The organism is Thalassospira sp. MIT1004, assembly GCF_001858545.1.
Taxonomy (GTDB): Bacteria; Pseudomonadota; Alphaproteobacteria; order Rhodospirillales; family Thalassospiraceae; genus Thalassospira; species Thalassospira xiamenensis.
Genome location: NZ_MCAO01000045.1, coordinates 1 through 57,671, shown reverse-complemented (window position 1 = coordinate 57,671; position 57,671 = coordinate 1). Strand labels below are relative to the sequence as shown.

General features: G+C 56.2%; 53 protein-coding genes and 1 pseudogene (1 of these 54 running past the window's edge). 31 read left to right on the top strand and 23 right to left on the bottom strand.

The window, feature by feature from the left end:
- Positions 1-1,474 carry the 3' portion of a heavy metal translocating P-type ATPase gene (locus tag BC440_RS19010; RefSeq protein WP_071240967.1) on the top strand. Its footprint begins 455 nt before the window's first position, so only the last 1,474 of its 1,929 coding nucleotides appear in the window; its start codon lies beyond the left edge, outside the window; the stop codon is at positions 1,472-1,474.
- A gap of 98 nt (positions 1,475-1,572) precedes the next feature.
- Positions 1,573-2,142 (top strand): HdeD family acid-resistance protein, encoded by a 570-nt coding sequence (locus BC440_RS19005; protein WP_007090462.1) that lies wholly within the window; start codon positions 1,573-1,575, stop codon positions 2,140-2,142.
- On the opposite strand, the gene BC440_RS19000 is transcribed toward BC440_RS19005, so the two are convergent.
- Together BC440_RS19000 and BC440_RS18995 are read right to left on the bottom strand one after the other, a co-directional pair.
- Entirely contained in the window at positions 2,139-3,422 is a 1,284-nt protein-coding gene (locus tag BC440_RS19000) for a glycosyltransferase (RefSeq protein ID WP_071240966.1), read from the bottom strand. The genes BC440_RS19005 and BC440_RS19000 overlap by 4 nt on opposite strands.
- Before the next feature lie 79 nt (positions 3,423-3,501).
- Complete coding sequence (locus BC440_RS18995; RefSeq protein ID WP_071240965.1) at positions 3,502-6,288, bottom strand: ATP-dependent DNA helicase; 2,787 nt, start codon at positions 6,286-6,288, stop codon at positions 3,502-3,504.
- A gap of 101 nt (positions 6,289-6,389) precedes the next feature.
- Here BC440_RS18995 and BC440_RS18990 point away from each other — a divergent pair, with 101 nt between their 5' ends.
- Entirely contained in the window at positions 6,390-7,235 is an 846-nt protein-coding gene (locus BC440_RS18990; RefSeq protein ID WP_071240964.1) for an AraC family transcriptional regulator, read from the top strand.
- A 5-nt stretch (positions 7,236-7,240) separates the two neighbouring features.
- Here BC440_RS18990 and BC440_RS18985 read toward each other — a convergent pair whose 3' ends face one another.
- The 6 genes from BC440_RS18985 to BC440_RS18960 all read right to left on the bottom strand — a co-directional run bounded on the left by BC440_RS18985 (position 7,241) and on the right by BC440_RS18960 (position 11,154).
- Positions 7,241-7,843 (bottom strand): LysE family translocator, encoded by a 603-nt coding sequence (locus BC440_RS18985; RefSeq protein WP_083379442.1) that lies wholly within the window; start codon positions 7,841-7,843, stop codon positions 7,241-7,243.
- A 173-nt stretch (positions 7,844-8,016) separates the two neighbouring features.
- Positions 8,017-8,385, bottom strand: a complete 369-nt coding sequence (locus BC440_RS18980; RefSeq protein ID WP_083379441.1) for a hypothetical protein — start codon at positions 8,383-8,385, stop codon at positions 8,017-8,019.
- A gap of 179 nt (positions 8,386-8,564) precedes the next feature.
- Positions 8,565-9,005 carry a YqaA family protein gene (locus BC440_RS18975; protein WP_083379440.1) on the bottom strand — a complete coding sequence of 147 codons (441 nt, stop codon included), beginning with the start codon at positions 9,003-9,005 and terminating at the stop codon, positions 8,565-8,567.
- 64 nt (positions 9,006-9,069) lie between these two features.
- Positions 9,070-9,366, bottom strand: coding sequence for a putative quinol monooxygenase (locus BC440_RS18970; RefSeq protein WP_071241119.1), 297 nt, complete (start codon positions 9,364-9,366; stop codon positions 9,070-9,072).
- A 181-nt stretch (positions 9,367-9,547) separates the two neighbouring features.
- A complete protein-coding gene (locus tag BC440_RS18965) occupies positions 9,548-9,973 on the bottom strand; it encodes an organic hydroperoxide resistance protein (protein WP_071240962.1) in 426 nt (141 codons plus the stop codon).
- A 149-nt stretch (positions 9,974-10,122) separates the two neighbouring features.
- The gene (locus BC440_RS18960; protein ID WP_071240961.1) at positions 10,123-11,154 is read right to left on the bottom strand and encodes an alpha/beta hydrolase; all 1,032 of its coding nucleotides are present in this window, start codon (positions 11,152-11,154) and stop codon (positions 10,123-10,125) included.
- Between the two features lie 258 nt (positions 11,155-11,412).
- Here BC440_RS18960 and BC440_RS18955 point away from each other — a divergent pair, with 258 nt between their 5' ends.
- A complete protein-coding gene (locus BC440_RS18955; protein WP_071240960.1) occupies positions 11,413-11,868 on the top strand; it encodes a MarR family transcriptional regulator in 456 nt (151 codons plus the stop codon).
- Between the two features lie 27 nt (positions 11,869-11,895).
- Here BC440_RS18955 and BC440_RS18950 read toward each other — a convergent pair whose 3' ends face one another.
- The 6 genes from BC440_RS18950 to BC440_RS18925 all read right to left on the bottom strand — a co-directional run bounded on the left by BC440_RS18950 (position 11,896) and on the right by BC440_RS18925 (position 20,979).
- Positions 11,896-12,363 (bottom strand): DUF1801 domain-containing protein, encoded by a 468-nt coding sequence (locus tag BC440_RS18950; RefSeq protein ID WP_083379438.1) that lies wholly within the window; start codon positions 12,361-12,363, stop codon positions 11,896-11,898.
- Positions 12,364-12,672: 309 nt separating this feature from the next.
- Positions 12,673-13,056 carry an MAPEG family protein gene (locus tag BC440_RS18945; RefSeq protein WP_071240959.1) on the bottom strand — a complete coding sequence of 128 codons (384 nt, stop codon included), beginning with the start codon at positions 13,054-13,056 and terminating at the stop codon, positions 12,673-12,675.
- Between the two features lie 129 nt (positions 13,057-13,185).
- Entirely contained in the window at positions 13,186-15,000 is a 1,815-nt protein-coding gene (locus BC440_RS18940) for a methyl-accepting chemotaxis protein (RefSeq protein ID WP_071240958.1), read from the bottom strand.
- Positions 15,001-15,188: 188 nt separating this feature from the next.
- Positions 15,189-17,264, bottom strand: coding sequence for a methyl-accepting chemotaxis protein (locus BC440_RS18935; protein ID WP_051682374.1), 2,076 nt, complete (start codon positions 17,262-17,264; stop codon positions 15,189-15,191).
- 170 nt (positions 17,265-17,434) lie between these two features.
- Positions 17,435-19,879, bottom strand: a complete 2,445-nt coding sequence (locus BC440_RS18930) for an EAL domain-containing protein (RefSeq protein ID WP_071241116.1) — start codon at positions 19,877-19,879, stop codon at positions 17,435-17,437.
- A gap of 8 nt (positions 19,880-19,887) precedes the next feature.
- Positions 19,888-20,979, bottom strand: a complete 1,092-nt coding sequence (locus tag BC440_RS18925) for a histidine kinase dimerization/phosphoacceptor domain -containing protein (RefSeq protein WP_247643608.1) — start codon at positions 20,977-20,979, stop codon at positions 19,888-19,890.
- 441 nt (positions 20,980-21,420) lie between these two features.
- Here BC440_RS18925 and BC440_RS18920 point away from each other — a divergent pair, with 441 nt between their 5' ends.
- The 3 genes from BC440_RS18920 to BC440_RS18910 all read left to right on the top strand — a co-directional run bounded on the left by BC440_RS18920 (position 21,421) and on the right by BC440_RS18910 (position 24,868).
- Positions 21,421-23,013, top strand: a complete 1,593-nt coding sequence (locus BC440_RS18920; protein WP_071241114.1) for a lysine--tRNA ligase — start codon at positions 21,421-21,423, stop codon at positions 23,011-23,013.
- A gap of 111 nt (positions 23,014-23,124) precedes the next feature.
- Positions 23,125-24,129, top strand: coding sequence for a proline dehydrogenase family protein (locus tag BC440_RS18915; protein ID WP_247643607.1), 1,005 nt, complete (start codon positions 23,125-23,127; stop codon positions 24,127-24,129).
- Positions 24,130-24,280: 151 nt separating this feature from the next.
- Complete coding sequence (locus BC440_RS18910) at positions 24,281-24,868, top strand: DUF4136 domain-containing protein (protein ID WP_071240957.1); 588 nt, start codon at positions 24,281-24,283, stop codon at positions 24,866-24,868.
- A gap of 82 nt (positions 24,869-24,950) precedes the next feature.
- Here the strand turns inward: BC440_RS18910 and BC440_RS18905 are convergent, their stop codons facing one another.
- The gene (locus tag BC440_RS18905) at positions 24,951-25,826 is read right to left on the bottom strand and encodes a branched-chain amino acid aminotransferase (RefSeq protein ID WP_071240956.1); all 876 of its coding nucleotides are present in this window, start codon (positions 25,824-25,826) and stop codon (positions 24,951-24,953) included.
- A gap of 285 nt (positions 25,827-26,111) precedes the next feature.
- Here BC440_RS18905 and BC440_RS18900 point away from each other — a divergent pair, with 285 nt between their 5' ends.
- The 5 genes from BC440_RS18900 (at position 26,112) to BC440_RS18880 (ending at position 32,823) form a co-directional block, all read left to right on the top strand.
- Positions 26,112-27,176 (top strand): LacI family DNA-binding transcriptional regulator, encoded by a 1,065-nt coding sequence (locus tag BC440_RS18900; protein ID WP_071240955.1) that lies wholly within the window; start codon positions 26,112-26,114, stop codon positions 27,174-27,176.
- A 342-nt stretch (positions 27,177-27,518) separates the two neighbouring features.
- The gene (locus BC440_RS18895; protein WP_139192147.1) at positions 27,519-28,556 is read left to right on the top strand and encodes an ABC transporter substrate-binding protein; all 1,038 of its coding nucleotides are present in this window, start codon (positions 27,519-27,521) and stop codon (positions 28,554-28,556) included.
- Between the two features lie 98 nt (positions 28,557-28,654).
- Positions 28,655-30,871, top strand: coding sequence for an iron ABC transporter permease (locus tag BC440_RS18890; RefSeq protein WP_071240954.1), 2,217 nt, complete (start codon positions 28,655-28,657; stop codon positions 30,869-30,871).
- Positions 30,868-31,968, top strand: coding sequence for an ABC transporter ATP-binding protein (locus tag BC440_RS18885; RefSeq protein WP_071240953.1), 1,101 nt, complete (start codon positions 30,868-30,870; stop codon positions 31,966-31,968). Before BC440_RS18890 ends, BC440_RS18885 begins: the two co-directional genes overlap by 4 nt.
- A 36-nt stretch (positions 31,969-32,004) precedes the next feature.
- Complete coding sequence (locus tag BC440_RS18880; RefSeq protein WP_007090436.1) at positions 32,005-32,823, top strand: inositol monophosphatase; 819 nt, start codon at positions 32,005-32,007, stop codon at positions 32,821-32,823.
- A gap of 47 nt (positions 32,824-32,870) precedes the next feature.
- Here the strand turns inward: BC440_RS18880 and BC440_RS18875 are convergent, their stop codons facing one another.
- The 4 genes from BC440_RS18875 to BC440_RS18860 all read right to left on the bottom strand — a co-directional run bounded on the left by BC440_RS18875 (position 32,871) and on the right by BC440_RS18860 (position 37,639).
- Positions 32,871-36,083, bottom strand: coding sequence for an ATP-binding protein (locus tag BC440_RS18875; RefSeq protein WP_247643606.1), 3,213 nt, complete (start codon positions 36,081-36,083; stop codon positions 32,871-32,873).
- Positions 36,084-36,236: 153 nt separating this feature from the next.
- On the bottom strand, positions 36,237-36,857 hold the full coding sequence (locus BC440_RS18870; RefSeq protein WP_007090434.1) for a helix-turn-helix transcriptional regulator: 621 nt from the start codon (positions 36,855-36,857) through the stop codon (positions 36,237-36,239).
- Positions 36,858-37,025: 168 nt separating this feature from the next.
- Positions 37,026-37,220: a DUF1508 domain-containing protein gene (locus BC440_RS18865; protein WP_007090433.1), complete on the bottom strand. Its 195-nt coding sequence runs from the start codon at positions 37,218-37,220 to the stop codon at positions 37,026-37,028.
- Between the two features lie 131 nt (positions 37,221-37,351).
- Positions 37,352-37,639, bottom strand: a complete 288-nt coding sequence (locus BC440_RS18860) for a hypothetical protein (protein ID WP_071240952.1) — start codon at positions 37,637-37,639, stop codon at positions 37,352-37,354.
- 349 nt (positions 37,640-37,988) lie between these two features.
- Here BC440_RS18860 and BC440_RS18855 point away from each other — a divergent pair, with 349 nt between their 5' ends.
- From BC440_RS18855 to BC440_RS18830, 6 genes are all read left to right on the top strand, one after another.
- Positions 37,989-38,429, top strand: coding sequence for a hypothetical protein (locus BC440_RS18855; RefSeq protein WP_063094247.1), 441 nt, complete (start codon positions 37,989-37,991; stop codon positions 38,427-38,429).
- Entirely contained in the window at positions 38,417-38,932 is a 516-nt protein-coding gene (locus tag BC440_RS18850; RefSeq protein ID WP_071240951.1) for a hypothetical protein, read from the top strand. Before BC440_RS18855 ends, BC440_RS18850 begins: the two co-directional genes overlap by 13 nt.
- Before the next feature lie 214 nt (positions 38,933-39,146).
- A complete protein-coding gene (locus BC440_RS18845; RefSeq protein ID WP_071240950.1) occupies positions 39,147-39,389 on the top strand; it encodes a hypothetical protein in 243 nt (80 codons plus the stop codon).
- Between the two features lie 3 nt (positions 39,390-39,392).
- Positions 39,393-41,228 (top strand): portal protein, encoded by a 1,836-nt coding sequence (locus tag BC440_RS18840; protein ID WP_071240949.1) that lies wholly within the window; start codon positions 39,393-39,395, stop codon positions 41,226-41,228.
- Positions 41,225-41,488: a hypothetical protein gene (locus BC440_RS18835; protein ID WP_071240948.1), complete on the top strand. Its 264-nt coding sequence runs from the start codon at positions 41,225-41,227 to the stop codon at positions 41,486-41,488. The genes BC440_RS18840 and BC440_RS18835 overlap by 4 nt, the downstream gene beginning before the upstream one ends.
- 336 nt (positions 41,489-41,824) lie before the next feature.
- Positions 41,825-42,535: a hypothetical protein gene (locus BC440_RS18830; RefSeq protein WP_071240947.1), complete on the top strand. Its 711-nt coding sequence runs from the start codon at positions 41,825-41,827 to the stop codon at positions 42,533-42,535.
- On the opposite strand, the gene BC440_RS18825 is transcribed toward BC440_RS18830, so the two are convergent.
- Positions 42,532-43,332 carry a hypothetical protein gene (locus BC440_RS18825; protein ID WP_071240946.1) on the bottom strand — a complete coding sequence of 267 codons (801 nt, stop codon included), beginning with the start codon at positions 43,330-43,332 and terminating at the stop codon, positions 42,532-42,534. The two genes, BC440_RS18830 and BC440_RS18825, sit on opposite strands and share 4 nt — an antisense overlap.
- Before the next feature lie 230 nt (positions 43,333-43,562).
- Here BC440_RS18825 and BC440_RS18820 point away from each other — a divergent pair, with 230 nt between their 5' ends.
- The 7 genes and pseudogenes from BC440_RS18820 to BC440_RS18795 all read left to right on the top strand — a co-directional run bounded on the left by BC440_RS18820 (position 43,563) and on the right by BC440_RS18795 (position 48,039).
- Positions 43,563-44,378 carry a phage capsid protein gene (locus BC440_RS18820; RefSeq protein WP_071240945.1) on the top strand — a complete coding sequence of 272 codons (816 nt, stop codon included), beginning with the start codon at positions 43,563-43,565 and terminating at the stop codon, positions 44,376-44,378.
- A 64-nt stretch (positions 44,379-44,442) separates the two neighbouring features.
- The gene (locus tag BC440_RS18815) at positions 44,443-44,718 is read left to right on the top strand and encodes a hypothetical protein (protein ID WP_037991859.1); all 276 of its coding nucleotides are present in this window, start codon (positions 44,443-44,445) and stop codon (positions 44,716-44,718) included.
- 72 nt (positions 44,719-44,790) lie between these two features.
- Positions 44,791-45,081 (top strand): annotated as a pseudogene (locus BC440_RS23680) (2Fe-2S iron-sulfur cluster-binding protein); the annotation flags it as partial.
- Positions 45,070-45,651 (top strand): lysozyme, encoded by a 582-nt coding sequence (locus BC440_RS18810; RefSeq protein WP_247643619.1) that lies wholly within the window; start codon positions 45,070-45,072, stop codon positions 45,649-45,651. The pseudogene BC440_RS23680 and the gene BC440_RS18810, both read left to right, overlap by 12 nt.
- A 175-nt stretch (positions 45,652-45,826) precedes the next feature.
- Positions 45,827-46,558 carry a hypothetical protein gene (locus tag BC440_RS18805; RefSeq protein WP_007092520.1) on the top strand — a complete coding sequence of 244 codons (732 nt, stop codon included), beginning with the start codon at positions 45,827-45,829 and terminating at the stop codon, positions 46,556-46,558.
- A gap of 87 nt (positions 46,559-46,645) precedes the next feature.
- Entirely contained in the window at positions 46,646-47,287 is a 642-nt protein-coding gene (locus BC440_RS18800; RefSeq protein ID WP_071240943.1) for a phage tail protein, read from the top strand.
- 92 nt (positions 47,288-47,379) lie between these two features.
- Entirely contained in the window at positions 47,380-48,039 is a 660-nt protein-coding gene (locus BC440_RS18795; protein WP_071240942.1) for a phage tail protein, read from the top strand.
- Between the two features lie 95 nt (positions 48,040-48,134).
- On the opposite strand, the gene BC440_RS18790 is transcribed toward BC440_RS18795, so the two are convergent.
- The gene (locus BC440_RS18790) at positions 48,135-49,694 is read right to left on the bottom strand and encodes a tetratricopeptide repeat protein (protein ID WP_071240941.1); all 1,560 of its coding nucleotides are present in this window, start codon (positions 49,692-49,694) and stop codon (positions 48,135-48,137) included.
- Between the two features lie 101 nt (positions 49,695-49,795).
- Between BC440_RS18790 and BC440_RS18785 the strand changes: the two genes are divergently transcribed.
- The 6 genes from BC440_RS18785 (at position 49,796) to BC440_RS18760 (ending at position 55,853) form a co-directional block, all read left to right on the top strand.
- On the top strand, positions 49,796-50,365 hold the full coding sequence (locus tag BC440_RS18785; protein ID WP_071240940.1) for a hypothetical protein: 570 nt from the start codon (positions 49,796-49,798) through the stop codon (positions 50,363-50,365).
- Positions 50,366-50,396: 31 nt separating this feature from the next.
- Positions 50,397-52,328 carry a hypothetical protein gene (locus tag BC440_RS18780; protein WP_071240939.1) on the top strand — a complete coding sequence of 644 codons (1,932 nt, stop codon included), beginning with the start codon at positions 50,397-50,399 and terminating at the stop codon, positions 52,326-52,328.
- A complete protein-coding gene (locus BC440_RS18775) occupies positions 52,328-52,771 on the top strand; it encodes a hypothetical protein (protein WP_071240938.1) in 444 nt (147 codons plus the stop codon). Before BC440_RS18780 ends, BC440_RS18775 begins: the two co-directional genes overlap by 1 nt.
- A gap of 168 nt (positions 52,772-52,939) precedes the next feature.
- A complete protein-coding gene (locus BC440_RS18770) occupies positions 52,940-54,343 on the top strand; it encodes a hypothetical protein (protein WP_071240937.1) in 1,404 nt (467 codons plus the stop codon).
- A gap of 47 nt (positions 54,344-54,390) precedes the next feature.
- Complete coding sequence (locus tag BC440_RS18765; protein ID WP_071240936.1) at positions 54,391-55,503, top strand: hypothetical protein; 1,113 nt, start codon at positions 54,391-54,393, stop codon at positions 55,501-55,503.
- Between the two features lie 44 nt (positions 55,504-55,547).
- Positions 55,548-55,853, top strand: a complete 306-nt coding sequence (locus BC440_RS18760; protein ID WP_071240935.1) for a hypothetical protein — start codon at positions 55,548-55,550, stop codon at positions 55,851-55,853.
- 27 nt (positions 55,854-55,880) lie between these two features.
- Here BC440_RS18760 and BC440_RS18755 read toward each other — a convergent pair whose 3' ends face one another.
- A complete protein-coding gene (locus BC440_RS18755; RefSeq protein ID WP_071241110.1) occupies positions 55,881-56,987 on the bottom strand; it encodes a Fic/DOC family N-terminal domain-containing protein in 1,107 nt (368 codons plus the stop codon).
- Between the two features lie 276 nt (positions 56,988-57,263).
- On the bottom strand, positions 57,264-57,635 hold the full coding sequence (locus BC440_RS23580) for a hypothetical protein (RefSeq protein WP_247643605.1): 372 nt from the start codon (positions 57,633-57,635) through the stop codon (positions 57,264-57,266).
- Positions 57,636-57,671 lie beyond the last annotated feature (36 nt).

Below are 57,671 nucleotides of genomic sequence, written 5' to 3'. Positions count from 1 at the left end.
CAGCCTTGATGACATCGTGATCGGTGATCTGATTGCGATTTTCCCGCATGATACTGCCCCGGTCGATGGGGTGGTCGTCGATGGTCATGGCGCCATGGATGAAAGTTACCTGACCGGGGAGCCGTTTGTTGTGGCCAAGGCACCAGGGGCATCGGTGCTTTCAGGTGCGATCAACGGAGATGCGGTTCTGGTCATTCGGGGGGAGAGGCTTTCAAGTGAGTCACGCTATGCCCAGATCATGCAGGTCATGCAGGAAGCCGAACAGAAACGCCCGAAAATTCGCCGGATCGGGGATCAGATCGGGGCGTGGTTCGCCCCGTTTGCCTTGCTGGTTGCTTTTATCGCTTGGTATCTGAGCGGTGATTCCGTGCGGTTTCTGGCAGTCCTGGTCGTGGCAACGCCGTGTCCGCTTTTGATTGCCATTCCGATCACGATCATGAGCGCGATTTCCATGGCCGCCAGACGGGGCATCGTGATCAGCGATCCGACGGTTCTGGAACGGTTGCCGACATGTAAAACGGCAATTTTTGATAAAACCGGAACACTGACATATGGCCGACCTGAACTGGTCGAGGTTCTGCCCGCCAGCGGTCACGGCGCGAACGAGGTTTTGCGCCTGGCCGCCAGTCTTGAACGATATTCAAAACATCCGCTGGCAACCGCGGTGCTGGCAGCGGCAGAAAGCCGCAAACTGGCGCTTGGCGATGTGGCACGAGTATCAGAAAAGCCCGGGCAGGGGCTGGTCGGGGCTGTGGATGGTCAGGAGATTGCGGTGACCCACCGCAAAAAGCTGATCGCAAGTGACCCGGCCATGGCCGAAATCCTGCCGCCCGATGCAAGCGGACTTGAATGCGTGATCATGATTGATGGCGCCTATGGTGCGACATTGCGTTTCCGCGATAGCCCGCGTGCCGATGGCAGGAATTTCGTCGGGCATCTCGGGCCGGTTCATAATTTCAACAAGGTCATGCTTCTGTCAGGGGATCGCGCAAGCGAGGTCAGCCATCTTTCAAAGCTGCTTGGCATTGATGAGAGTTTTGCCTCACAAAGTCCGGAGCAAAAGGTTGAAATCGTGCGGCGCGAAACGGCGCTTGCGCCCACGCTTTTCATGGGGGATGGCATTAATGATGCGCCCGCGCTGGCGGTGGCAACCGTTGGTATCGCCTTTGGTAAACACAGTTCTGTAACGGCCGAGGCCGCCGGTGCCGTGATCCCCGAAAGTTCGCTTCAGGCGGTTGACGAACTGTTTCACATCAGCATGACCATGCGGCGCATTCTGCTGCAAAGTGTGATCGGTGGCATGGTGTTATCGATCTTTGCCATGGGCTTTGCTGCCTTTGGCTACATCAGTCCGGTGGCTGGTGCCGTGCTGCAGGAAGGGATTGATGTCATTGCGATCGTCAATGCCTTGCGCCTTGCCCTGGCGGGCAACATCCGCGCCGATCTTGTTGGGGATGAAAAGCAGATATCCTGAACATATCATCGACCGGAACCAAGCTTTGATGGCGGCGTTTATACAAACGACGGATCATATTTAAAGAAATCGGTAAATGAAACCAAAGGGACAGGTCCATGACACTCGTTGTAAATGACGGCACGCCGGAAATGCGCGCACTTCTGGAAAAGGGACGCAAACGGCTTCGGACTGTCGGGATCGTTCTGCTTTTGCTGGGTATTCTTGCCGTCGCCTTCCCGTTTGCCACTACGATTGCGTTTAAAACCGTGATCGGCTGGTTGTTTATCATCGGGGCTGTCGGGCATTTTTACGGCGCTTGGAATGCCGATACACCAACGCGCCGCTGGATCGATGTGGTGCAAGGCGTTCTGTTCGCGCTTGTTGGCGGGTGGCTGGCCTTTTTCCCGCTGACCGGGATTGTGACCCTGACCGTGTTACTGGCAATTGCCTTTATCCTGCAAGGATTGCTTGAACTTGCCATGGCGTTCCGCCTCAGCCAGTTTCCCGGCTGGAAATGGATGCTGTTTTCCGGCGGTATCGCAGTGCTTGCCGGTGTTTTAATATTCGTGGAATTGCCAAGTGCTGCCACTTGGGCGATTGGATTGTTGCTTGGGATTAATCTGATTTCGTCAGGTTTGAGCTATCTGATGGTGTCAATGGCAATGCGAACGGTTACCAAGAGCTAAGCTGCGATTTCTGTGCCGTTCAGGATCAGATCAACCGCCGTAGCAACACCGTTTTCATGCGAAATTTGTTTGGCAATTCGTTTTGCTGTTTCGTGAACCTGTGGTGTTGCCAGAATGTCGCTTATGGCGCTGGCAAGACATTTTGCATCAAGCTTCGATGAGGGGATCAACTGGTGGGCAACGCCGATCGTGTAAAGCCGTTTGGCCCAGAATGGTTGATCGCCAAAGAACGGTACAATAATGGATGGGCATCCCGCCCGTAATGCTGCTGCACACGTTCCGGCCCCCCCATGATGTATGGCGGTCTTTACATGTTTGAACATCCATTCGTGTGGCACTTCCCGAACGGCATAAATGTTGGATGGCCAATCAACATCGGAAGCAATGCCGCCCCAACCGGTTGCAATGATTGCCTGGACATTTGCCTGTTTGACCGCATCAATCAACATTTGGGCGGTCTTTTGCGGATTGGTGGCGGGCATGGAGCCAAACCCGATATAGATCAGTTTTTGACTGTTTTTGATAAAGCTCGTCATTTCGGTGCTTGGCTCGTACAAAGCATCATTTACAAACCAATAGCCCGTGACAGCAGCTTTTTTCGGCCAGTCATTTGGGCGCGCTATGATGGCGTTGCTATAGGCGTTTAGAACCGTGATGGCTCCGAACTTTTGTGATTTTAGGATATCAAATTTCTGATACGGGATGACTTTATGCCGTTTTGATGCCCAATCGCGGAGACTGTTGCGCAACGACAGATTAACCAACCCCTTCACAAGCTTCCCTGTCAGAAGGTTATATTTCTGGCAATCCGCCATATTGGGAAAGCCGATATGCGGATAGGCACGAGTTGGAATGAGGGCTGGGATCAACTGGGCCAGAATGGCTGGGATTGCAAAATGATCAGCAATTGCCAAGGCGCCAAAGGCTTTTGGATGAAATACTATTTTGTCTGGCCTGATCCTATTAATGGTTTCAAAAATATCATCAAGAAGCGCACCTTGAAGGTCTCTTCCTTGCGCACGCAATTTTACGATACTGCTTATTTTCTTTAGGAATCCGGTGCCCGGATTTGACGCATTCGCAAATTGTGGTTTGCTGGTCAGATTTATTAACGCATCTGTTAAGGGCGCAAATGCGAGGCCGTGTTGTTGTACTAACGATTGGAAGCGCCCGGGGGCGGCAAGTGTAACCATATGGCCGGTTTGTTGTAACCCGTACGCCAAAGCAATGAAGGGCTGGATGTCGCCGCGTGTGCCATAGGTCATCAACAATATATGCATATCGCGTCCTTCGGCGGAAAATGGGCGTATTGCAAAATCGATTTGTTGTCAGATGTCAGGTGAAGTTGACCCGCACAGATTACTTTAGCAGATTTCCATTGTTGGCGTTTGGCCTTAAAAACGCCCGTGTCTGTTCAATCGCTTCGCGCATGCCGACCCGTTGGACATTGACATCGTCGGGGAATGCACCCAGCAATCGCGACGGCATCCGGTTATCAAGCAGCACAAATACCCCACGGTCTTCCGCGCGGCGAACAAGGCGACCAAAGGCCTGCTTCATCCGAAGGCGCGTCAGCATGTCGTCGTATCTCGCACCATGAAATGCGGCCTTGCGCGCCCGGTGCAGGATATCGGGGCGGGGCCATGGCACGCGATCAAACACGATCAGGCGGAGGCTATCACCGGGCACATCGACCCCGTCGCGTACCGCATCGGTACCCAATAGACAGGCATCACGTTCAACCCGGAAAATATCGATCAGGGTTGAAACATCCATACCGTCAATATGCTGTGCCAGAAGCTGCAACCCGGCATCGTCAAGCGGCCCGGTCAGGCGGTCATAAACCGCGCGCAAACGGTTGATCGCGGTAAACAGGCCAAGCGCGCCGCCGCCGGACGCCAGAAACAGTTCGCGATAGGCCGCCGCCACATGATCGGGGTTATCACGGCCAAGGTCATTGATGATGAAAACCTTGGTCTGTTTGGCGTAGTCGTAGGGGCTTTTCATCGCCGCCCGGATCGCGGGCATTGGCATGTGCGATGCGCCGGTGCGGTCTTCGGCAACGCCCCAGTCAAACATTTCATCGCCCGTGCCATCGCGGAGCGTGGCCGACGTGATCACCAACCCATGGGCGGAGGGTGCCAAGGCCGCGGTTAAAGGCAGTGTGGGGTCAATATGATGGCGGTGCATGCCGACATCGAAATCGCGGCCAAACTGCCGTTCGATGGCAAACCAGTCGACAAATTCCGGCGGGGTGGCATCGACAAGGCTTTCAAGCATCCCGCGCCATGCGGCGACCTGCATGATCGCACGCCGTTCAAGGGACCGGATTGCGGCGTCAAGGCGCTGGCGTTCAGCACTTTCAAGCTCGTCAGCTTTTTCATCAAGCATATGGGCGATAATCTTGATCAAGGCCTTGGCCGGTTTTTCAAGGGCTGCCAGCGCACGGTCAAGATCGGCCGCACTGGCCAGAACCGGGTCAATCGCCGGTTTGCAATCGGTTTCAATCGAATAACCCCGATCGCCCTCGGCGGCACGGGCCATGACCTGTGCCCGGACATGGGCAAGGAAAAATTCCGCCGGGCCCTTGGCATGTTCAGCCCCGTCATGAATGCGCATCAGCCAGCCCTGTTCGGGCAGGCATTGGGCTGCCTGGATTACTGCGTTGACGGCATCGCGCAGTTCGTCCCGATCCATGATCAGGGTTTCAAGTCGTTGTTTAAGGCCGCGTGCGCGTGACTGGCCCTTGTTTTCGGCGCCCAGTAACCAGCGGCGTAATTCTGCCCCTTCCTGCCCGGTCAGATGGGCGGAAAAGGCTTTGTCGGCGGCATCAAAAAGATGATGCCCCTCGTCAAAGACGTAACGGGTCGGCATTGATGCATCGTCAAGCCCGCCAAGGGCAGCCTGCACCATCACCAAGGCATGATTGGCGACCACGATTTCGGCCAACCTTGCGCGCCGGACGGTTTTTTCAACAAAACAGCGCGAATAATGCGGGCAGGCGGCATAAATGCATTCGCCGCGCTGATCGGCCAATGCACCGGTAAAACGATTGCCGATCAGTTCGGTCAGCCATGCCGGGAAATCACCGCCGACCATATCGCCATCGCGCGTTTGCGATGCCCAGCGCGCCATAAGCCCCAGCGGGATCGCCTGATGGGGCTGTTGCGCCAGCGGTCTTTGGGCTTCTTCGAAATTCAGAAGGCACAGGTAATTTTCGCGGCCCTTGCGCACGACTGCCTTCAGGCGTTTGTCCTTGGGATCGTCATAAAGGCGGTTCAGTTCCTGATCGATCTGACGTTGCAGGTTGCGGGTATAGGTCGAAATCCACACCGCCCCGTCATTCTTTTGTGCCCAGATTGAGGCCGGGGCAACATAACCCAGCGTCTTGCCCGTCCCGGTCCCTGCCTCGGCTAGGACGATATTGGGTGTACCTTCGGCGGTGCGGGGCGCGAATGCCGAACAGACGGCGGATGCATAATCAGCCTGTTGCGGGCGTTCTTCCGCCCCGTCGCCCAGTAGCTTTTTCAGCCGTTCACGGGCATCCTTTGGATCGACCGGATTGTTGCCGGGTGGCGGTGGCGGGGCATGTTCGGCCCATTCGCCCATTTTTTTCCAGACTTTAAGCCCTTCATAGGCGGCAAATTTATGCGGCCCGTCGCCATCGGCACCAAGGGCGGCCAGAACCGGCACGCCCCACATCCAATGCCCGCGCGCCATCGGCCATGCAATGGAAAGCGCACGTGCACGCTTTTCACGCGGCAGGGTGGCAAGTTCCTGCAACAATCGTTTCATCGCCTCGGCCAGGGCTTCGGCCTGTCCGATCAGATCATCGCATGCCCGTTGTCCTGTCGCCATGGCAAGCCCGCGTGGTGTGGGGACGCAAAACTGCGCCGGGCGGACAAAGGCAAACAGTTCCAAAAGGTCATGGGCCTGAAACGGATCGGATTTCATCCGCCGTGCCGATGCCGGGGTATGGACAAGGATCGGACGTTGGGATCGCGCCCGTTTGGCCGCCGCCCCATGCGGCAATTCTTCTATTTCGCCATCGGGTGACAGAAAGACAGCATGGCGCAATCCGACGACCATGACGGGTGCGTCGGGTGGCATGAATTTCGGCGTGGGATCAGAACGATCATCGAACATTTGGGGGACTATAATCAGGTCGGGCCACTGGTGCCACCGGTGAAATTAACCTATCTTCGGATTTTCGCGTTTTCATTCCCAAAGATGGTTCGGGCGTTTCAATGGGCAAGGCAAAATCAGATAAGCAGTGTTTCTGGCGTGATGCCGGTTTGCCGTTTGTGGAGCTGCGCCGGGTCGATGACGGGCGGAGTGTTTGTTATGAACGCCACAGCCACGACACGTTTTCAATCGGCATCGTCAAGGGTGGGCGCAGTACCTATTGGAACCGGGGCAAGACCCATGAAACCGGCAAGGGATCGGTTGTGGTACTGAACCCTGAGGATGTGCATGGCTGCAACCCGGTGCCGGGCGGCGGGTGGTGCTATGACATGCTGTTTGTCGATCCGGCATGGCTTCTGGATTTGCAGGTCGAAATCGATGCCGATGCCGCCGGGCGGTTTGCGATGTTTTCCGACACCATCAGCCATAGTCCAATGCTGTATTCCGGCCTGCAAAGCCTTGCCGATACATTGATCGACCCTGATTGTGACCGGCTGGCCAAGGAAAGCACGATGGTATCGTTCTTTGCTGATCTGCATGTGGCGCTTGATCGGCGCGGTATCTTGCGTGGGGTTGGCGGTGCGACGGATAAAAACAAAATGGGCCGGGTTGCAGATTATATCCGGGCCTATTACGCCGAAGACGTCAATCTGGATGACCTTGCCGGGGTGATCGGGGTTTCGCGATCCTATCTGGTGCGCGCGTTCAAAAAGGCACATGGCATGACGCCCTATGCCTTTCTGATCAATTGCCGGGTGCAGAAGGCGCGCCATGCCCTAAAGCGCGGGGAGCGGATTGTTGACGTTGCCCTTGATTGCGGCTTTGCCGATCAGGCGCATTTTCAACGGGTTTTCAAACGCCTGATGGCGACCACGCCGCGCCATTATGCGATGGCGCATGTCGCCTGAGCCAATCAGGTGACGATCAGATAGGCCGCACTTGCGACCAGTAGCAATGCCATGATCCGGTTAAACAGCCGGATATGGGCGGCATCGTTTAAAAATCGGCCGAGAAACGCCCCGGCATAGGCCCAGCAGGCGACCGAGGCAAAACAGACCGCGAAATAAAGCACTGTGAATTCCCAGACCAGTGCCGGCGCACCATTGGCGGCATAGGCCCCCATGCCTGCAACCGCGGCAAGCCAAGCCTTGGGGTTAACCCATTGCAGCAATGCGCCGGTGATCATCGATGGTCCCTTGTCCGCGCGCGTTTTGCCCAATTCGCCCGATGTGGTGGCAAGCTTGAAGGCCATGAACAGCAAAAACGCCACCCCGGCCCATTGAATGACTGTCGTCAGGTTGGGAAAAATCACCAGCAATTCATGCAGGCCCAACCCGATCAGAAGCAATAACAGGCAAAAGCCGCTGGTCGCGCCGAACACAAGTCGCAGGCTGGGTCGAAAGCCGTAATGGACCCCGGAGCTGAGGATCAGGATATTGACCGGGCCGGGCGTGATCGAGGCGGCAAGCGCGAAGGCAGCCATCGACAGATAAAGGCTTGGGGCGGCGGCAAGCATGGGTTGGCGATCCTTTTAGTGGCTTTGCTGGATGCAACAATGCGCCGCAGGTCTTGGGGTTTATTGAACGATATTGCCCTGCCGGTTGTGATCGCCCATAAAAAAAACGGCATCCGGGAGTTGGCCCGGATGCCGTCTTGGACGGATCAATTACCTCGGGGGAGGAGATCCGCTTAGTTTTCTGTCAGTTTCATCAACTGACTTGCACAGGCGTCGGCGATTTCCGTGGTCGGGGCATCATTGCCAGGCATGGTGGCCCAGCCTTGAGCTGCGACGAAATCATCACGCTTGTAGGAGCTTTCCTCTTTAAGGGCGGCAAGCTGCATGGTCTGATTGGTGGGGGTCTGGGTTTTGAACTGCGCAACACAAATCGGGGCGAGGGCGGTAATGACCGCATCCTTGCTTTGCGTGTTGGCCATTTCGGTTGCGGTGCTGCCCGAAACGACCCAGCTTGCGCTAAAGCCGATGATCGTGATGGCAACGGCACCGATAACACCGCCCCAGATTGCGGGTTTTACCCAGACTGGAATTTCCATATTCATAATATACTCCCATTCATTTTGTGAAATTTATAAATAATTGCTCGTTTTTATTTCACTCAATGAAATCATGGGGGCACCATTTTAGCAAATTAACTATATTTTTATATAATTGATGTGGCTATTGTGTTTTCGACAATTTGCGCGTTTCGATTTTATTGTGTATTTTGTTTTGATGAATATTATGAATATCCAAGTAGGTTGGCGATCCAGCCCGCGCCACCGGCAATCATTGCATATCGTGCCGCCTTGCCAATCGTCACCAGCACGATAAAGGGCAAAAAGCGCACCCGCATGACACCGGCAAAGAGTGTTAGCGGATCCCCGATTATCGGCAGCCACGCCAGCAAAAGCGACCAAAGCCCGTATTTGCCAAACCAGTGTGAGGCACGATCAAGGGCATCTGGCGATACCGGGAACCATCGCCGATCCTTGAAATGATCGATATACAGTCCAAGCCCCCAGTTGACGCACGAGCCCAGAACATTCCCCGCCGTCGCGACGACAACCAGCCACCACGCCGCATGATCACCCGATGCGACAAGGGCTGCCAAGGCCACCTCGGACGTGCCAGGCAGTATGGTGGCGGATGTCAATGCCGACAGAAACAAGGCGAAAAGCACGGATAAAGGTCCCGTTCTGGTCAAATGGGCTAGATCAGGCGAAGGCAGGAATTAAGTTCAGGCTTCAGGATTTAACGGTGAATTTCTGAAGGCTGATAGGTTCTGCCAGTAATTCATCGCCAAGGGCGCCAAAGGCGCGCAGGTATGGTGTTTCAAAATGAAGGGCGAGGTCTTCGTCAGAGCGCCAGTTTTCATAAGCCATCCAGATCGCCGGGTCTTCGTTGGATTGATGAATATCGTAACTGATGCAACCTTCTTCGGCGCGCGACGGTTCGACAAGTGCCAGAAGCTGTTTGCCAAGTTCGGCTTCCTTGCCCGGTTTGGCGCGTGCGATGGCAAGAACGGTAAGCTTGGTGGTCATCAATGTTTCCCATGAAATTTTTGCGGTATTTTTGCTGCCACGGATCATCAGGGCAGAGGCCGCATCGGGCAACTGTTAAATGCCGACAAATAAAAGCCCGGTGCAGGGGAGATGCACCGGGCTTGGCTTCGGCATATACGGATCAGGGGAGGTTCCGTGCCGAAGAAGGGCCGTTTTTCGATCAGGCGATGTGCGAGGTTACATCGACATTGCCGCGGACCGAGTTGGAATACGGGCAGATTTTGTGGGCTTCTTCGACCAGCTTTTCAGCATCGGCCTTATCAAGGCCCGGCAGCGAGATATGCAGGTCAACCGCAAGGCCGAAACCGCCAGCCGCACGCGGGCCGATGCCGACAACAGCCTTGACCGAAACATCAGACGGAACTTTCGGGCCGCCCTGGGAGGAGACGAATTTCATCGCGCCGATGAAACAAGCCGAGTAACCCATTGCGAAAAGCTGTTCGGGGTTGTTGCCTTCGCCACCTGCACCGCCGAGTTCTTTCGGCGTGGTCAGTTTGACATCGAGGCTGCCGTCTTCGGTTTTCGCACGGCCGTCACGGCCACCGGTTGCACTTGCTGTTGCGCGGTATTTGACATCTACAGACATGGTTTTCTTCCTTTGTTTGAACGTGATGGTTCTAAGGTTTCGATAACCCGGCTGATCAGGGCGTTGGTTCGGTTAGTGCCCCAGATGATATGTCGCCGGGTGGGTGGGGGCGCAACCGCGCCCCCGAAAGAAGTTGCAGAAAGTTCAGGTTATTCGCCGTAGAAGGCGTTCTTCAAAAACTGGCTGGCCTGGGCGGTTGCGGCCTTGGCAGCCGGGGTGTCGGCGATGGCATTGAGCATGACGAAATCATGGATCGTGCCGTTGTAGCGAACCGTGGTGACATCCACCCCGGCCTGGCTGAGTTTGCGGGCATAAGCTTCGCCCTCGTCACGCAGCACGTCGTTTTCATCGGTGATGATCAGGGCAGGTGCCTGTCCGGCCAGCAATTCCTGCGGGGCGTGGATCGGCGTTACTTTCGGATCGGTGCGGTCCGTACCTTCGGGCAGGTACTGGTTCCAGAACCATTCCATTGCCGCCTTGGTCAACCACGGGCCATTGGCAAACTCGGTATAAGAGCCATTTTCAAAATTCGCATCGGTCACCGGATAGAACAGGACCTGGGCGATGATTTCAGGGCCTTTGCGCTGCTCGGCCAACAAGGAAACAACCGCGGTCATGTTGCCACCGACACTGTCCCCGGCAATCGCCAGTCGGGTCGGATCAACGTTAAGCTGTTCACTGTGTTCGGCGACATATTTGGTCACTGCATAATCCTGTTCAATCGCGATCGGGTATTTGGCTTCGGGTGAACGTTCATAATCAACGAAGACGACAACTGCATTTGCCTGTACGGCGATTTCGCGGATCAGACGGTCGTGGGTTTCCTTATCCCCCAGAACCCAGCCGCCACCGTGGAAGTAGACGACAACCGGCAGGCGGTCGGTGTTGCCTTCGGGGCGGACGATCCGGACCCGGGTTTCGCCGGTCGGACCGACAGGGAAGACGGTATCGGTAACATCGGCGGCGCGTTTTGCAATCGGGCCTGCCTGCGCACCGGCCAGAACATTGCGGGCATCAGCCGGGCTGAGCGTGTAGATCGGCGCACCGCCCGAAGCGGTCAGAGCATTGATGAAGTTCTGGGTGTTATTTTCGAGAACCGGATTTGCCAGTGCGGTCGTGGTGGCCAAGGTTGCTGCCAGAGCAAATGCAGCGGAGGCAACAGTCGTTTTGAATGTATTCATGATCTTGTTCCTTTTGGCTGTCTGGATGGTGCCGCTGTGCGGCGTTTTCCGTTTCGATGATTATGAGATAGCATGCGATTTAATCGCGTGCGATATAAATTTGAGAATATGAGCCATGCAATTAAATCGCTTGTAATTAAATCGCGTGCGATATATTAATGTGGGTTTGATTTGAAATCGGCCGTGTTACGAGCCGCAGAAGCAGCCCCCAGTGACTGCCAGTCGGCCCGGCCCGATAGGACAAAGGAGAACGCCACTATGGACAATCATGATAACAATCCGCTCAGGCTTGAAAACTTCCTGTGCTTTTCTGTCTATGCGGCCAGTCATGCGTTTAACCGTATCTATAAACCGCTTCTTGACGCGCTTGAGCTCACCTATCCGCAATATCTGGTGATGGTGACCCTGTGGGAGGAGGATGATCAGCCGGTTCGCAGCATTGGTGAAAAGCTGTTTCTGGAATCCAGCACCTTGACGCCTTTGCTTAAACGGCTTGAGGCGGCGGGACTGGTTAAACGTACCCGTGATCCAAAGGATGAACGTTCCGTACGTATTACCCTGACAGCAGAGGGCAGGGAATTGCGGCAAAAGGCACTTGATGTACCGCGTTGTGTTGGCGAGGTGGCGGAACTTGATCTTTCGACAATCAAACGCCTGATCGATGATCTGGGCCAGTTGCGTGACAATCTTGAGGCAAATGCATCGCGGAAATAGCGATGAAAACGTTCAAGCAAGCGGCGACTAGCGTTTGGGTGTCGGTTTGCGCCGGTCCTGATGATAAGTCAGCGCCCAGCCAAGCACGGTTTTAATTGCTTCTTCGGGAAACGGGCGATCCAGCGCAAGCAGGATCGCCCGATTTCCTTGGCATTCCAGAACCCCGTCAAAATGGCTACGGACCCGATCAATCAGGTCGGTCTGGCAGTTGACGTAAATGGCGATCCGGTCGGGTGCCTTTGGTTTCCAGTCGGCCCGGATGGTCGTCCCCGACCCGGAGGGCGTTACCCATGCCGGTTCCCCCCATTTCAGGGTTTCCGTAATCATCCCGATAGGGATATTTGCCGCCAGTTCGAAAATCCACCCGCGAATTGTCATTAACGCCGAGCGGGCATCGTCGGGATAGCATGCTAATTTGGTCGAAAGGTCAGCGGCCAGTTTGGGAATCGTGCCGGGGTCAGATCGGCCTATTCCGAAGGATTGCGTCTGGTTCATATTCCTGCCCGGCATCCGATGCATCAGCCAGACATCATAGCGCAGAAAAAGAAAGGGCGCGATGTTCTGGTGGAAATCGCGCCAAGTTTGCTGTCAGGGACAGCAGGGAGGCATACATCAAGGTTCAGATTGTCTGCGAGAACAGAAAACCACGGAATGCAGCCACCGGCATATCCCCATATGAGGAGGTTAAAAGCATATCGCGTATTTCGTCGAAGATGGCGGGATGCGATCCGGGCATGGAAAAGGCTGCAAGCCGGAACTTGCAGCCTTGTAGGGGACTGGTCCCAGAGCGGGGCCAGTTTTTATCTAGATGCTTTGGATCAGAAGCCAGATGGCAGCGCAGAACATGACGGCATGCTGTATCAGCATGGAGGGGGCGACCAAGGCAATTGATGCGGTCAGGGTGCCCCAGGCGTGAAGAATCCGTGCGACAATGAAGGCCGCGGCAACCAGCCAGATGATGTCAGACGTTGCCAGAACAGCCTCGAGTGCGAGCACGACAAGAATACAGAAAGGCGCATTTTCGATGAAATTGCCATGCGCGCGTATCCGGCGTTGCAGGGCTTCGTCACCACCATCGCCACGGGCCATTTTAAGGTCGCGGCGCCGCAAGGAAACATTCAGACTAAGAGCGATCAGCATTAGGGCAAAAATGCCAGTCAGGCAGACGGTAACGGTGATCGGCAGCATGTGCATGGTCCTTTGACGCGTTGCGATGAAACAGCTTTGCCTGATTGGCGGGGCGATGCAAGAGGCAGCATACAAACAGGCCGGAAATATCCGGCCTGTGCTTGGATCGGTTTGTCTGGGTCTGCTGTGTCATTCGGCGGCGCGAAGCACGGGGGGCTGATATTGCCCCGATTTGCTTGCGGCTTCCGTGCTATCGCCCTGCACGCGCTTCATCGCGGTGATGAAATCGCTGATCTTGCTGTTCAGGAAACCCGCCTGATGGGCGGTATGATCGGCATTTTCGTGCACCGTGATCGCGCTGTTGCCGACATCAGTAACACTGGATTGAATCGTGGTGACATTTTCCGAAACGCGTTTGGCACTTTCAGAAACGAAATCAACATTGCGGGCAATCTCGCGTGTTGTGGCGTTCTGTTCTTCGACGGCACCGACAATGGCCGTGACATAACTATCGATGCTGTTGATCACGGTGCCGATATTGGTGATGGCATCGGTTGAATTGCGCGACACGCTTTGAATGCGTTCGATCTTGCGGGTGATTTCATCGGTGGCCTTTGCCGTCTGATTGGCAAGGTTTTTGACTTCTCCCGCAACCACGGCAAATCCTTTGCCTGCTTCACCGGCGCGCGCGGCTTCGATCGTGGCGTTCAGGGCCAGAAGATTGGTCTGATCTGCAATCTGGGTAATCAGTTGCACGACTTGGCCCACTTCTTCTGCGACTTCCTGCAGGTTGCGCATTTCGGTCTGGGAGGTATTGGAATGTTCAACAGCGTTATGCGCAATCCCAGAAAACTGTGTGATCTGGGATGAGATTTCGTCAATCGCTGCAACCATTTGTTCGGTTGCAGCACTAAGCGACTGAGCACTTGCTGATGATTCTTCTGCCTCGGTGGCAACAGCACCGGCGAGCGATCCTGCCTGTGTACTTTGGCTTTGCATGGTTTCGGCACGTGAGAGAACTTCATTGGCGCCTTTGACGATATCGGCAAACGTATTTACAAGAGTTTCGCAAAATTCTTTTACCAGTCGATCCGTCTCTGCCCGGCGTTTCTCATCAAGTGCGCGTTGTTGTTCCTGCATGGCTTCAAGTTCACGGGCCTTGATCATATCTGCCTGAAATACCCGCATCGCATCAGCCATCTCGCCGACTTCATCGCGGAAGGCGGAAACCGGCACCGATGTATCAAGTTTACCTTTTGCCAGATCGCCCAGAGCTTCTGTCAGGCGATGCAACGGACGGGTAATCGACCGTCCCAAAAGCCACGCCAAAAGTATGCCTGATACGAGCGCAAAGCCCGACAAAGCGGTGATCAGAGTTTTGCCCATGCGTTCGTCTTCCAACGCCTTGTTCATTGACAGCTGGGTGTAGTTCGCGACTTCGGCAAGAAGGGCTTCAATGGCGGTATTAAGGTCTTTTTGCAGTTTCTCTGTCGCTATGACAGCGTCCGCGACGTCGGACGTGCTTGCTCCATTGTCAAGAGCTTTGAAAATGTTGGCGACTTTGGACTCGTAAGTGCGATGATCCGCTTCTATGCGCAAAAGGGCCGCTTCGACAGCGGCAAATTCTGTCCGGTCTGCATTATTTGAAAGCTCGGTGAGATAGGCTTTTACCATTCTGGTTGCTTCACGGAGCTCCACATCGGACTGTTTTGAAATTTCATCGAAATTAGCCCGAACACTGGTTTCGCTCTCGCTATGGGAGTCCACATTGCGGAAACGCAGCGACTTTTCCATCAGGATGGCTTGTTCAAGCTGATGCTGCGTGATTTTTTCAAGCATCAGTGTCAGAGGCAGGTCGCGCGCGGTAACCTGTTCCAGCTCATTGCCGATCACGGTCATTTTGTATATGGCGATGCTGCCAAGCAAACCTGAAGTTAACAACAGCCAGCCCGCAAGACTGTATAGGCGCTGCGCAATATTTGACTTCCACACCCATCCAAACATTTAGTTTCCCTCGCGAAAAAGCAGACGACAATTCCACTTGGGGTCGATGTTTGGTTGTTCAAGCTATCCAAAAGGGTGGTGTTTGCTATTTCCGGGTGTGGCGTGTTTTTTCGAACGAAGCGGTTCAACCGATTGAAATGGGCGGCATCCGAAGGTGCCGCCCATGCTGTTCTTCGTGCCCCGAAAGACTAGATGTTACGCAACCGCTCAAGGAAGTTTTTGACCTGTGTATCAAGGTTGCGGGCCTGTTCTGCCAGTTCGGTTGCCCCGGCCTGCACATTGGAAGCGGCGTCGCCGGTTTGCTGGGACGTATTGCGTACGATCCCGATTGAGGAGGATACTTCGTTAGTGCCTGCTGCGGCCTGCTGGACATTGCCCGAAATTTCGGCCGTGGCAGCGCCCTGTTGTTCGACCGCGGCGGCAATTGCACCGGTGATTTCATTGATGTTGGAAATTGTTTCAGTGATCTTCTCAATCGCGCCGACGGTATTGTGGGTCTCGGACTGGATCGATCCGATCTGCTGGGCGATTTCCTCTGTCGCCTTGGCGGTCTGATTGGCAAGGTTTTTGACCTCGCTTGCGACGACCGCAAAGCCTTTACCCGCTTCACCCGCGCGGGCGGCCTCGATGGTGGCGTTCAGGGCCAGAAGGTTGGTCTGGGACGCGATATCATTGATCAGGCTGACGACCTGACCGATGCGGTCGGCTGCTTCGGCCAGGCCGGTGACCATGGCGTTGGCGCGTGATGCTTCGTCGACCGCATTGTTGGCGATTTCCGATGACCGTGCGACTTGGGAACTGATTTCCTGAATGGAGGCAGAAAGTTCCTCGCTCGCCGAAGCGACGGTCTGGACATTCGCACTGGCCTCGTCGGCAGCCGCAGCAACCACGGTTGCCTGTTCCGAGCTTTCGTTCGCCGCACGGCGCATCTGACGCGATACTTTTTCCATATCGCCAGCACTGTCAGTGACATGAACAACGATGGAGCCGACCGACTTTTCGAATTCGTCTGCCATCTGCAGGCGGGTGCGGTTGCGTTCTTCGCTGGCGCGATGTTCGGCTTCGCGTTTGTCGCGCTCGGCCTGCTGCATGCCCGCGGATGCTTCTTTGAAAGCTTCGAGCGCCTTGGCAATCGCACCAATTTCGTCGGACCGGTCATGATAGGGGACGGTGACGTTGAAATTGCCCTTTTCCAGGTCGGCAATCACCCCGGCAACACGGGTCATCGGGCGGGCGACCATGGCGTTGGTCGACAGCAGGATCACCGCGATCACAACGATCAAAAGTACCACACCACCGATCAGGGTTGCATTGCGCAGGTCATCGGCCGGGGCATAAACGGTGGCAAGCGGCACGTTGACGACCACGCCCCACTGGTTGGCATAACCTTCAATGGCGACCGGAACGATCAGGTGCATGACTTCGCCATCGTCAATCTGACCGGACTGGCCCGACTTCATCGCTTCAAGAATGGCCGCGTCGGTTGGATTGGCGGCATCAAGTTTGGTGCCGCGGATATCGGGGTTTTCATGGGCAACCCATGTGCCCTGTGCGGAAACAAGATTGACGGTGCCGGTGCCAAACGGGGCCAGTTCGGCAAACCGTTCCGACAGCGCATTCAGTTCAAGATCGACACCCATAACACCAAGAAACTTTCCGCCACTGTCCTGCACCGGATAGACAAACGATGTCAGAACCACATCGCGGCCCTGAATGTCATAGGTAATCGCATCGGTCAGGTAGGGCTTATTGGTGCGTTTCGGTTCGGTGTAATATTCATTGACCTCCGGGTTATCGAGCCCGGTCAGGTGATAGGGGGTAATGCCGCCACCGAAGTTATAATAATAGGTGACATATTTTCCGCTGCCGTCGCCGAATGGTTCGCCTTCGCCCTTGTAATCGGCATCCTTGCCGTCAAGGGCGTTGGTTTCAAATCCGGACCACGCCCCGGCAAGGGACGGGTTATCCATCAGGGTGCGATTGAGGATTTCGTTATAGGCCTTGCGGTCTGCTCCGCCCTGTTCACGAAGTGCGCGAAAGGCACCTGCAAGGTTTTTGGCAACCAGCATCCCGCCATTCAGCACCCGGCTGGCCTGTTCGGCATGGAACTGCCCGACGGAACGGGCTTCGCCCACGGTCAGCTCTTCGGTTGTTTTGCCGGTCTGGACAGTTTGAAGGAAGATGCCGACGATCAGGCAGAAGGCAATTGCGAGTGCACTGACGCAGGTCAGCTTGGCACCAAGAGACATATTGGAAAATCGCATTAAAGGTCCCCCTCAGATAAGCTTATACCTCTGAAGTAAGTCTGACGGTCCTTCCCTGTGCCGCCTTATTCAAGGGTTTGGCGACTTTGATCGGGAAACACTACCACGTAGCCTATACTTTAGATAATTGGGAATTATCTGTTCAGGTGGCAATAAAAGGTGGGATTGTTTTATGAAATTTTCGTGCTTGAGTGGTTGGACTTGAAAAGCTGTTCGGCGGGGACCGGTTTGCTGAACAGGAAACCCTGCAATTCGTTACAGCCCTGCCTATGCAGGAAATCACGTTGGGCGGCTGTTTCGACCCCTTCGGCAGTGACTTTGAGGCCAAGGGTCCGTGCCATGGCAATCATGGCTTCGGCAAGGGCGGCATCATCGGTATTTTGCGGAATGCCTTTGATAAAGGCGCGATCAATTTTGATGCGTTCAATCGGCAGGCTTTTGATGGACCGCAAACACGAATAACCCGTGCCGAAATCATCAATCGCGACTGATACGCCAACCGCGCGCAATTCATGCAGGGTATCGATCATGATATCTTCGTCCTGGATCATGCTTTCGGTGACTTCAATCTCCAACCATTTCGGAGCAAGTCCGGTATTGGCCAGAACAGTTTGCACCGTTTTGGCAAAGCCCGGTGTGCGCATCTGGCGGACCGAAACATTGACCGCGATGCGGATTGGATCAAAACCTTCATCTTGCCAGCGGCGCGCCTGTGCGCAGGATTCTTCAAGAACCCATTGGCCGATTTCGACAATCAACCCGCTTTGTTCAGCAATCGGGATGATTTCTGCCGGACCAAGAATACCGTTTTGAGGATGTTTCCATCGGATCAGGGTTTCGGCACCAGACATTTCGCCGGTTTCTGCATCGACTTGCGGTTGATAATAAAGTGTCAGCTCACCCTTTTCCAGGCCGCGACGCAATTCCAGACTGCGCGTCATATAGTGCGTGGCACTTTCGGTCATTTCCGATTTATAAAACGCATAGGTGCGCCGCCCCTGATCCTTGGCGGCATACATTGCCGTGTCGGCCAGCCGGATCAGATCCTGCGGTGAATGGGCGTTTTCGGGATAAAGGGCAATGCCGATGCTGGCCGATAATGTCAGTTCATGGCCGAGGATATAGAACGGCTTTTGCAGTTCATGAATGATGTGGCTGGCAAGGTTGCCTGCGGCGACCTCACTATGCATGTTTTCGCGGATAATCAGGAATTCGTCCCCGCCAAGGCGCGCGATGGTATCGGTTCGATCGGTCAGTGCCTTGATGCGAGTCGCAACAATCAGCAAAACCTGGTCACCGGCGGCATGGCCAAGTGTATCGTTGATATTCTTGAAGTCATCAAGATCAAGAAACAGGCAGGCGGCCACCGACCCGGTACGTTCACAGCGTTCAATCGCACGGTTCAGTCGGTCGGTCGCCAGAAGCCGGTTGGGCAGGCCCGTGAGGCCGTCATACTGAGCCAGATAATGCAGTTCCTGTTCAGCCTGTCGGATGGCGGTGCGATCCGAAATCATCGCAACGAAATGGGTCAGGACGCCATCGTCGTCTTCGACCGCGATGATCTGCATCATGATGGAAATCGGATTGCCCGACATGTCCCGGGTTTCGATTTCGCGGTGCCATTGGCGGCGTGCGTGCAGCGTATGGAACAGTTCCTGATAAAAGGCGGGCGGGAAGGCTTCTGGCTTGATCATATAGGGCGGGCTGCCGGCAACGTTCATCGGGTCTGCGCCCGTAATCTGGCAATAGGCGCGGTTGGCGCTGGTGATGTTCAGGTCCGGGTCCAGTATCAGAATGCCATCCTGGGTGGTTTCAAATACTGTCATCGCCTGACGGAGTTTGTCATTGGTCAGACGTTGATCGGTAATGTCCTGCATCACGCCTATGATGCGCTGTGTGCCCTTGCGGTCATTGATATAGGACCTGCCGCGTGCGCGGAACCAGCTTTGGGTGCCTTCGCTTTGCTGACCGCGGAAAACGACGTCGTAGAATTCGCCATGCAGAACGGCATATTCGAATGCCTTGCGAACCATGTCGCGATCATCGGATGCAACACGATGCAGAAAATCTTCCCAGCTTTCGGTGATTGTTTCTGCACTTTGATTTTCGTCGGGTAAAAACTGCGCCAGACCGGTGCTGTGCATTTTGCGGGTACTGACATCCACCTCCCAGCAGCTCATGCGGGCAGCATGCATGGCAAGCGACAGCCGTTCCTGACTTTCACGAAGGGCAAGCTCTACCTCGCGGCGTTCCAGTGCCATCTGGATTGTCGCGTGCAGTTCACGTTCTGAAAACGGTTTTAACAAAAAGCCATAGGGTCGGGTTTGGCGCGCCCGTTCAAGGGTTGTATCCTCGGAATAAGCCGATAGATAGATGATCGGGATCATCAGATGTTCGGGGATGCCCGCCGCGGTTTCAATGCCGTCAAGATCACCGTCGATGCGGATATCCATCAAAATGATGTCAGGAGCATCGGTTTCAATCGCTTTTAAGGCATTGATACCGGCACTATGGACAGATGTCCGGTCATAACCGAGCCGGGCAAGCTGTTGACGCAAATGCAGGGCGACGATCCGTTCGTCTTCAACAATCATCACATGGATCGGCTTGCGCATGGCGATCATCAATCCTTTATCGTGAAGCGAATAGTGATCCGGGTCGGGCTGCCGGTGTGGACATCAAGAGTCCCGCCCAGTTGATCAGTCAGCAATTCCACCAGTTGCAGGCCAAGCCCGCTGCTGCTGTCGATGCAGAAATTTTCCGGGAATCCGACACCGTCATCGGTCAGACTGAGTTCTATCTGGTTTGGGGCAATTTCGGTCGCAAACAGGCTTATTTTACCCGTCCGGTTACCGGGGAATGCATGTTTAAGCGCATTGGTGATCAGTTCGTTGGTGATCAAGCCACATGGGACTGCCGTTCCGATCGGAAGTGACACCGAACCCAGATCGCGTTCAAACCTTATGAGGTCGGGATTGGTGTTGAAGGTGACCAACAGCGAATTGATCAGCGCATCACAGAAATAGTTGAAATCGACGCGCGAAACATCTTCGCTTTGATAAAGGGTCTGGTGGATTTGCGCCATGGACCGGACACGGTTGCAGCTGTCGCGCAGTATTTCGCGCGCCAGATCGTCTTTCACATTGGCGGTTTGCATATCAAGCAGACTGTGAACAATTTGCAGATTGTTTTTGACCCGGTGATGGACCTCCGACAGCAGGATTTCCTTTTCCTGCAAGGATTTTTCCAGCCGTTCCTGACGGCTTTTACGATCCGAAATATCGACAATGGCAGCCAGGACCTGAACACGGTCGCCTTCTGCAATCGGGTTCAGACCGATTTCCACCGGAAACTCGCTGCCATCCTTGCGCAGGGCATAAAGATCCCTCCCCGGTCCCATCGGGCGTGGTCCGGGGGCGGCGATGAAGCTGTTGCGAAGACCCGCATGATGATGGCGAAACCGATCTGGCACCAGCACATCGACTGGCTGGCCGAGTAATTCATCACGGGTATAACCGAACACCTTTTCGGTTTCGGCATTGACCATTTCAATAAGACCCTTGGCATCGACAAGAATCATCGCATTTGGCGCATATTCAACAACGCGCCGGAATCGATGATCTTCCTCGAATGCGACATGCGGTGCGGTCATCGTACTGCCTGATCCATCGGCGTGCGACGCCGACAAGTCTTTCATGTCTGACGTTTCGTTCAATCATTTCTCTCCCGTGCAAGGCGGTCTCCCACCTTAAGAAGGACAGGGAACCCCTGATCGTCGCCCGTTTTCTTCGCCCACTCCCGGCGGCTTTTTTGTTCCTGACTGCACGGACAAGTAACAGTTACGATATATCAGCGCTCGGCAAGCTGGTTTCAACCATCCGTCGGTGTAGGTTTGTTTTTTTTCTTATATTTGCTGTATCATGCTGATCCGACGCGTGAATTTTGCGTGTTACTATGCCCGCCCTCTCTGTCAGGGTGGGAGAAGAGACGAGGGGCGCCGGTTAAATCGCGCGTTGCAGTTCGGCCATGTCCGATCCGGACTTGATCTTGCAGGCCGGCGGGGATAGCTTCGCGCACGCACGGAATCCGGGTGATTTCACGTGTGGCCGGATTTCCAGATAATTCAACGATACAACTGACAAACAAGGTTTCAAAAATGACAGCCGATCTTCGTGATGCCGCCCTTAACAGCAACGTCTGGGCCTTCCAGGAAGCCCGCAAGCTGGTTGAGCGGTATAAACAGAAGAAGCCTGAGAAGGGTTATGTGCTGTTTGAAACCGGTTATGGCCCGTCGGGCCTGCCGCATATCGGTACCTTTGGCGAGGTTGCGCGCACGACCTATGTCCGCCGCGCGTTCGAACAGATGTCCGATATTCCGACAAAACTTTTCTGCTTCTCGGATGATATGGACGGTCTTCGCAAGGTGCCTGACAATATCCCGAACAAGGATATGGTCGCCCAGCATCTTGGCAAGGCATTGACCAGCGTGCCGGACCCGTTTGGCACCCATGAAAGCTTTGCGCATCACAACAATGCGCGGCTCTGTGATTTCCTTGACAGTTTCGGCTTTGATTATGAATTCAAATCTTCGACCGAATGCTATCGTTCGGGCATGTTCGATGCGGCTCTTCTGCGTCTTCTGGAACGGTATGATGCGATCCAGAAAATCATGCTGCCGACCCTTGGTGAAGAACGCCGCGCGACATACAGCCCGTTCATGCCGGTCGAAGAAGGGACCAACAAGGTCTTGATGGCCAAGGTGACCGAGCTTAACGTTGAAGCGGGGACCATCGTTTACGAACATCCGGAAACCGGCAAGCTGGTTGAAACTCCGGTTACGGGTGGGCGTTGCAAATTGCAGTGGAAGCCGGATTGGGCGATGCGGTGGTTTGCGCTGGGCGTAGATTACGAAATGGCGGGCAAGGACCTTATTCCGTCGGTCGAGCTTGGCAACAAGATCGTCAAGGCGCTTGGCGGTACCCCGCCGGAAGGCTTCAATTACGAGCTGTTCCTTGACGAGAACGCGCAGAAAATCTCGAAATCCAAGGGCAACGGCATTTCGATGGAAGACTGGCTGAAATATGCGCCGGAAGATAGTCTTTCGCTGTTCATGTTCCAGAAGCCGAAAACCGCAAAGCGACTGTATTTCGATGTCATCCCGAAAACGGTTGATGAATATCTGACCTTTGCCGACAAGCTGAAAACCGAAACCGATCCGGAAAAGCTTTTGCAGAACCCGGCATGGCACATCCATGAAGGCAAGGCACCGGAACGTGATATTCCGTTGTCATTCGGTATCTTGCTGAATCTTGTTTCGGTCTGTAATACCAGCGACCCGGAACTGCTTTGGGCATTCATTTCGCGCTATGCCAAGGGCGCAACGCCGGAAAATCAGCCTTATCTCGACAAGCTGGTCGGCTATGCGATCAACTATTACAATGACTTCGTCAAACCGACGAAAAAATACCGTGCCGCGACGGATGCCGAAAAGGCAGCCCTGACCGAGCTTCGAGATATGCTCAAAACCCTTGATGCCGGCACCGATGGTGGTGACATCCAGACGCAGGTGTTCGAGGTGGGTAAGAACCACAATTACGAAAACCTGCGTGACTGGTTCAAGGCACTTTATGAAATCCTGTTGGGACAGGAACAGGGCCCGCGCATGGGATCGTTCATTGCGCTTTACGGTATTGATGAAAGCATCCAGCTGATCGACCGTGCGATTGCCGGTGAAGAACTGGGCGCGTAAGCGTTCGGGTTTAAAGACTGCCGTGAAATACCAAGCGACCCGTCATCTGGCGGGTCGCTTTTTGTTTGATCCGGTGTCATTTCGTTCAATAAGTTTAATGGCATATCCCGGATGGTGATGCTTTTGCGTTTGACCAAAACGGAGTTGATGATGGGGTTCTGGCAAAGGGCGATGATCGCAGTGGCGTGCAGCAAGCCATTGCGCCGCGCGGGCGAGGCGGTCGGGTGGAAAACCGGGCTGGCTGCACAGTTCGTTAGCGGCGCGGATGGTGCCGAGCATCTGAAACGCACGCAGGAATTGGCAAAGCACGGTATTCGGGTTTCGAGCTTTTATCTGGGCGAATATGTGACCGATCTGGCACAGGTGGCGGAAACGGTTGATGCAATTACAGCCGTGATCCCCAAGCTTGATCGTGTTGGTTTGGATGTGCATGTTTCCATTGATCCATCGCAGCTTGGCTATATGCAGGATCCGGCGATGTTGGATGACAATGCCCACAAAATTGCCGGTTTGATCCGCAACGTCGGTGGTGAGAAAGCAGGTCGGCGCTGTTGTCGGATGATGATCGACATGGAAGATTTCGACATGGTCGATGATACGCTGGCCCTTCATGACCGGCTGCTTGAGGCAGGGTATCCGGTAGCCCAGACATTGCAGGCGCGATTATTGCGAACCGAAGCCGACATGGCGCGCAAGATCGCACAGGGGGCCATGATACGTCTGGTTAAAGGGGCGATGGCCCCGCCCGATCATGTTGCCTTTACCCGGCGTCGCGACATCGACGAAAATTATCTTAAACTGGCGTCAATGATGTTGTCCGACGAAGCGCGCCTTACCGGATTTATGCCGGTTTTCGGATCGCATCATCGTGAGTTGGTTGAATATATCGCAAAGGTCGCAGACGAACGTGGGTGGGAGCGTGAGGCGTTCGAGTTTGAAATGCTTTATGGCGTCAATCAGCCACTTCAGCGGGATCTTGTGTCGCTCGGTTATCGGCTTCGGCTTTATGCGCCGTTTGGGGGGGATTGGTGGGCTTATGCGTGGCGTCGTGTTGGTGAAAACCCCCACAATCTTGGTCTTTTGCTGCGTTCGCGGCTGAATGCTACGGGCCTGTAAATGCCAGCGGGGTGTGTTCGTTGCGTTCTGCCATGCATCTGCCCAAATGATAAGATGTAATGTAAAACAAAATCAGTCATTTCCGATGTTTTGGTTAGGGCCATGCATCGGGAATGATCATTTAAACGGCGAGCACCGAAAGGAAGGCCGGATGAAGATGGTCAAGATCATAATGGCGGGGGCAATGGCGATGCTGCTGGCGGCCTGTTCGACCGGGCCGCGTGTCTATACCGATGCCGATCCGGCGGCCGATTTTTCGCGTTATCGGACCTTTGCCTTTTATGAGTCTGCGGGAAAGTCGGATGAAAAATACGCCACCCTGCACGGCCAGCGGATCGAGGATGCGGTCAGTGCCGCCCTTGAAGCGCGCGGTTATCGCGTTGACATCAACACCCCCGATATCCTGATCAACTATCACCTCAAGACCGAGGAAAAAACGCGGACATCGCCGCCGGTCTATTACGGCGGGTATTACGGTTATCGCAGCGGGATGTATGTCGGTTGGCCCGGGTATGTCGAGCCGGGATATGTTGACAATTATACCGAAGGCACGATTTCGGTCGATATGGTAGACCGCCGCACCGATCAGATGATCTGGGAAGGCACGGCGGTTGGCCGTATCGACAGCGAGTTTCGCAACAATCCCGATCTGGGAGTGCGCAAAGCGGTTGGCGCGATATTTGGCAAATATCCCTATGTCGCAGGCAGCAGTGTACCGGTGATGCCTGCTGCACAGTAATTACGGGACATTTTCCACGTGAGAGCTAAAAAAACGGGCTGATCATAAGATCAGCCCGTTCTGCATTGTATAGATCTTTCGATTAACTGTTTTCCGCAAACGCCCAGTAAAGTTCCTGTGCGCGTTTGGTCATCGGGCCGGGCTGGAGGCTACGATCATCAAGTTTGACGCAGGGGGCGACCTTGTAATAGTTGCCGGTGCCGAAGATTTCGTCGGCATTTTCAAGTTCGGTATAGGTCACGGTTTTTTCTGTGACGTCTACACCGTCTTCGCGCAGAAGCTTGATCACGCGCTGGCGGGTCAGGCCGTTCAGGAACGTGCCGTTGATCACAGGTGTAAACACCTTGCCATCCTTGGCGTAGAACAGGTTGGCATAGGAAAATTCCGCGACATTGCCGATCGGATCGAGCATTACGCCGGTATCAAAACCGTCCTTTGTGGCCTCGGAAACCGCGCGGCCGACATTGGGATAAAGGCAGGATGCCTTGGCCTCGGTCGGCGCACTTTCGGGGGAGGGGCGGCGGAAGCTTGATTTCCGGGCGGTAAAGCCGGTTTTGATCGCGTCCGGCAGGTCGGATACCGAAATGCACAGCACGAACTGTGCGCTTTCTGGTGTCGGGGCAAGGAAACCTTCGCCGCCATAGACAATTGGTTTGATATAAAGGGCGAGCGACGGATCGAATTTCTGAACGCCTTCGCGGACGAGGGCGACGATTTCATCGGTGGTGATTTTCGGGGCAAGACCCATCAGTTCGGCCGAGCGCAGCACACGGGCGCAATGGGGCACAAGATCGGGCATTTTGCCATTGATGCGGCGCGCGCCGTCAAAGACCGTGGAGGCCATCCACATGCCGTGGGTCTGCGGACCGATAATCATCGGATTGCCTGCGTGCCATTCGCCTTTGTACCAGGTCCATGTCGTGACGGCTTTGGTGTCTGCGGTGGTGGCGTGACCCATTCTTCTTGCTCCTGATCGAATTTCGGGTGGCGTTTGCATGTCGCGGGACGATGCAAGGCATCCAGAATAGGGGCTTTGCGTGATCATGGTCAAAGAAAACTGACAGGGGAAATGCCGGTTCGGTGCCGTTTTTAAGGAAGTTGCGATAAATGACGGTTCTGTGAAATATCCCGTATCATGCACACGTGTGCGTTGGCGGACCGGAAGGCCTGTGATATGTGTGTGACCGTGCTGCAAGACTGAAAACAGGCACGGCCAGACGGCGTAAAGAGGGAAATTGCGCGCATGACCGAGGGTAAACACACGCCTGAAAATGGTGACGGGGCCGAACCAGGCCGCGATTTGCAGCATATCGTGACCTCGGCCGATGTTGCGCGCGAAGCCGGTGTTTCGCGGTCCACCGTTTCGCGGTGTTTATCAGGCGACCGGCGGATATCGGATGCGACCCGCCTGCGGGTACAGGAAACCGCCAACCGGCTTGGTTATCACGTCAATAAAATCGCCCGGTCGATGAATACGCGCAAAAGCGATCTGATCGGATTGGTGACATCGGGGCTTTCCGATCCGTTCCGCGTTGAATTCCTTGATAAACTGATCCTTGCCATTCAGCAGTCCGGTTATCGTCCGTTGGTGATTGATGTATCCGATCCCGCCCAGATGGGCACATCGATGATGCATCTGTTGCAATATCAGGTGGCCGGGGTGGTCGTGACATCGGGAAGCCCGCCGCCCGAGGTGGGTGTGCATTTCCTGAAACGCAATGTCCCCGTCGTTCTGGTCAATCGCGCCGGGCGGCTGGAGGGCGCGGACGTGATCAATTGCGACAATGTGCGCGGCGGTGAAATGGCCGCCGACCTGTTGCTTGAAACCGGTAAAACCCGGTTCGGGTTCCTCAATGTCAAGGGTGGTACATTCAGCGGCAATGTGCGGGGCGAAACATTCGTTTCGCGGATCGCACCGCGCCTTGCGAGCGGGGATATCAGCTTTACCCCGCTGGTCTGCGACAGTGCCGATTATGATGGTGGCTTTAATGCCGCGCTTAAATTTCTGGCAACGCCGGAAACCGCACCAAACGCGATTTTCTGTGCCAAGGACCATATTGCGTTGGGTCTTCTGGACGCGGCCCGGTTTGAACTGGGCCTGCACATCCCCGAAGATATTGCCGTGGTCGGGTTTGACGATATTGCCGCGGCCCGGCAGGGGGCCTATCAATTGACCACTGTGTGCCAAAGTGCGACGAAGCTGGCCGAAATGACGGTGGATCGGCTGCGCCAGCGCATCCGGGGCGATGCCCTGACGGATCAGCGGCTGATCCTGCCGGTGGAAATGACGCGTCGCCGGACGGCCTGAACCGGTCTTTTTTACGGATTTCAGGCCGATTTTTCTTCGATTTCTGATGCAAGACAGCTGACTCGCGATGTTTCTGCGGGTTATGCGCACACGTGTGCGTTAAGTTTTAAGGCGGATGCCTTGCTGAGGGCAGCGTATGGTTTTGCGATGGCGATTTGTGGGTATGAAATTTTTACATTTAAAAACAAATGGTTATCCGTGCATGGCGAGAGTTTTTGGGCTCTAAATAGAATTTTTCTGTCATTTGATGGAATTTATGATTAAATCATTCCAGCACGTGATTTGCGCAATGGTAATGCACACGTGTGCATTCAACGAAATGCAAACCGGGAGGAAACCCAAATGACGATCAGAAATTCTCTTTTTGCGACTGTCGCGATTTCAGGCCTTTTGGCTGTTGCGACCGCCGGTTCGGCCCATGCGGCCGGTCGGCTTAATGTCATCTGCTCGGCCGATAATGAGTGGTGCGAGATGATGGAAACCGCGTTCGAGCTGGAACATGACATCGATGTATCGATGGTTCGCAAAAGTTCGGGCGAGGCTTATGCGCAGGTTCGCGCCGAAGCTGCCAATCCGAAACTGGATGTATGGTGGGCCGGGACTGGCGACCCCCATCTTCAGGCTGCCGCCGAAGGCCTGACGGAAGAATATCAATCCCCGCAACTTGGCAACCTGAATGACTGGGCCGTGCGGCAGGCAAAAAATTCCGGCAATCGGACGGTTGGGGTTTATGCCGGTGCACTCGGCATTGGTTACAACAATGATCTTCTGACGAAAAAGGGCCTTCCGGCGCCGAAATGCTGGGAAGATCTGAAAGACCCGGCCTATAAGGGCGAAATCCAGATGGCGAACCCGAATTCATCGGGCACGTCCTATACCGCACTTGCGACCCTTGTGCAGATTTTTGGCGAAGAAAAAGCCTTCGATCTGCTTAAAGAAATGCATAAGAACGTCAACCAGTACACCAAATCGGGTTCCGCCCCGATCAAGGCCGCAGCCGTTGGTGAAACTACAATCGGCATTACCTTCATGCATGACATGGTCGCCCAGATCAAACAGGGGGCGAACCTGACCGTGGTGTCGCCGTGCGAGGGGACCGGTTACGAAGTGGGTTCCATGAGCATTATCAAAGGTGCGCGTAACCTTGAAAATGCGAAAATCTGGTACGAATTCGCGCTTGATCCGCGGACCCAGTCGATTGCCGAAGACGCGCACAGCTATCAGGTGCCGTCCAACAAAGAGTCCAAAATTCCGGATGGCGCACCGCGTCTGAGCGAATTGAAGCTGATCGACTATGACTTCGCGAAATACGGGGATGCGGAAACCCGCCGTCATCTTCTGTCGCGTTGGGATGACGAAGTCAAAACCGCGCCGCAATAAGCGCGATCTGCCTTAGCGGTTCTGTCCGTCCAGTGTGATCATCGGACGGGCAGAACCAGACTTCCCAATTCGGCGTGCAGGAGAGTTTCGTGAACCGGATGCTTTGGTTCTGGCTGGTGATCGGCTGGATCGGTTTTGCAATTTTACCCTGGTATCAGCAGGAATACGGGTTCTGGACCCTGGAATGGCTGTATGACGGCTATCCGATGTATGGCGATTATTCGCCTGCAATCCTGCAAACGACCCTTCATCAAAAATTCTGGCTGCTGCCGATTGCGGCATTTTTGCTGGCACCACTCGCACTGGCGCGCGCCGGGCGTGATCATCCGCATTATGCCCGTATCCTGATTTCATGCGGGCTGGGCGGTTTGATCTATCTGGTGGGGCAGGGCTTTTTTGTTGGCATTTCCGGCTGGGGATTTGGCTGGCTTGAGGCGATGTTTGGCCCGCTTGAGGTCCGGCAATACGGGCTTGGCTATGGCGCGATGTTTGTCGCCGCCAGCCTGCTTGTGATGCTTTGCACCGGTTTTGCTGCGGCGGGGGCGATGCGGGGTGATGTGTTTGTTACCTCCGCCATCGGGACGGTTATTGCGCTTGTCGGGTTGTTTGTATTCTTTCCGGTCGCGCGCATTTTCATCGGATCGTTTGTCGATATTGATGGCAACCTTTCGGGCGTGGCCTTTATCCGCAATTTCCTTGATGACAGCATCTGGGGGCTGGGCTGCCTTGCCGGGGGTGTTTGCGGGGTTGCGTGGAATACGGCGTTTCTGGCGGTTCTGACCGCTGTTTCGACCACGCTGCTTGGGCTTTCATTTGCGCTTGTGGTGACGCGGACCGGGTTCCGGTTCAAAAAGCCGCTTCGGGTTTTGACGGTATTGCCAATCATTACCCCGCCATTCGTGATTGGCCTGGCATTGATCCTTCTTTTTGGCAGATCGGGGGCTGTAACGCAGTTCTTTGCTGATCTGCTCGGGGTGGAGGCAGGGCGCTGGCTTTATGGCCTCCCTGGAATCTGGCTGGCACAGACCCTGTCCTTCACCCCGATTTCTTTTCTTGTGCTGATCGGTGTGGTCGAGGGTGTCAGCCCGTCGATGGAAGAAGCATCGCAAACCTTGCGGGCCGGACGTTGGAAAACGTTTGTCAATGTGTCGCTGCCCTTGATGCGCCCCGGTTTGGCCAATGCCTTCCTGCTCGCCTTCATCGAAAGCATGGCCGATTTCGGCAACCCGATGGTCCTGGGCGGCAATTACGAAGTGCTGTCGACCGAGATATTCTTTGCCATCGTCGGCGCACAAAACGATGCCGGACGTGCTGCCGTTCTGGCGATGATATTGCTGTTCTTCACACTTTCTGCCTTCGCCGCACAGCGGTTCTGGCTGGGCAAAAAATCCTATGCCACGGTATCGGGCAAGGCCGATAACGGGGCGCATGTCGGGCTTAATCCTGGTATGCGTTTGGCGTGCTACTTCACCGCCATTCCGTGGGCGATCTTTACGGTCGTGCTGTATGGCATGATTTTCTATGGCAGCTTTGTCAAACGCTGGGGCTTTGATAACAGCCTGACGATGGATAACTATAGCGATGCGTTTGGTATTGGCTGGAGCGAGCATGGCATCGTCTGGGCCGGGGCAGCATGGGACAGTTTCTGGACCACGTTGAACATCTCGGCGATTGCCGCACCCCTGACCGCAGCGGTGGGGTTGACGACGGCCTATCTGCTGGTGCGTCAGAACTTCCGGGGCAAAAGTGCCTTTGAATTCGGCACGATGTTAAGCTTTGCCATTCCCGGTACGGTGATCGGTGTCAGTTATATTCTGGCGTTTAACGTGCCGCCATTCGAATTGACCGGGACGGGTGTGATCCTTGTGATCTGCTTTATCTTCCGCAATATGCCGGTGGGGGTTCGCGGCGGGATTGCCGCCATGAGCCAGTTGGACAAAAGCCTTGATGAAGCATCCCTGACGCTTGGGGCCAACAGCTTTACCACGTTCCGACGTGTGATCCTGCCGCTTCTGCGCCCGGCGATTGTTGCCGCACTGGTTTACAGCTTTGTGCGCGCGATCACGTCGGTCAGTGCGGTGATCTTTCTGGTCAGTGCGGATCACAATATGGCGACATCCTATATCATCGGGCTTGTGGAAAACGGGCGATACGGCGTTGCGATTGCCTATTGCAGTGTTCTGATCCTTGTCATGCTGAGCGCGATCCTTGTTGTGAACGGCCTGATCGGGCAACGGCGTTTGCGCCGCGAGGACCGGGTTGAGGCAACACCGGACAAGACATCGATAGGAAATCTAAGAGAGAAGCATTCATGAAACTGAAAACGCGTGCGGGTTCGGTCGTATTCGACAATGTCACCAAGACCTATGGTCACGGGGCGGTTACCGCGATCGACAATGTATCTTTCACCATCAATCCGGGCGAGCTTGTCACCCTTCTGGGGCCAAGCGGCTGTGGCAAGACCACGACATTGCGCATGATTGCCGGGCTGGAACATGCGACCACGGGCAAAATCCTGATTGGGGGCAAGGACGTTACACAGCTTCCGGCGACGGACCGTGATGTCAGTATGGTGTTTCAATCCTATGCGCTGTTTCCGCATATGACGGTGGCCGAAAACGTTGCCTATGGGCTGAGTGTCACCGGCGTTGCCAAGGCCGAAGCCAGGGAAAAAGCCGAAGAGGGGCTTAACCTTGTTGGTTTGGGCGGTTACGGCAGTCGCCTGCCGTCCGAGCTTTCGGGCGGGCAGCAGCAAAGGGTGGCGGTGGCGCGTGCGCTGGTGCTGGAACCCGAAGTTCTGTTGCTGGACGAGCCGTTATCAAACCTTGATGCCAAGCTTCGCCGTCATGTGCGGACCGAAATCCGCGATTTGCAGCAAAAACTTGGCCTGACGGCGGTTTATGTGACCCATGATCAGGAAGAAGCATTGGCCGTTTCGGACCGGATCATCGTGATGAACCGGGCGGTGATCGCGCAGCAGGGCACCCCGCGCGAATTGTATGAACAGCCGCAATCGGAATTTATCGCCGACTTTATCGGTGATGCCAATCTGGTTGACGGGGAAATCATCAGTATCGATGGCAATCACGCGCGCGTCGATATCGGTGGCGCGCAATGTAATCTGCGTCATCGCGGGCAGGCAAAGGGACCGGTTCGGGTGGCGGTGCGACCCGATGCGGTGCAACTGACCGGATTGGCGGCGATTGCGGGCGATGCACATGTCATTGAAACGTCGCTAAAAGGTCACATTACGCATGCAGCCTATCTTGGTAGTCAGATGCAGTATTCTGTGGCAACCCCGATTGGCGAGCTGTTTGTGATCGATCATCGGATCGATACACCGATCATCGCGGGTGAACAGGTTGCCATCGGCTTTTCCGAACGCGGCATGGCCGTGGTATCGGGGCAATAACGGATCAATCGCAAAACTGTTTCAGGCAGGGACAAAGTGGAAAAGACATTTTCGGGAATTGATATCGAAGCACGGTTTGAACATGCGCGCGACGTGATCCGCGAAGCGGGCAAACGCGCCATGGAATATTACGAAGGCGACGCCGCCGACCTTGCGATTGAAACCAAAACCAACGCGCTTGATATGGTCAGCATTGCGGACAAAAACGTCGAGGCGATCATCCGCGACCGGATCGGCGATGCCTTTCCCGAGGACGGGTTCCTGGGCGAAGAAATGGGCATCGAGAAGGGTGATAATGACTGCCTTTGGGTGATTGATCCGATTGATGGCACGGCCTGTTTTGTCAATCAGATGCCGACCTGGTGCATTTCGGTTGCCCTTATGATCGGCAAAGAAGCGGTCATCGGCCTGATTTACCATCCCTGCAATGGCGAGCTTTTCAGCGCGGTGATCGGGGATGGCGCACGCGTGAATGGCGAGCCGGTCAAGGCCAGCGATGCCAAACTTGTCAGTGATGGTGTCATGGGGATCGGCATGTCGCATCGTCTGCCAAGCAGTTCGATCGTGCCGGTGATCGGCCAGTTGCTTGACGAGGAAGGCATGTTCATCCGCAACGGGTCGTGTGCGTTGATGATGGCCTATGCCAGTGCCGGGCGTTTGATCGGTTATTACGAGCCGCATATCAATCCGTGGGATTGCATGGCGGGGATTGTCCTGATGCGTGAGGCGGGGGGCTGGTGCAATGATTTTCTTGATCTGCCCAACGTGCTTGAAGATGGTGGGCCGATATTGGCCGCGGGGCCCAATGTCGCCAAACATCTGGCGGATATGATCGGGCTTTCGTATCGGGGCTGATCACACCTGATGGCACGATATTGAATGCATGCTGACCGGTGCCGGGTTTAGTCCCCGGTGCCGGTCAGTTGCTGTTTGCGTTCTGTGAGCATGCGGTAATCAAGGCGGGAAAGTTCGTGATTGATGGCCTTGATATCGAGCGGCTTGGTGCAGTGCGCATCCATGCCGGCCGCGCGAAATTCTGCCAGATTGTCGCTTGATGTATCTGCGGTCAGGGCCAGAACCGGGATGGTTGCCTTGATCGGGTCGGCAAATTCGCGGATCTGGCGGGTGGCTTCGATCCCGTCCATCACGGGCATATGTACATCCATCAAGACCGCGTCAAAATCATGTTCAAGCAGCTGGTCAAGGGCTTCCTGCCCGTTGGCGGCGGTGACGATTTCATGGCCCTGCTGTTCAAGCAGTTTCTGGGCGAGAATACGGTTGATCTGGATATCCTCGACCAGAAGAAGCTTCCGTCCCATGACGCGCGGTTTGTCCGGATCGGCGAGGCCGAGCTGACGGTCGTCTTCGGCTTCGCTGCCACGTTTTGGCGCGTCTGTCAGCGGCAGGTCGAGGTCAAACCAGAAGATGCTGCCCTTGCCCTCGATGCTTTCGACATCAATCGTGCCGCCCATCGCCAGGATCATTTTCTGACAGATCGCAAGGCCAAGGCCGGTTCCGCCAAAACGGCGGGTTGTTGATGTATCGACCTGTGTGAAGGCTTCGAAGACCGAGCGGACCTTATTGACCGGGATGCCGATCCCCTCGTCACGGACAGAGATGCGGAACGCCATGCGACCGTTGGCGGTTTCCTGCCGGGTTACGACAACATGGATACTGCCGGATCTGGTGAATTTGATTGCGTTGGAAACCAAATTGGTCAGGACCTGCTTGATGCGGACCGGATCGCCGATCACCCAGCGCGGCATGTCGGCCGGGATATCAAGATGCAGGCGGTTATCCTGATTGCGTGCCGGGACCATCATCATGGAAACGACTTCTTCGCAAATCGCGTGGATGTCGGTCGGGACTTCTTCAAGGACCAGTTTGCCTGCCTCGATCTTTGAGAGATCAAGAACATCGCCGATCAGGGACAAGACATGACGCCCGGCCCCATTGATGGTCGAAAGATAGCTTCGGATGGTTTCGGACGGTTCGTTTTTGTCGATGGCATCGCGTGCCAACTGGGCGTAGCCGAGGATCGAGGTCATTGGGGACCTGAATTCGTGGCTCATATGGGCGATGAATTCGGATTTTGCGCGGTCGGCCTGCTGCGCCTGATTCATGGCGTTTTCAGCTTCCTGGCGGGCGTTATCAAGTTCGCTGGTGCGTTGATAGACCAGATCGACAATCCGTTTTTCGGTGCGGGTCAGGGACCGCAGATAGACCATCAGAAGGATGCTGATGGTGGCGCCAAATACAAAGATCGCCCATGGCTGCCAGTATAAAAGCCCGTTCAGGCGGGCTTCGGGCCCGTGCAGGACAATCGTCCAGTCGCGGAAGCCAAAGGTAAAGGTCGAGACCTTGGGGTTATAGCCGGAGGTGATTTCCTTGACGATATGCGTGATCGCATATTCCGGGCGTCGATTGGAATAGATCAGTTGACGGCCTTCGGGGGCATCCATATCCGCCAGATGGATTTCAAAATCCGATGGCAGGCGGGCAATGCGGGCGGCACGCGTGATCATATTGGTCAGACGCAGCACGCCGACCGCAAGGCCAAGCGGTGCATTGCCGGGATTGCGCCGGTTCGGAACATTTAAAAAGGCCAGTGCCGTGATTTCGGCGGTGGCGGACTGTCGCATCCGGATCGGTTCGGTCAGGGTAATGTTTCCGGTACGGATGGCGGTTTGCAGGGCCCGGTTGCGGATTTCATCGCTTGCCAGATCGAACCCGACGACATTTTCATTGCCGGACTGCGGAAAAACGTAAAAAACCGGGAAATATTCATCGCGTTCCGGGGAGCGTCGCATGTCGCCATCGACCAGATTGCGAATTTCAAAATTTTCAACACCCCGGAGGGAGGCATTTTCCTCGATCAGACCGCGCGCGCGGCGTTCGATATAGGGAACCCATTCCAGTGCTGCGACACCCGGTCTGCGTTCAACCCACGGGCCGATCATGGCGTTGAAGGTATGAAACGACACATCGCCATGGACATCAAACAGGGTGCGCACGGCAATCAGGCTGTCGGTGGCGCGGCCTAGTTCTTCGCGAAGGGATGCTTCGAAGGCGCGGCGGTACTGTTCCGTCTGGACGTCAACGGCGTGATCGATCTGACCGAATGTGTACCATGCCGCCAGCCCCGATATCGAAAAACCGGTCAGGCCGACAATCAGGGCCAGGTTGCGACGCAGACGGTGGATATCGCTTGAAATCCGGCCATCGCGGGTGCGCATGGTGATGACATTGATTTTTTCGATGCCCGCACCCAGCAACAACGTCCCGACCGAAACCGCAATCACATAGCTGTAAAGATTTTCAAGGCCGATATTCATGTTTGAGGTGTGGATAAAGGTGCTTTCGCCCAAGGCGGCAAAAACAACGATATCAACGACGATAAAGGCATTGACCAATGCCGCGCCCAGCAACCCGAACCGCACCGCCCCCCACAGAACAAAGGGCAGGGAGACAAAGATGAACAGATATTCCGGTTTGGCAATCAGCGGGGTTGTCTGGACGGCCGAGGACACGATGATGGTGGCGACACAGACAAAGGCCAGTTCGCCGTAATATGCAAAGCCGTGTGATCGCCATTTCTGATGGATCAGGCGCAAAACCAGCGGCCCGACTACCATTACACCGACCAGATCGCCAAGCCACCAGCCCCGCCAGATGGTGGCGAACTGGTCAAAATTGCCAATTGCCGTCAGGCTGAGGCTTGTCGTACCGCAAAGTGCGGCAAGTGCCGGGCCGCCAAGCCCGCCGATCATGATCAGGCTGAAAATCCCGCGCGCGGTCACAAGCGGGGAGCGGCCCGATATCCGGGCGATCAGTACCGCAGAAAGCGTCGCGGCCAGGGTGTTGCCGATTGCAATCAGAATGGCGGTTTCTACCGGTGCCGCCGTCGTCAGGTTCACCAGAAGCGCACCCGCAAACACGGCGGGAAAATAACGCCATCCCCATGCAATCAAAGACCCCAAGGCAATCCCGGAAGGCGCCCAGATCAGGGTGACGCTGCTGCCATAGAAGGGGAATTGCAACCCGGCATAGCCAAAAACGAAATAGGTTAGCGCAATCGCCACAAAGCGGATGATGTGCACAGGGGCCAAACGCAAATTCGTTCCTTCCCGGGGTTGGGCGCTTCTGATCAGATGGGAAGCCGGGCGCAAAAATGAAGACCCCGATCCCAATGTTTCGGGTCGATTATCACGCAAAATTCTTAACGCACTATCCCCATTTGAGGAGAATGCAAAAAGGCGATGGTTGTTCTATTGGCTGACCCAAAGGACGCGCGCGATCCAGTCAATGTCGCGGGCTTCGACATAGCGGTCCTCATAGGCCGGGTTCAGCGATTTCAGTTCCACCCCCATCGCCCCGCGGCGCACCAGTTCCTTGGCCATGACCTCGCCCGATGTGGTTTTGACAACCACGCGGTCCTGCGGGCGGATGTTTGATGCCGGGGAGACGACGATCAGATCGCCATCGCGAAAGACCGGGGCCATGGAATCCCCCGAAATCCGAAGCCCGTAGGCGGTCGGATCGTGCAGGGCGGGAAAGGTGATGTCTTCCCACGCGCCGCCAACCGGATAACCGGCATCATCAAAAAAGCCGCGATTCCCGGCCTGGGCAAAGCCGATGACCGGCACGCGCCCGGCGCCGTTGCCATCGACAAGCTGGGCGAATTCCTGAAAGGTGACATTGGCCACCGAGAGCACCTTTGAAATGCTTTCGGTCGAGGGCCAGCGGGGTTTGCCCTGATTTGTCGTGCGTTTGGACCGGTTGAATGTGGTGGGATCAAGCTGCGCCAGGCGGGCCAGCCCGGAGGGGGTCAGCCCGTTATCTTCGGCGATCTTGTCGAGTGCGCCCCATATCTGTTCTTGCCGGATCATGCGGTATCCTAGCAGGATGACGGGGCGGCCGAAAAGGAACAAATTCCTTGCATATCCGAAAGTTGAACCGATATCGCCATATGATTGAAAAGGTTATCAACCCCGGCAATGCATGCCGGGGTTTTGGGGGCAGGCGGTGGCGTCATGCGCCGTTTTCATGCATCGGCTTCATGCACTGGCTTCGTGCACCGGGACATCCTTGGAAGATTTCAGCAGATCGATGCTGTGGATGCAGTCGGATTTGGCTTTGTAGCCCTCGCTGCTCATGGCGATTTTAAGGCCGTTGCGCGCGATATAGGTCCAGCGCCATTCGCCTTTTTTGTCCTTGTAAAGCTCGTAACGCGGGGCGGGTGCATTTGCCATGGGAGACTCCTGACTGTCAGTGGATCGGCATGCAATGGACTGCATCGACCGGTGATGGAAAATTGCCCGATGGGGCGTTCATGAAGACAGTTCAGGAAGGGTTTTGTGACGAAAGGGGCCGGGGGTGTGATTTAGCGCAGAAGCGCAATCCCGTCATCGTGGCCGGCCAGCAGGATCACATCCTTTTTCGATGGGGCCTTGCATTTCGTGGCCGGGCGCAGTGCGAGAAGGGAGGATGCAATTTTCTGCGCGCCGGGCGAGAGGAAAAACGCATCATCGGGGCCGAGTTCGCGGGAGCAGAAAAGGGCAGCGTCGCGCGGTTTTTTGGCTGCAATGAACAGTTTTTCAAACGCATCGACAAAGTCGGTCGATGTTCCCATTGCTTCCTGTTGCGTCATTTTGATGCTGGCCCAGCTCATGGGAGTCTCTCGTCTGGTTGTGGATATTTCACAGGCCATTATTCATCCGCTGGCCCGCAAGTCGAGGATTTTTGCGGTCGTTCGAATAATAGGAAATTAATCCTTTACAATGAGAACAAAAAGGGATTATAGCTTGTGGATCAACACCGGAAGTGCATCCGGAAATAGCTTTGATGCGGTCAGAATGGCGGAAAGCGGCATATAAGCCGGGTTTTGCACGTATCACGTTGGCCATCTTTACATATCCGGCAGGCAATTGGCTTTGGGCTTCTTTGAGGCGCGAAAGGGGATAATTGCGCGCGTTTTCGGAGGTGTTGATGCGAGACAGGCAGTTCAGCAGGAGGGCGAAATGAGTGAACAGAGACTTTTTCCCAAGCCGATCGCGGACCGCGTGACGACCCCGTTTTCCAGCGCAATGCAGGCGTGGTTCTGGTTTGTGCGGTGCCAGGCGTCACGGATCGAAGGGGCACGTGTGGTGGCGGATGCCAGTGACGTTGTGCGGCCGTGCGACCCGGATGATATCTATAACGCGGTCATGCGGCTCCGGCGCGAAAATGTGCTGGATGACCGGCATTTGCAGGTGATCGAATATTACGGGCTGGTGGAACGCACGCCCGATCCGCGTGATGGTCGTGAAAAGCCGAAATATGATCTTTGGTGCGATGCGATGGCGGCCTTGCAGGATGCGTTGATTGCGCGCGATATCGTCCTGCCGGGGGCCGAGGATGCCTTTCACCATCCCGAAAGGATGATTAAAATGACGGGAGAATTGCCGCCATGCAGACTTTGATTCGCGAGGCGATCCGGCCCGATATCCAAGCGGGTGCTCAGGCGGATTCTGTGCCGAAACAGCCGGTAAATTCGCCAACTGAACCGGTGATGCGCGATGTGCTTGTCGTGTTTGCCGATGCGCCCGAAAAGCGGCTTTTGCGGTGGCTGAAACCCGGTTTCCGGCATTGTTTCGTGCTGATGTCGGGCGGACGTGCCGGGGAGTGGATCTGCCTTGATCCGCAAAGCCACCGGGTGGCGTGCGATGTCTGGCAATATTCGGTTCTGTTCGATCCCGAAGCCCATTACCGGGCGCGCGGATTTGACTGCATCTGGGTCAGTTATCCGGCGGAAGTCCCCCGGCGGGTGCGGTTGGGTGCGTTTACCTGTGTCGAGTTCGTCAAACGGTTGCTGGGCATTTCCGGGTTCTGGATCGTGACGCCGCATCAACTTTTTTGCGCGATTAAACACGCAGAAACAACGGGTTATCGTGGGAGAGTGTTTTTTTCTGAAAAATGTTCTTGATTTGTTCTTTTTCTTGTGCCATAAGGGAGAAGTCAACACCACAATTGCGCCCGCATCGCTTTATCGCGTTGCGGGCGTTTTTGTTTCCAGCCCGTTTAAGGGCATTTGTTTTTTTAGCCCCGGTTTGGGGCTGTTTGTTTTTTTTTGGGCCCCGTTTCGGGGTGTTTTGTTTTGCCCCGTTCGGGGCGGGCACAGAAGGAGGCAAAGGGGCATTATGGGCAGTCTGTTTTCGACACCAAAACCAGCAGCGCCACCACCAATTGCCACCAGCCCGTCCGCAAACCCGACATCCGTCGATGACGGGGAAAGTGCGGCAGAAGCGGCACGACGGGCGCGGTCCGAGGCACTGGAGCGGCGACGCTATGGCCGGGCCGGTCTGATCGGTACGGGGTTTCGCGGGTTGCTTTCTGACCGGATCGACCGTGCGGCGGGCGGCAAAAATCTTTTGGGGGATTAGGCGATGACAGAACGGCAGAACCGCGAAGCCCGACCGGTCCGCCCGGCGCGGAAGGTGGGGGCGGCAGCGAAGCGTGCGACGTCTGATCGGGGGCTCCCCGATGGAGCGCAGCGTGCTGCCGGTCGGAATGCGACCGGGCCGGGTGAGACCAGGCCGGGTGATGCCAGGCCGTCGGGAGCAGACCAGAGGGTGGCGACATTTGGCCGGATGGCGAAGGAGCCGGTCGGCCGTCTTGGAGCAGGTGCTGGTGCGGGGACAGGCAGCAATGCCGGGACCGGGGCCAAAGCCGGCGGGATTGCGATTGCCGATTTGCGGGCCCGGTTCCGGGCGGCGGTCGGGCAGAAGCAGGGCTGGGTCCGGCATTGGCAGGAATGTTACGAATTTGCCCTGCCGCAGCGCAATGGGGCAAGCGAGCAACCGGGGGCATCCGGCGGGGTATCTGGCGGGGAAAAGAAATTTGATCGGGTGTTTGATGCCACGGCCCCCGATGCGGTCGAGCAGCTTGCGGCAAGCCTGATGGCGGAAATCACCCCGCCGAGTGGTGGCTGGTTCGCGTTCGAGCCGGGCGGCAATGTGGCGGATGCGGATCGGGACATTCTGACCGCGCGGCTGGCACGGGCCGCAAGCATTTTGCAGGGGCATTTTGACCGGTCCAATTTCGCGGTCGAGATGCATCAGGCGTTTCTCGATCTGGTGACGGCGGGGACGGCGTGCCTTCGGCTTGAAGCGGATGATTTTTTAAGCCCGTCGGCGTTTCGGTTTGGCGCGGTGCCGCTGCGTGAACTGGCGTTCGAGGAACGCAGTGACGGCAGAATGGATGCGGTGTTTCGCAAGCTGTCGCTGACCCGTGACGAGATTGCAAGGCAATGGCCAGAGGCGCGGTTGCCCGATAGGGATCGGGATGAGGGGCAGAGCCCGAGACGATACGCGGTGGTCGAGGCGGTTTTGCCCGATCCGGGGATTTCGGGTGGCTATCAGCTTTGCGTGTTTTTTGAGGATGACGGGGCGGTTTCAGGCGGTTCGGGAGGTGCTGACGGGGTGCTTCACCGCGACCGGTTTGAAGTGTCGCCCTATATCGCGTTTCGCTGGATGAAGGCACCGGGCGAGGTTTATGGCAGGTCGCCGGTGATGAAGGCGCTGCCTGATATCAAGACGGCGAACAAGGTTGTCGAGCTGGTGCTTAAAAACGCATCCATCGCGGTGACCGGCATCTGGCAGGCCGATGATGACGGGGTTTTGAACCCGGAGGCGATCCGGCTTGTACCGGGAAGCATCATCCCGAAGGCGGTCGGGTCGGCGGGGTTAACGCCGCTTGATGCACCGGGGCGGTTTGATGTTTCCGATCTGGTGCTGTCTGATTTGCGTGATCGTATCCGGCGGTGCCTGTTGGCCGACCGGCTGGGGCAAAGTGACCAGCCGGGCATGACCGCGACCGAGGTTCTGGAACGGGCATCGGAAAATGCCCGGTTGCTGGGGGCGACTTACGGCAGGTTGCAGGCGGAACTGCTTTATCCGCTTATTCGCCGGGCGATCCATATTCTGGTGCGGCGGGGCGAGCTTCCCGATATGCCGCTTGACGGTGATGTCGTGCAGTTGCGCCATAGCGCGCCATTGGCCCAGTTGCCCAAACGCGTACAGGCCGGGCAGGCGATGGATTGGTTATCAAGGATTGCGACGCTGGGGCCGGAGGCGCTGGGCGAGGTCGATATGCCGCACATGGTCCGCTGGCTTGCCGATCAGTTTGGCGTGCCGGACCATTTGCTCAGGCCGGTTTTGCCGCCGGTCGAGCCATCGGTTGAGCCAATGGTTGAGATGGCCGTTATGGAGGACGCACCATGAGTGGCTGGGACTGGTTTGAGGAGGTGGCAGCCGCCGACGAAACGGATGAAGCGGATCGGGTGCATTGGCAGCAATGCTTTGGCACGCACGCGGGGCAGAAGGTTCTGGCGGAGCTTGAACGCAGCATCCTTCGAACCGCACTTGGCCCGCAAAGCCCGGATCGGGCGATCTGGATGCGGGAAGGGCAGCGGGCGCTGGTTTTGCAGATGGCGCGGCTTGCACGGGGCAGCGTAGAGCGGGGCGCGGCGGATAAAGGGTGAGGTTGCCCTTTCTGTTGGTGGCTCGGCGGCGGCTGTGCCGGAGAAGGTGGGGCGCTTGATGTGAGTTTGGCGCATGCGGCACGATGGACTCCCGCCTGCGCGGGAGTGACGGAGAGGGTGGAGTGAGATTTGCCTTCAACCGTCATGCCCGCGTAGGCGGGCATCCAGACTTGGTGCCGCATCGACGATGGGGAGCGTGCGGCGCGAGGGAGTGACGGCGTCATTTGCCTGACCGTCCAGACCCTGCTGCCCCGCGCAGAGTTAATCAGGAAAAACGCAATTTTATGAACAGGAACCGGGCAGCAGAGAGGCTGTCTGGACATGGGAGAGTGCAGCATGACCATTGATCAGAACCTGACGCGGCCAGAAGCCGGGGAGAGGGCGGAGGATAATCTGTTGCGTCCGGCCGATGTGGCGGGTGGTGTAACTGAGGCGTTAGGCGTCGAGGCGGATGTGGTTTCCGATGCTGGTGTCTTGCCGGAAGGTGAGGTTGATGCCGGTGAAGCCATCGCGGTCATTGACCCGGCCAGCATTCCCGAAACGCCGGAAGGATACGAGATTTCGGTTGATGAGGTGTTGGGCGCGGTTGATCCGGCGGTAAATGCGCGCTTGCATGAAGCGGGATTTACCGGCGCACAGGCGCAACTTGTTTATGATCTGGCAGCCGAGGTGATCGGGCCGTTAATCGGCGAGGTTGAGGTGGCAGGCAAACGTGCCACGGATCGGGCGGCCTTGGCGGCGGAATTTGGCGGGGCGGAAAACTGGAAACGGTTGGCACCGCGGATTGAGAAATGGGGGCGCGAAAACCTGCCCGAGGCTGCGTTTGAGGTTCTGTGCCAAACGGCAGATGGGGTGCGCAGCATTCATCGGTTGATGAGTGGCGGGGCGGAGCCGGGATTGAGTACCGGTTTGTCAAGTGATGCGACAGGTGATTTACGTGCTGATATCCGGGCGAAAATGAATGATCCGCGATACTGGCGCGACCGTGATCCGGGGATTGTCGCCGAGGTGCAGGCAGGTTTTGACCGCCTGCATGGCATTTCCTAGTTCACCTGATAGCGGCCATCGGTTTTGTGGACTTCGGGGGGAATGCGGGTGCGCTCGAACGCGGCATACACGTCATAAAGCCCCGGTGCCGGGACGCTGGCAAACGCGTCTTCGGTGAGGGTCACGGCATCATCCATGTTCTGGCGTTTTTCAAAGATATGGACCGGTACCTGTGCCTGACCGGCGCGAAGTGCCGTATCGATCAGCATATAGACCGGTTCGATATCGCCGTTTTCAAGGGCAATACCGCCCGTGCCCTCGCAATTGCCGCGAAGGGCGGGGCGGGCGGTTTCGGCCTGTTCTGCCATTTCTTCGGGGCTGCCCGATGTGAGCGGGGTCAGAGCGATTTCGAGGTGATGGGGGCTGCTCGGCGAAAGGTCGTCACGCGTGACATGGTAAACGCCAAGTTCGGCGGCATTGCCGACGGTGGCGGTAGCGGCATCGGTTGTGCTGCTGTTCGCGTCGCTGGCGCGCGTGATGGCATCGGCGTCGCAGAAATTATAGCGGGTAAACAGGCGGTAACGGTTGTTTGCCTTGAGCCAGATTTCGACATCGCGATCCGCATTGAAGACGCGCACGAAAACCGGTGCGCCAATCGCAAGATCGGCGTTGGACAGTTCGGCTTCGAGATCGGGCAGAACCCGGTTGCGGATATTTTCCGCGCCAAACCCGGCAAGGGACGAAACCCGGCTGGTGAAATCGTTGAAATAGCCGGGAACGGGGGTATAGGGCAGCAGGGTATAACCCGCTGCCCCAATCCCGATCAGGGCGATGGTGGCAAACAGTTTTGCGCGCAACGCAAACTCCAGATCATCAATTTTGCAACAGGTCCGGCCAAACCGGACAGATGTTCGATCCCCCGTGGCGATGGGGGTTCGAGCCAAAACACAAGACCACTCAACCATGACCGCAAGATGACCGGTTCGGGGTGCAAATAAGGCGGAATTGCCTGATTTGCTGCCGTTTCGGGATGCTGCATCGCGCGTTGCGGTCTTAAAATTGTTTATGGGCAGAAGGATATAAACCGATGAGTGTCACGATTGATAAAAGCTTTGTGGATCATTTCCAGGCCGATGTGCATCAGGCCTATCAGCGGATGGGATCAAAGCTTCGTAATACGGTGCGGGTCAAAAACAGCGTGAAGGGGGCCAGCACGGTTTTTCAGAAAGTCGGCAAGGGCACGGCCACCACCAAGGCACGGCACGGCAAGGTGCCGGTGATGAATGCCGAACATGAAGCGGTGCGCTGCGACCTTCGCGATTATTATGCCGGTGACTGGGTCGATGCGCTTGATGAGCTCAAGACCAATCACGATGAAAAGATGGTTCTGGCCAATGCCGGGGCCTATGCGCTGGGTCGCAAGACCGATGAGCTGATCATCAATGCGCTGGCAAGCGGCGAGGAGCTTATTGATCACAATGAGACCGGCCTGACCCTTGGCAAGGTGATGGCAGCGTTTGAAGGCATGGGCAACCGCGATGTGCCCGATGACGGGCAGCGTTATGCGATTGTCGGCTGGAAACAATGGTCGCAGCTTTTGCAGATCAACGAATTTTCCAATGCCGATTATGTCGGCGATGATGACCTTCCGTGGAAGGGAACGCAGGCCAAACGGTGGCTTGGCACGCTGTGGATGCCGCATTCGGGGCTTCCGGTGGCGGACGGCATCCGGTCGTGCTTCTGGTATCACAGAACGGCGATTGGCCATGCGATCGGGGCCGATGTGCAGTCCGACATTACCTGGCACGGCGATCATGCGGCGCATTTCGTCAACAATTCCATGAGCCAGGGCGCGGTGCTTGTTGATGATGCCGGGGTGAGCTGCATCCGGGCCAAGGAATAGGCCGCAACGGGCTGCAACAAACTGCGGCTTTTGAAGATTTTCCATACAGATAACGGAGACCAAAATGGCAGAAGGTTTTAAAGCCAGAAACCTGAGTGTTCTGGCCTATGCCAACGGCTTTACGCTTTGGCATTACATCACCCCGGATTTCGCCGCCGATGTCGATACGGCGGGTTACTTTGCCGATGCCCGCGACATGCTGCGGGTTGGTGACATCATCATCGCCAATACCAACCGCGATGCCACCATGTCCGGCGGGCTGTTCGTCGTGGCGAGTTCGGGGGCTTTGGGCGTTGATGTCCGCGATATGACGGCGATTGGCAGTTCGAATACGGATTGATCGTCATAACTGTTCAGACGAAGTCTAATTTCCTCATATTCCAAGATATCCTCCCGAAAGGAAGAAGTATAAATGAGCGAAAATGGTGTAAGCGGATATCGTGTAAGAGTTAATTATGGAGGGACAAGTTACGAATTTCACTGCCCCGAAGATGCCTACATCCTTGATACGGCTGAGGAAGTTGGTTTGATTCTGCCTTATTCATGTCGGGCAGGGGCTTGCAGCACGTGTGCTTGCGGCGTGATATCCGGTTCGATTGATGACAGCGATCAGTCTTATCTTGACGACGAGCAGAGGCAGGCAGGTTTTTTCCTGTCTTGTGTGGCTTATCCCGGCTCTCATGTCGAGATCGTGGCTGGACAGGAAGATGCCGTAAATAACGGGGAAAATCCTCGATTGACAGGTGGCGGAGCCCCAGTCTGGTTAGGCCCTAATCCTTACAGTGCCGATATTGAACTTGATGCCGTTGTTGTTTCCGAAGCCGGGGAAGAGTTTATCAAGGACCTAGAGGGCTATGTCAGCGAACCTTACAAGGTCGATGATGTCGGAAACTGGACTGTTGGTTATGGTCATGAATTGACCCAAGAAGAGTATGACAGCGGTGTTTACTCTTTTGTTTCAAGAGAGTTTGCCGAAACCTTGTTCGCAAACGATATTCAGATCGCTAAAGAGACGGTTGATCGATTCATCGCTAACAACAATCCGAACATATCGCTCTCGCAAAGCCAGTATGATGCTTTGGCAAGTCTGGCTTTTAACTCTGGATATCCGGGGCGTTTCCCGAAGCTGAGTGAGGCTTTCGCTCAAGGAAATCACATTGGCGTCGCAAACGAATTCGGAGATATTACCAATAATGGGGACCAAGGGTTGATTAACCGACGAAATGCTGAGCAGGCCCTTTATCTCTCGGAGGATTATTCAGGGATACCGTAGGCATAAAATATGCCTATGTTATCGCTCTGATGATGTCCTGATTTTGGATCATTTTCCTGCTTTGGTGTTTCAAAATCGAGGAGATCATTTGGGCTGTTTGGTGTAGATTTTTCTTCTATAAGTTGTATCCTTGCGTGTTGTTATGTTTGCATAAAATGCTGCGAGGCTGTTTACGATGTCTTTCACCAGAGTTTTCCTGATTGTGTCATTTTTCGTCTCTTGCGCAGCTTCCAGTTTGCAGGCGCAAACGGTATGTGACTCAGATATTCTGTCAAAAGTTGAAAGATATCGAGGGCAGATATTGAATGGAAACTTGCCCGAACTGACAAAAAACATCCGGTTCCCGGTCCCCCTGATTTTTGCAGGGAGCATTCAGGAATGGGATCCGGTACGGCTTGAAAAGTATTCAAGGAGTATTTTTCATGCAGAATTCCTCCAAGAACTTACAAAAGCAGATACTTGTGATCTGGCGCAACAGATGAAGATTGATCCTGATAGTGGTCGTATCCAATCGCTCGTGCTGTTTTATGACGCAGAGGATGCGAAATACGCTCGAAGTGCAATTGGTTCAGTGCGGCAACTGAACCGCTTCATGGGGCTTGCAATAGAACGGATGAAAGCAAGAGACTATGTTGCTCTTTCGGAAATGTTTTCCTATCCGATCCGCGTGTGGGTGCACGAAGTCGAGACAGTTGTCGAAAATAAGAGGGACTTTGCTGCATTCGGGGATGCCATTATTGACGACCAATTTTTAAACATTGTGACCCATGCCTATCAAACCGGAGACTATGGGCAACATCCGCGCGGATTGATGCTCAATAGTCGCGGCGACATTTGGGTGCGTTCTTACAGCGGGATGGCCCTTAAATTTTCCGACTTTACAGGGAAGCCGGTGACGGTTCCCTAAACACCTTCAAACAACAATACTCTTTCGTCCGAACCCGGCAGTTCTTACTGCCGGGTTTTTTTTATGTCCAAACCAAGGAGAATATCCATGCAGTGTAATACACCGGTTGCCAGCGAAGTACTGAACGTTGTTCTGGCGGCCAATATCGCGCCGGATCGGCAGGATGACACCCAGCTTTTGCAGGCGATCAATACCCTGATTGCCAATGGTGGTTCGGGTGGTAATGGTGCTAATGGCGGCGGTTTCGGTGCCGAAATCGGCTCTGTCACCGCCTTTGCCATGCCGACCCCGCCGGAAGGCTGGCTGGTTTGTGACGGTTCGGCGGTTTCGCGGACCGATTATGCCGATCTTTATGCCGCGATTGGCACGGTTTGGGGGGATGGTGACCAGATTGCCACCTTTAACCTGCCGGACCTTCGTGGGGAATTCATTCGTGGCTTTGATGCTGGGCGTGGTGTCGATGTGGATCGTGTGTTTGCATCTGATCAGCTTGATCAGATGCAGCAGATTACGGGCAGTATTGGCGCGGTCAGCCGTTTCAACTCTCCCGAAGGAGTGTTCAGCTATAGCACTCAGAGTGGAACCACCGATGCGACTTCCGGAATTACCAATCAGGATCGGCTTTTGTTTGACAGCGCAGATTCACCAGATGCTCGTGTTGGCTCCGAAACCCGCCCGCGCAACGTCGCCATGACCTATGCGATCAAGGCGTTTTATCCGGTTGCCTGATCAGGTTTCGCCTTTCGAATAACGCACTTTTCTATTGCCCCGGCAGCGTAGGTTGCCGGGGTTTTGTTTTTTGAAATGACAGGAGAATGTCTATGTTGGGTTCAACCCCGGTGGATTGCGAAGTCCTTCACGTTATTCAGGTAGCAGGCATTACGCCCAATTGCGATGACAAAACCCAGCTTCTTCAGGCGCTGGATGCCCGCTATCTGGGACAGAATGGTGGTGCATCCGGTGGCACCGAGATCGGTGTGATCGCAGCCCTTGCCATGCCGACCCCGCCGGAAGGCTGGCTGGTCTGTGACGGTTCGGCGGTTTCGCGGACCGATTATGCCGATCTTTATGCCGCGATTGGCACGGTTTGGGGGGATGGTGACCAGATTTCTACTTTTAACCTGCCGGACCTTCGTGGGGAATTCATTCGCGGTTTTGATGCCGGTCGGGGTGTGGATGCGGATCGTGTGTTTGCATCTGATCAGCTTGACCAGATGCAGCGCATTACGGCTCGTGCGTTAGGCTACGGCACTGACGGCGGTATGTTTGCACCGTTTGCGTCATTTGATGGGGCGTTCAGTGAGGCCGAGGCTAATAACAATGGTAGAGCTGCCGTGGGCACCCATAGTGGTTTGGTGTCCGGGTTGGCATTTGACAGCGCTGGCTCGCCAAATGCCCGAGTTGGCTCCGAAACCCGCCCGCGCAACGTCGCGATGACCTATGCGATCAAGGCGTTTTATCCGGTGGCGGCTTCGAGCTAGGGCCTGATTGAGTGATGGGCGGGGTCCGGGTTTCCGGGCCCCGCTTTTCGCTTTGGTGCAATGGGCTTGCGGTTTCGTGGCGCGGAAAGGGTGCTTTATTGCGCACCTTTCCCGGCCATGTATTTTGCCACCTCGGCGGAGGCGCGGCTGCGTTGTTCATAGGACACATGCGGGGCGATGACTTCGAGCCAGGTTTTTGCCTCGCTATGGTCGTGGCTGGCGGCGATGGACAGATAATACCAGGCCAGTTCCATATCTTCGGGAAGGTGGGTGCCGTCGTAATAAAGACGGCCAAGGGCGGCGAAGCCATTGATATTGTCGGCCTCGATGGCCTTGCGATACCAGTCAATCGCGGCAAGCGGTTCGGCGGGGCCGCCAATGCCGTTTTCAAGGAAAGTGCCGTAATGGTAAAGCGCATCGGGTTCGCCCTGTTCGGCGGCCATGCCAAGCCATTTGCGGGCACGGGCGGGATCGGGTTCAAGCCCGTCGCCGCCATTCTGATGGATCGAGGCGAGATTGAACATCGCGGTGACATCGCCGGCCGCCGCCGCCGTTTCAAACCATGTGGCGGCGCGCGCAATGCTTTGTTCCACACCGTTTCCGGCGAGATAGGCATCGGCAAGATTGAAGGCGGCATCCCGATCCCCAAGATCGGCGGCGCGGCGGAAATGATAGGCGGCTTCGCTGGCGTCCGGTGCGACGCCCTGACCTTGGCTATAGAGCACGCCGATCAGGTTGATCGCCCCGGCATGGTTATGATCCGCCGCCTTGCGGGCCAGTTCCATCGCGCGGGGGAAATCCTGCGGCATGCCATCGCCATAATAGGCGGCCAGCGCATCGGCAAAGAGCTGTTCGGTATCGGTTGCCGGGGCGGTCGCCGTCGGTTCGGGGGCGGGTTTGGGTACCGGTTCGGGTGCGGGAGCCGGTTCGATCTCGACGAGCCGGAAGGATGTAAAGCGTTCGGTTATCTTGCCGTTGGCATCCATGGTCCGGTTGGTGAAGGGGCAGGGTTCTGATGCCGGGTAGGTCGTAATCCCGCTGTCACCTGCCATCGCCTCTATCGCCGGGGCGTATCCCTGTTTGGCAGCACAATTGTACCAGCCTTCGGCTTCTTCGAAGGCATCAAAGAAGAGGAATTGTCCTTCGAGATATTCGGCGAGCGCGAACTGTGCGGCGGGATCGCCATTCATGGCGCGGGCGCGCAGGGCGTCTTCATCGCCATCATGGCTGTTTGCTGTGTCGGAAATGTCTGGTGCGTTTTGCTTCTGGTCGGCGGTGTAACCGGCCCCGGTGTAATAGCATTCGCCGGTTTCGCTGATGTCGAAATTGGCGTTGATGTTTTGCAACTGATCAATGGCGGGCTGGTCACCCTGCAGGGCGGCGCATTCAAGCAGGCGGGTGATGGTGAAATGTTCATCATCGTCAATCTCGCCGTCCTCGGCATAGTCGTAGGACAGTATGGCGCCCAGTATGCGTTGGGCCTCGGCATCGCCTGCGTAGGACTTGCGCCAGTATTCCCGGATCAGGGGATCGTCATCGGTGTTCTGGGCGATTTCCGCAGCAGGTGCCGGAATGGATGCCAAGGCCGGGGCCAGCTCAGACAGGCCCAAAGTGCCCGCGAAAACAAGTGATGCGACATACGGGGACCGGGACATTGGTGCTCCATTCAAATTGCCCGGCCCTATCGCGGTCGGTTGAGACGGATTTTGACAATATTTCAACGATATCGGCAACCGGGAATTGAAGGGAAAGCGATATGGCACTGAGCGACATCGCACTTTGTGCGCGCGCATTGGTGATGATCGGGGCGGCACCGATTGTTTCGTTCGAGGATGACACGGCCGAGGCGGAGGTGGCGGGAATGCTGTATCCGGCCATTCGGGACGGGATGCTGGCGGCTTATCCGTGGCGGTTTGCCGCGCGTGGGGCGTGGCTGGCGCGGAGGGATAGTGAGGACGTTTTGGGCGCTGGCGAGGGCATGTTTGTCCTGCCGGGTGATTTTATCCGGTTGCTGTCGCTTGAGACGGATGGCGGGGCGGTGCCGGAGTTTGAGCTGGTGCAGGGGGCGGTGAGGTGCGGGGCAGATCGGGCGTACTTACGCTATGTCGGGCGGATGGCCGACGGGGCGTTTCCTGCGTTTTTCGATCTGGCGCTGATTATGCGCCTTGCGGCGGAATTTTGTGTGCCGCTGACCGAAAGTACGTCGCGGGCGGAATATCTGTTTAAACGCGCCGAGGACCAGTTTCGCAGTGCCCGGCTGGCCGACGCGCAGCAATCGACCCCGCGGGCGATTGGGGATTTCACCCTGATCGGGGTGCGGGGATAGGAAATTTCGGGTGTGGTGAAGGGGACGGGTTATGGCGCGCAGGGTTCTGGAAAAGACGACATTTTCGACCGGTGAACTGGCGCCGGAATTGTGGGGGCGGTCGGACCTTAATGCCTACGGGAATGGGGCGGCACGGTTGCGCAATGTGTTTATTGAACCGAGCGGCGGGGTGCGCAGGCGGCCCGGTATCGCGTTGATTGATGCGTTATCCGGCCCGGTGCGGTTGATCGCGTTCGAGTTCAATACCGAGCAGACCTATCTGCTGGTGTTTGGGGACTATCAGGGCACGGTTTATCGCGATGGGGTGGCGATTGTCGGGTTTGAGACACCGTTTGGAATTATCCACCATGCGCTCCTGAACTGGACGCAAAGTGCCGATACGCTGCTTGTCACCCACCCGGAGGTCGAACCGATGCGGCTGACGCGAAAGGCATCGGGGGATGGGGTTGGTGTTTGGGAAATGACCAACTGGGCGTGGCGGGAAACGGCGATGAAGCGGTTTCAGCCCTATTATAAATTCGGTGACCCGGCGGTTTCGATCACGCCATCTGGCACAGGTGGCACCAGCGGCACGATCAGCATCACGGCCAGTTCGGCGCTTTTTGAGGCCGGGCATGTCGGGACGCGCTGGCGGATACAGGGGATTGAGGGAGAGATTGCCGGGGTTTCGAGTGCGACTGTGGCAACGATTGCCTTGAAAGAGGCCCTGCCCGATGCCAGCACGACACAGGATTTTGAGGAACAGGTGTTTTCGCCGGTTCGTGGCTGGCCGCGCAGCGTGACCTTTCATCAGGACCGCATGGTGATTGGCGGATCGCGCGATTTGCCCAATCGGTTGTGGATGTCGAAATCGGGGGATCTGTTCAATTTCGATCTGGGCGAGGGGCTGGATGACGAGGCGATTGAATTTGCCCTGCTGGCCGATCAGGTCAATGCGATTACCGGCATTTTCGCCGGACGCCATTTGCAGGTTTTCACCAGCGGATCGGAATGGATGGTGACGGGCGACCCGTTAACACCGGCCAATATCCAGGTCACGCGCCAGACCCGGATTGGCAGCCGGGCGGATCGGACGGTGCCGCTGGTCAATGTGGATGGCGCGACGATCTTTGCCGCGCGAAGCGGCCGGGAATTGCGCGAATTTCTGTTTACCGATGTCGAGCAGGCTTATGGGGCGGCGGATTTGGCGCTTTTATCGCGCCATCTGGTGCAGGGCCCGGTTGATCAGGCGTTTGATGCCGATCATCGGCTTTTGCATGTGGTGATGGGCGATGGCAGCCTTGGCACATTAACACTTTATCGCAGCGAGGCGATTACCGCATGGTCGGCGCAAAGTGTTGAGACGGCTGCATTTCGCGCCGTCGCGGTGGCGGGCGGGCAGGTTTACCTTTGCCTTGAGCGGGACGGGCAATTTTACCTTGGCCGGTTTGATGACGCCTGCGGGCTTGATCTTTCGATCACCGCACGATTGATCGACGGCGAAGAACCGCGCCGCCATTGGGGCGGGTTTGATGATCTGGAAAATGTCACCCTGGCGGTGTGGGCCGATGGGCGGCTTTATCGCGATATCACGGTTTCGGGCGGGACGATCAGCCTGCCCGACGCGGTGTCAACGGTCGTGGCCGGATTGCCGTTTACCCATCAAATTGCCGCTTTGCCACCGGCCGGGTCGGATGGCACGCGGGCACATGGGGGCAATGCGCTGCGGCTTATTTCGGTGACGTTCCGGGTGCAGCAGACCGAACAATTGCGTGTTGATACCGGGCGGGGATTGCGCGATGTCGCACTTGGCCGGGGGCGCCAAGAAGATGCGGCTTACAGCGGTGATGTCAGCTTGCGGGCCCTTGGCTGGCGGCGCGGCAGTGCCGGGCGGAACAATGATGGATTATGGCGGATCGCCGGGGATTTTCCCCGGCCTTTTTTATTGCTGGGGGTCGCCAGCGAATTGGGGGTGAATGACTGATGGGCGCGTTTGCATCCTATGCACCAATGGCACTTTCTGCCCTGCAAACCGGGCAGCAGATTTCATCAAACCGGGCGGATCAGAAAAGCCGAGCGGCAGAGACCGAAGCCAACCGGCAGGCCGATATTGCCAGCATCAATGCCAGCGAGACGGAGCGTGCACGCGAACGTGCCGAGGAATTGCGCATCCGTCAGGCACGGTTACGTGCACGCCAAGGGGCGGCGGGCCTGCAAAGCGGGGCGACGGGATCGGCCAGTGCGGTTCTGGCCGGGCTTGAGAAGCAGGCGTTGTCGGAAACGCAGGCCGATGCCGATGCGGCGGCGCGCAAACGGGCCGAGGTTAACCGGCAGGCAAGTTGGCGTGAAACATCGCTTTTGCGATCTTCGCAGGATGACACGGTGGCACGGTTGAATGCGTGGTTTGCCAGGCGGGATGGGTGGTGAGGGCTTAAGGGGTTGGCCGTCGATATTGAGTGTGTGGCACTGTTACTGGATTCCCGCGTGCGCGGGAATGACGAGGTTTTGGGGTAGGGCCTTTCCACCCGTTCGTCACTCCCGCGCAGGCGGGAGTCCAGGGCTAGGGGTTCGGTTTCGGGTTTTTAGGGGGATGAGATGGGCGCGGTATTTAAGGGGATTGGCGGGGCGGGTGTCGGGTTTGCCGGCGACGGGGAGCGCACGGTTTTTCCGTTTCAGTTTGCGGTTTTTGGCAGTGATGATGTGGTGGTGCGCGTTGATGGAAAGCCGGTCACGACCGGGTTTCATGTAGCGTTAAATGACACCGAAGAAGCGCCCGGCGGCGCGGTGATTTTCGAGGTCGCGCCATCGCTGGGGGCCGCGATTTCGATCAGTCGGCATTTGCGGTTACGGCGGTTGAGTTCCTATGGCAGTGCGGCGTCGCCACGCGGCGATGCGGTCGATCGGGATCTGGATTATCTGACCGCCGCCCTTGGCGATATTGACCGGGCGATGCGGGGTAGTTTGCGGCTTGATCCAGCCGATCAGGGCAAGGGGGATTTGGCATTGCCGCGGATGGTGCCCGGCCGGGCCCTGGTGTGGAACGATCAGGGTGACGGGCTGGTGAACGGGCCGGATGCGGGCGAGATTGCATTGGCCGGGCGGCATGGCGCGATGGCGCAGGATGCGGCGAACCGGGCCGAGGCCGCCGGGACGCGGGCCGAAACCGAGCTTGCGGGGTTTCAGAAGCAGATGGCGGGGGCGGCGTTTGACCTTGATCTGCGCGCGCAAAACGTCACGCTTTGGCAGGATGAACGCCGCATGCCGGTGGTGGATGCGCCGGGTGACCGGATCATGGATATCCGCGAGACCGGGGCGCTGGTGCGGTTATCGAATGGTGGGCGGCTGAGCCTTCCGGGGGTGAGTGCCGCGCGCAACGGGGTGCGATACCGGGTGGTCAATGGCGATGGCACGATGGTCGATGTCGCGGCGGCGAGCGGGGATCAGATTGTGCCGTTGGATGGGGCAGCGGTGCGCAGTGTTTATGCCCTGCCGTTACGGGGGGATTGCGTTGATCTGATCTGTGATGGGACGCGGTGGTTTGCGGCACCGATCCGGCAAACTGGGCCGGTGGTGAAGCTTTTGCGGACCAATGCGCAGGACATTCCGGCGGGTGGTTATTTCATCGTCGAATGGGATCAGGTGGCGGATGACAGCCACGGGCTTTATGACGCCGCCCTGCATGGGGTCGGCAATGTGCCGCCCGGTTTTTACCATGTCGATGCCGGGGTGAATTTTGCCATCGGGGAAACGGCGGTGGCGGTCAGTGCCTATGTCGAGCGGCAGGGGGCGGCGGGATGGAGCACGCATTTGCAGGCGTCCGATATTGTCGGGTCGGGGAGCAATGCGACGCAGAGTGTGCGGGTCAGTGGCATCGCGCGGATCGGGATTGGGAGCGATAATGCGCTTCGGCTGCGGGTGCGGCATTCGGATACGATTACGCGCCAGATCGCGGCGAGTTCGGGGATGAGCTGGTTTCATCTGTGCCGGATTGGCGGATAAAGGCGGCACTTTCAGCCTTTCATTTATTCAGGGACGGAGAATGCAAAATGGGCATGCGATATGCGCCATTGGAAAGCTGCCTGCGTGTGACGCGGGCGAGCCCCAAGATCGTGCGCGGACCGGACGGGATTTTGACCGAGATTGGCATGGATATTCCCGGCCATGATCATGATGGGTTGGGCCGGGCGAAGGGGCTTTTGATTGAGGCGGCGGCAAGCAATCTGTTGCGCTATTCCACCGCGTTTTCCAATCCGCTTTGGGAGAAGGAAGCGGGGGTGAGCGTCAGCACATCCGGGGTTGCGGCCCCGGATGGGAGTATCACGGCCACACGCCTTGACCTTCCGGGCGGCACGGCGGGGCTATATCAACGGGTCGATGATCTGATCGTGGGGGAGGTTTACAGCTTTGGCGTCTGGGCGCGGGTGGTATCGGGCACGGCCGAGATTACGCTGGGCGGGGTGAATAGGGAAGCTGCACATGCGTTGAGTCTCACTGAAAGCTGGCAACGGGTGGGATTTGCGGAAACCGCATCGGGCGCCAGTCGATATCCGAAAATCAGCACCGCGATTTCGGGTGATCCGGCATCGATCCTGATCTGGAATGCGCAGCTTGAGGCCGGGCCGGTTTTGACCAGCGACATGATCAGCAATGGCATCCCGGCGGCGCGCGCCTTGGATGATGTGATGCTGGAGCCGGGGGACTGGTTTGCGGGCGGAACCGGGCGGGGGACGTTTGTTTTTGATCTTGAATTGCCCGCTGCCTGGAGCGGTATCTGGCGGATCGTGCAGATGCATTCCGGGAACCTTAACGATGATCATCTTGATCTTGGTTATGACAGTGCGGCGGATCAGTTGCGGATTTCATTGCGTAAGGGGGGCGCGCCGATAATTGCGCAGTCGCTTTATGGCGGGCTTGTGCCGGGGACGCGCACGCGGATCGTGCTGGCGTGGGCGGATGATGGGGTGGCGGTGGCGAAGGCGGGCGCGATTTTGAAATCGCCGGGCGGCTTTGCCATGCCGCGTAATTTCAAGGTGATCCGGGTGGGGAGTTATGCCGGGCAAAGCGGGGCGTTAAACGGGCATTTGCGCGGGGTTTCCTACTGGCCGGAACGGTTGGGGGATGATCGGTTGATCGCGCTTTCGGCAAATCCCGAAAATTAACCCCATGGAAGCCCCCAAACGAAACAGAGGAAACGGAGGACAGGATGGAGGAACTTGATACGGTGCGGGCAGAACTTTTGCAAAGCCTGCCCGGTGATATCAGCCGGGCGCGCAATGCCTATCGCCGGATGGCGCAGGCGGCCGCCCTCAAGATGGATGCCAAAAGCTTTGCTGCGCATCAGACGGCGTGCAAGGCGGGGCTTTCGCATCTAGAGGGCCTGATCAAACTGCTGCGCTGGGCGTCCGGCCCGGATGCGGCGGAGAATGACAAGGCGAAGTCGCCCGCGATGGAGGAGGCGAAGATCAGGAGGCTGATTGCCGAGGCACGGGGGGCGTTGCAGGAAGCTTGAGACAAGTAATATCGTGAAGTGAAAATACTATGCGTATGGTTCGATTTCGTTCGTATCTTCTGTCATGAGCTGCATCAGTTTCGGGTGAACAAACAGCTTTTCTTTTCCGGCTGTCATTTCGCTCAGGACGCCTGCATCGGCCAGTTGTTTGAGGTAAGTGGACGCCGTTTGACGCTTTGCGATATCGCGCTCTACCAGATTGGCGATGCGGCAATAGGGCTGTTCAAAAATGACCTGTATCAGTTCGTGACTGTAAATTCTCGGAAGCGTCGTCCGGACATGGTCTGTTGTGTTGTCCATTAGATTTCGTATGGCGGCAATTTTTTCGCAGGTCCAGATAGAGGTTTGTTCAACCCCTTCAAGCATGAACAGCAGCCAGTTTTCCCAGTTTCCGGTTTGGGTCACCTGATTGAGGAGAGTGTAGTAGTCCTGTTTGTTTCTAACGATATAGCGGCTGAGATAAAGGATCGGCAGTGTCAGGAGTTGCTGCTCAATCAGATAGAGAACATTGAGGATGCGCCCTGTTCGACCGTTGCCATCATGGAAGGGGTGAATGGCTTCAAACTGATAGTGGCTGATGGCCATTTTGATCAGAGGATCAATGTCGTCCTCGGCATGCAGGAAGCGTTCCCAATTGCCGAGCAGGTCGCGAATGACATTTTCGCCAACAGGGGGCGTATAAACGATTTCGCCGCGTGTCTGATTGCCGATGATGGTGCCCGGAATTTTGCGGATTTCCATCGGAGTGTTCTTCAACGTACTGCATATTTCGATGGCTGTTGCCGTGCATAGCGGCTTGTCTTCCAGTTTTGTGAAACCCTGATAAAGAGCGGTTCGGTATCGGAGAGCTTCTTTTGTTGCAAGGTCGGCACCGGAATCTTCTTCGGCAAACTGAAACAGTTTGTCTGTCGTGGTGACGATGTTTTCGATTTCCGAGCTGTCCTTTGCTTCGAGCAGGGGCAGCAGATTGATCAGAAGGTTCTGGTTGGGAAGCAGTCGGCCTGCCTGCTTTAATTCGGCCAAAGCAGCGCGGGCAGGGGCGCAGGCCTTTAAAACCAATCGTGTTTCGAGCAGGTCGGGAGACGGCGGCAGCGGAGGAAGCGCGTTGTAAGGTTTGTCTGCCTGCCAGTTCATGGTTGTTTCCCGATCAATCAACATGGTTTGCGCGAAAGACAGTTTATGTTGATCCTATCGACATAAGCAAGAGAACGTGTCGAAATTTAGCTAAAAAATCGACACGTAATGATTCAAGGGCGACTTTATGTCGATGCTATCGACATATCCAAAGAACGTGTCGAAATTTTCCGGTTTTATCGACATGACGTGTCGTGCGGCTTGAGGCAGTGCAGTTAGATCGGCGTGTGCGGTACGGCTGACTGGATTCCGGAGACTCACACCACAAGTGCAACATCAGTTATAGTTGGTGTTGCGATGGGACAGGAATACAGGCAGCTCGGCCTTGACGAGCGTATAGAGATTTACCGCCTGCACCGGGCGGGGAAATCCGTTCGGGCGATAGCCGTGTCGATGGGGCGCGCCCCATCGACAATCTGTCGTGAGCTTCACAGAAACAGCCGGAAGACCAAGGTCTGGGATGGCGGTTACGAGCCTGCCCGGGCCCATGGTCTGGCCTTGAGGCGACGGCGATGGGACTGTCGTCATAAACTGGCGCGCCAACCGGCATTGCAGCAAAAGGTCCGGGATTGCCTTGCGATGGGATGGTCGCCGGAACAGATCGCTGGCCGGTTGGCGCGTGAACAGGGTGGCACAGTCATCAGTCATGAGTCCATCTATCGCTTTATCTATCATCGCAGTGCC

Excerpts from the sequence above, each read along its gene's own strand:
- BC440_RS18890 (WP_071240954.1), top strand. The coding sequence starts at position 28,655 with ATGCTTTGGTTCTGGCTGGTGATCGGCTGGATCGGTTTTGCAATTTTA.
- BC440_RS18780 (WP_071240939.1), top strand. The coding sequence starts at position 50,397 with ATGGCGCGCAGGGTTCTGGAAAAGACGACATTTTCGACCGGTGAACTG.
- BC440_RS18755 (WP_071241110.1), bottom strand. The coding sequence starts at position 56,987 with ATGAACTGGCAGGCAGACAAACCTTACAACGCGCTTCCTCCGCTGCCG.
- BC440_RS18940 (WP_071240958.1), bottom strand. The coding sequence starts at position 15,000 with ATGTTTGGATGGGTGTGGAAGTCAAATATTGCGCAGCGCCTATACAGT.
- BC440_RS18885 (WP_071240953.1), top strand. The coding sequence starts at position 30,868 with ATGAAACTGAAAACGCGTGCGGGTTCGGTCGTATTCGACAATGTCACC.
- BC440_RS18865 (WP_007090433.1), bottom strand. The coding sequence starts at position 37,220 with ATGGCAAATGCACCCGCCCCGCGTTACGAGCTTTACAAGGACAAAAAA.
- BC440_RS19000 (WP_071240966.1), bottom strand. The coding sequence starts at position 3,422 with ATGCATATATTGTTGATGACCTATGGCACACGCGGCGACATCCAGCCC.
- BC440_RS18765 (WP_071240936.1), top strand. The coding sequence starts at position 54,391 with ATGGGCATGCGATATGCGCCATTGGAAAGCTGCCTGCGTGTGACGCGG.
- BC440_RS18775 (WP_071240938.1), top strand. The coding sequence starts at position 52,328 with ATGGGCGCGTTTGCATCCTATGCACCAATGGCACTTTCTGCCCTGCAA.
- BC440_RS18785 (WP_071240940.1), top strand. The coding sequence starts at position 49,796 with ATGGCACTGAGCGACATCGCACTTTGTGCGCGCGCATTGGTGATGATC.
- BC440_RS18860 (WP_071240952.1), bottom strand. The coding sequence starts at position 37,639 with ATGAGCTGGGCCAGCATCAAAATGACGCAACAGGAAGCAATGGGAACA.
- BC440_RS23580 (WP_247643605.1), bottom strand. The coding sequence starts at position 57,635 with ATGACTGATGACTGTGCCACCCTGTTCACGCGCCAACCGGCCAGCGAT.
- BC440_RS18955 (WP_071240960.1), top strand. The coding sequence starts at position 11,413 with ATGGACAATCATGATAACAATCCGCTCAGGCTTGAAAACTTCCTGTGC.
- BC440_RS18910 (WP_071240957.1), top strand. The coding sequence starts at position 24,281 with ATGAAGATGGTCAAGATCATAATGGCGGGGGCAATGGCGATGCTGCTG.
- BC440_RS18920 (WP_071241114.1), top strand. The coding sequence starts at position 21,421 with ATGACAGCCGATCTTCGTGATGCCGCCCTTAACAGCAACGTCTGGGCC.
- BC440_RS18965 (WP_071240962.1), bottom strand. The coding sequence starts at position 9,973 with ATGTCTGTAGATGTCAAATACCGCGCAACAGCAAGTGCAACCGGTGGC.
- BC440_RS18770 (WP_071240937.1), top strand. The coding sequence starts at position 52,940 with ATGGGCGCGGTATTTAAGGGGATTGGCGGGGCGGGTGTCGGGTTTGCC.
- BC440_RS18980 (WP_083379441.1), bottom strand. The coding sequence starts at position 8,385 with ATGAATATGGAAATTCCAGTCTGGGTAAAACCCGCAATCTGGGGCGGT.
- BC440_RS18805 (WP_007092520.1), top strand. The coding sequence starts at position 45,827 with ATGTCTTTCACCAGAGTTTTCCTGATTGTGTCATTTTTCGTCTCTTGC.
- BC440_RS18800 (WP_071240943.1), top strand. The coding sequence starts at position 46,646 with ATGCAGTGTAATACACCGGTTGCCAGCGAAGTACTGAACGTTGTTCTG.
- BC440_RS18900 (WP_071240955.1), top strand. The coding sequence starts at position 26,112 with ATGACCGAGGGTAAACACACGCCTGAAAATGGTGACGGGGCCGAACCA.
- BC440_RS18855 (WP_063094247.1), top strand. The coding sequence starts at position 37,989 with ATGAGTGAACAGAGACTTTTTCCCAAGCCGATCGCGGACCGCGTGACG.
- BC440_RS18845 (WP_071240950.1), top strand. The coding sequence starts at position 39,147 with ATGGGCAGTCTGTTTTCGACACCAAAACCAGCAGCGCCACCACCAATT.
- BC440_RS18905 (WP_071240956.1), bottom strand. The coding sequence starts at position 25,826 with ATGGGTCACGCCACCACCGCAGACACCAAAGCCGTCACGACATGGACC.
- BC440_RS18790 (WP_071240941.1), bottom strand. The coding sequence starts at position 49,694 with ATGTCCCGGTCCCCGTATGTCGCATCACTTGTTTTCGCGGGCACTTTG.
- BC440_RS18935 (WP_051682374.1), bottom strand. The coding sequence starts at position 17,264 with ATGCGATTTTCCAATATGTCTCTTGGTGCCAAGCTGACCTGCGTCAGT.
- BC440_RS18950 (WP_083379438.1), bottom strand. The coding sequence starts at position 12,363 with ATGAACCAGACGCAATCCTTCGGAATAGGCCGATCTGACCCCGGCACG.
- BC440_RS18760 (WP_071240935.1), top strand. The coding sequence starts at position 55,548 with ATGGAGGAACTTGATACGGTGCGGGCAGAACTTTTGCAAAGCCTGCCC.
- BC440_RS18870 (WP_007090434.1), bottom strand. The coding sequence starts at position 36,857 with ATGATCCGGCAAGAACAGATATGGGGCGCACTCGACAAGATCGCCGAA.
- BC440_RS18985 (WP_083379442.1), bottom strand. The coding sequence starts at position 7,843 with ATGCTTGCCGCCGCCCCAAGCCTTTATCTGTCGATGGCTGCCTTCGCG.
- BC440_RS18850 (WP_071240951.1), top strand. The coding sequence starts at position 38,417 with ATGCAGACTTTGATTCGCGAGGCGATCCGGCCCGATATCCAAGCGGGT.
- BC440_RS18970 (WP_071241119.1), bottom strand. The coding sequence starts at position 9,366 with ATGACCACCAAGCTTACCGTTCTTGCCATCGCACGCGCCAAACCGGGC.
- BC440_RS18945 (WP_071240959.1), bottom strand. The coding sequence starts at position 13,056 with ATGCTGCCGATCACCGTTACCGTCTGCCTGACTGGCATTTTTGCCCTA.
- BC440_RS18795 (WP_071240942.1), top strand. The coding sequence starts at position 47,380 with ATGTTGGGTTCAACCCCGGTGGATTGCGAAGTCCTTCACGTTATTCAG.
- BC440_RS18815 (WP_037991859.1), top strand. The coding sequence starts at position 44,443 with ATGGCAGAAGGTTTTAAAGCCAGAAACCTGAGTGTTCTGGCCTATGCC.
- BC440_RS18835 (WP_071240948.1), top strand. The coding sequence starts at position 41,225 with ATGAGTGGCTGGGACTGGTTTGAGGAGGTGGCAGCCGCCGACGAAACG.
- BC440_RS18930 (WP_071241116.1), bottom strand. The coding sequence starts at position 19,879 with ATGCGCAAGCCGATCCATGTGATGATTGTTGAAGACGAACGGATCGTC.
- BC440_RS18830 (WP_071240947.1), top strand. The coding sequence starts at position 41,825 with ATGACCATTGATCAGAACCTGACGCGGCCAGAAGCCGGGGAGAGGGCG.
- BC440_RS18960 (WP_071240961.1), bottom strand. The coding sequence starts at position 11,154 with ATGAATACATTCAAAACGACTGTTGCCTCCGCTGCATTTGCTCTGGCA.
- BC440_RS18840 (WP_071240949.1), top strand. The coding sequence starts at position 39,393 with ATGACAGAACGGCAGAACCGCGAAGCCCGACCGGTCCGCCCGGCGCGG.
- BC440_RS19005 (WP_007090462.1), top strand. The coding sequence starts at position 1,573 with ATGACACTCGTTGTAAATGACGGCACGCCGGAAATGCGCGCACTTCTG.
- BC440_RS18895 (WP_139192147.1), top strand. The coding sequence starts at position 27,519 with ATGACGATCAGAAATTCTCTTTTTGCGACTGTCGCGATTTCAGGCCTT.
- BC440_RS18820 (WP_071240945.1), top strand. The coding sequence starts at position 43,563 with ATGAGTGTCACGATTGATAAAAGCTTTGTGGATCATTTCCAGGCCGAT.
- BC440_RS18990 (WP_071240964.1), top strand. The coding sequence starts at position 6,390 with ATGGGCAAGGCAAAATCAGATAAGCAGTGTTTCTGGCGTGATGCCGGT.
- BC440_RS18915 (WP_247643607.1), top strand. The coding sequence starts at position 23,125 with ATGGTGATGCTTTTGCGTTTGACCAAAACGGAGTTGATGATGGGGTTC.
- BC440_RS18995 (WP_071240965.1), bottom strand. The coding sequence starts at position 6,288 with ATGTTCGATGATCGTTCTGATCCCACGCCGAAATTCATGCCACCCGAC.